The organism is Pandoraea sp. 64-18 (genome assembly GCF_001899225.1).
Classification (GTDB): domain Bacteria; phylum Pseudomonadota; class Gammaproteobacteria; order Burkholderiales; family Burkholderiaceae; genus Pandoraea; species Pandoraea cepalis.
In genome coordinates this window covers 596,994-653,768 of the sequence record NZ_MKVU01000020.1, presented here as the reverse complement: position 1 = coordinate 653,768, position 56,775 = coordinate 596,994, and the positions used below count along the sequence as shown (strand labels likewise).

Genomic DNA, 56,775 nt, shown 5'->3' with positions numbered 1-56,775 from the left:
CCTGCCGCTCACGCTGTTCCGTCTGAACGGCAGCGACAAGCTGGCGGTGCTGGAGCTGGGCATGAATCACCCCGGCGAAACGGCGTACCTCGCGGCGATTGCACAACCGACGGTGGCCGTCATCAACAACGCGCAGCGAGAACATCAAGAGTTCATGGTGAGCGTGGCCGCTGTCGCCGAAGAGCATTCAGCCGTGCTGGCAGCGCTGTCCCACGACGGGGTTGCCGTATTCCCTGCGGAGAGCGAATTTGCGCCGATGTGGCGCGAGATCGCAGGCAAGCGCCGTGTGCTCGACTTCGCGCTCGATGGCCGCGCCGCTGTCTCCGGACGCTACGACGTCGCAACGCGCGTACTGCGTGTAACGTCGCCGGCCGGTGAGTTTTCGCTTGCATTGCCGCTGCTCGGTGAGCACAACGCGCGCAATGCGTTGGCTGCGATGGCCTGTGCGTTGGGTGCGCATGTCGACATTGGCTCGATCGTGCGGGCACTCGAAGGGTTTTCCGCCGTCAAAGGCCGTCTCCAGGTGTCAACGCTCTCCAAGGGGCCGCTCGCGGGCGTCACATTGATCGATGACACCTATAATGCGAACCCCGATTCGGTCCGCGCCGCGATCGACGTGTTGGCGCAGACGCCGGCCCCACGGGTGCTGGTGCTCGGCGACATGGGCGAAGTCGGCGACAACGGACCGGCGTTTCACCGCGAGGTGGGCGAGTACGCCGCCCAGCGCGGTATCGATCGTTTGCTCGCGATGGGCGACCAGACGACAGCCAGTGTCGCGGCCTTCGGTGACGGCGGCGAGCATTTTTCCGACGTGACGGATGTGGCGCCGCTCGTGGCCGAGCTGAATGCCACGTTGAGCGCGCCGGCCACGATATTGGTCAAGGGAAGCCGCTTCATGCGGATGGAGCGCGTGCTTGAGCAGTTGCGCGCGACGAGTGAAAGCGGGGGCGGCAACGCCCCTGCCAAGTGAAAAAGGATTGATGGAATGTTGCTGACGTTGGCGCAATGGCTGCAAGCGGATGCGAGCTATTTGCGCGTGTTCAACTACCTGACGTTTCGGGCCGTGATGGCAAGCCTCACGGCGCTGGTGATCGGGCTCTCGTTCGGGCCGATGGTCATCCGCAAGCTCGCCGAAATGAAGGTGGGCCAGGCGGTGCGTACCGATGGCCCGCAGACTCACCTTGTGAAGTCGGGCACGCCCACGATGGGCGGTGTGCTGATTCTCATCGGTATCACGGTCGCCACGCTGCTGTGGGCGGACCTGAGCAACCGCTTCATCTGGATCGTACTGACCGTTACGCTGGGCTTCGGCATCATCGGCTGGATCGACGATTACCGGAAGGTCGTCTACAAGGACCCCCGCGGCATGTCGTCGCGCGAGAAGTACTTCTGGCAGTCGATCATTGGCCTGTTCGCCGCGATCTATCTGGCGTTCTCTGTGTCGGAGACGAGCAATCTGAAGGTCTTCGAGCTGTTCATCAGTTGGGTGCGTAATGGCTTCCCGCTTGATCTGCCCCCGAAGGCCGACTTCATCGTGCCGTTCTTCAAGACGATGAGCTACCCGCTGGGCGTGTTCGGTTTCATTGCGCTCACGTATTTCGTCATCGTCGGCTCGTCCAACGCGGTGAACCTGACCGACGGTCTCGACGGTCTCGTCATCATGCCGGTCGTGCTGGTCGGCGCGGCCCTCGGCGTGTTTGCGTATGTGATGGGTAACGTCGTGTACTCGAAATACCTGCTGTTCCCGCATATTCCGGGCGCGGGCGAATTGCTCGTGTTCTGTTCGGCGATGTCGGGCGCGGGGCTTGCGTTCCTCTGGTTCAACACACACCCGGCCCAGGTGTTCATGGGCGACGTGGGGGCGCTGGCGCTCGGCGGCGCGCTCGGCACGGTGGCCGTGATCGTGCGTCAGGAAGTCGTGCTCTTCGTGATGGGGGGCGTGTTCGTGGTGGAAACGTTGTCGGTGATGCTGCAGGTGACCTGGTTCAAGTACACGAAACGGCGCTTCGGAGAAGGGCGACGCATCTTCAAGATGGCGCCGCTGCACCACCACTTCGAATTGTCCGGATGGAAGGAAACGCAGGTGGTGGTTCGCTTCTGGATCATCACGCTGATGCTGGTGCTGATCGGTCTGTCGACGCTGAAGCTGCGCTGACGAGGCCCGGGGCCCGCGAAAAGGCGACCTTGTGAAATGACAATGTCGCCTTTTCGCAAAGCAGGACTCAAGGTAAGGCCGCTCGCGCCGATAGCGGAATATCGGCGACGTTGAGGTGATGCATTCGTCGGTGGTGTGAATCGATAAAAGGGAATGAGCGACGTGTTCGGCGAGAAGTTTGGTGAATCCTGGCAACCGCGTGTCCTGATCCTGGGTCTGGGAGAGTCCGGCCTGGCGATGGCACGTTGGTGCGCGCGTTACGGCTGCCGTGTGCGGGCGGCCGACACGCGCTTTGCGTCGTCGGAGACACCGCCGAATGTTCTCGCCTTGCGTGCCGACGCCGCGCAGGCCGAATTCGTCGGCGGTGCGTTCGGGGCTCAGGTCGACACGCTGCTCGCCGACATCGAACTGATCGGTATCAGCCCAGGCCTCTCGCCGCTCTCCGCCGATGTGGCGGCGCTGCTGGCGGTGGCGGCCGAGCGGGGCATTCCCGTGTGGGGCGAGATCGAATTCTTCGCGCAGGCGCTGCGCCACATGCACGCGACGAGCGGCTACGCACCCAAGGTGCTGGCCATTACCGGCACGAACGGCAAGACGACGACCACGAGTCTGACGGGGTTGCTGTGCCGTCGCGCCGGCAAGCGCACGGCGGTCGCGGGCAATATCAGCCCGACGGCGCTCGACCGTCTGAGCGAATGCATCGCCGACGCCACGTTGCCCGATGTCTGGGTGCTCGAACTTTCCAGCTTTCAGCTCGAGGCCACGCATTCTCTCGCGCCCGATGCGGCCGCGATTCTCAATATCACGCAGGACCATCTGGATTGGCATGGCGATATGGACGCCTATGCCAAGGCCAAGGCGCGCATTTTCGGCCCGCAGACCGTTCGCGTGCTCAATCGCGACGATGCTCGCGTGATGGGTTTCGCCACGCCCGAGGCCAATGTCGTGACCTTCGGCACCGGCAAGCCCGAGGCCGTGGGCGACTTCGGCCTGGAGATGGAGGGCGGGATGTCGTGGCTGGTCGAGGGCTTCTCGCGCGACGACGCCCCGCCGGCGCCGAAGCGCCGCAAGGCCGGTGCCGTGGAGGCGACGCTCGAGGTGATCGGCAAACGCCTCATGCCCGCCGACGCGCTGCGCATCCGCGGTCAGCACAATGCCGCCAACGCGCTGGCGGCGCTCGCGCTCACGCGCGCCATCGACCTGCCGATGGCCAAGCTCTTGCACGGCTTGCGCGAATACCCGGGCGAGCCGCATCGCGTGCAGCTCGTCGGCGCGATCAACGAAGTCGAGTATTACGACGACAGCAAGGGCACCAACGTGGGCGCGACGGTTGCGGCCATCAACGGCCTGCAGAAGACGTTGCTCCTGATCGTCGGCGGCGACGGCAAGGGGCAGGACTTCTCGCCGCTGGCCAACCCCGTGGCGCATCACGCGCGCGCCGTGTTGCTGATCGGCCGCGACGCGCCGCAGCTGCGCGAAGCGCTGGCCGACACGGGCGTCGATCTGATCGATGCCCCGACGCTCGAAGCCGCCACGCGAGACGCTGCGAAGCTGGCCCAGCCGGGCGACGCGGTGCTGCTCTCGCCGGCCTGCGCGAGCTTCGACATGTTCCGCAACTACGAGCATCGCGCGCAAGTGTTTCGCGACACCGTGGTTGATCTGGCCGCCGACGCGGGGGTGATGCTATGAACCGTATCAAGTCGTTCTTCAGCAAGAAGCGTCAGGCCGGCTTTGCCGGGGCAGGTACGGCGGCCGCTCCGGGCGCCGCGACCCATGCCGCGAGCCGTACGCTCGGCAGCATCAAGCCGACCCGCTCACGCATGCTCGAATACGATCACGCGCTCGTCTGGGTGGTGATTTCGCTGCTGTCGCTGGGGCTGGTGATGGTGTATTCGGCATCGGTCGCGCTGCCGGACTCGCCGAAGTACAGCGGATACACGACGTACCACTTTCTCGTGCGTCACATCGTCTCGCTGACGATCGGACTGGTCGCGGCCCTCATTACGCTGCGTATTCCGGTCAAGACACTCGACAAGCTCGCGCCCAAGGTCTTTCTGCTGGCGCTGATGTTGCTCGTGATCGTGCTGATCCCGCACCTGGGCAAGGGCGTGAACGGCTCGAAGCGCTGGATTCCATTCGGAGTGCTCAATCTGCAGCCGTCGGAAATCATGAAGCTCGCGGTCACGCTGTACGCCGCGAACTACACCGTTCGCAAACAGGAATTCATGCAGAGCTTCCGCAAGGGCTTCTTGCCGATGGGCATCGCCGTTGTGTTCGTCGGTATGTTGCTGCTGCTCGAGCCGGACATGGGCGCCTTCATGGTGGTCGCGGCCATCGCGATGGGGGTGCTGTTCCTCGGCGGCGTGAACGGTCGCCTGTTCGGCGGACTGGCGCTCACGGCCGTGGGCACGTTCGCCATGCTGATCTGGTTGTCGCCGTGGCGTCGCGAGCGGATTTTCGCGTATCTCGATCCGTGGCGCGAGGACTACGCGCTCGGCAAGGCTTACCAGCTTACGCATTCGCTCATCGCGTTCGGACGCGGTGAATGGACTGGCGTGGGGCTGGGCGGGAGCATCGAGAAACTGCACTACCTGCCCGAAGCACACACCGACTTCATCCTCGCGGTGATCGGCGAAGAGTTCGGCTTCGTGGGCGTGCTGGTCGTCATCCTGCTCTTTTACTGGATGGTGCGCCGCGCGTTCGAGATCGGCCGTCAGGCACTGGCGCTCGAACGCACGTTCGCCGGCCTGCTCGCGAAGGGCGTGGGCGTGTGGCTCGCTTCGCAGACCTTCATCAACATGGGCGTGAATCTGGGCTTGCTGCCGACCAAGGGCCTCACGCTGCCGCTGGTCAGCTACGGCGGCTCGGGCATCTTGCTCAACTGTGTGGCCGTGGCGATTCTGCTGCGGGTCGATTACGAGAACCGCGTGTTGATGCGGGGAGGAAAAGTATGACCGAGCGCGCCACCGCGATGTCGGCCCCGGAAACGAAGACGCGCACGCTGCTGGTGATGGCCGGCGGCACGGGCGGTCACGTCTTCCCGGGGCTCGCGGTCGCCAACTTCCTGCGTGTGCAGGGGTGGCGCGTGGTGTGGCTTGGGAATGCGGCAGGCATGGAAGCGACGCTCGTGCCGAAGTACGACATTCCGATGGCGTTCGTGAAGTTCGGCGGCTTGCGCGGCAAGGGCCCGATGACCAAGCTGCTGCTGCCGCTCAATCTGCTGCGCGCGTTCTGGCAGAGCTTCCGCGCGATCCGCCGCGTCAAGCCGAACGTGGTGCTCGGGATGGGCGGCTACATCACCTTCCCGGCGGGCATGATGGCGTCGCTACTGGGGCGTCCGCTCGCGCTGCACGAGCAGAATTCGGTGGCCGGCATGGCGAACAAGGTCCTTGCGCGCGTGGCCGACAAGGTGCTGCTCGCGTTCCCCGACACCATCGCCGGCGGCGAATGGGTCGGCAATCCGATCCGTGCCGACTTCGACGAGATGGTGCCGCCGGCCGAGCGCTACCGCGCGCGCACCGGGCCGCTGCGTATTCTGGTGGTGGGCGGCAGCCTCGGCGCGACGGTGCTCAACGAGATCGTGCCCAAGGCGCTGGCGAAGCTGGCGCGCGACGCGCGTCCACAAGTCACGCACCAGGCGGGCGTTAAACATATTCAGACGCTGCAGGCGAACTACGCGGCAGCGGGGGTGACGGTCGATGCCGTGCCGTTCATCGACGACATGGTCGCGGCTTACGCGGCGGCGGATCTGGTGATCTGTCGGGCGGGCGCGATGACGGTGGCCGAAGTCGCGGCGGCGGGCGTGGCGGCGTTGTTCGTGCCGTTCCCGCATGCCGTCGACGACCATCAGACAACCAATGCGCGTTTCCTCGCCGACAAGGGCGCGGCAACGCTGATCGACCAGCGCGAGCTGTCGGTCGAGACCCTGGCCGAGTGGTTGCGCCGTCAGACGCGCGAATCGCTGCTCGCGATGGGAGAGAAAGCCAGGGCGCTCGCCAAGCCGGACGCCACCGAACAAGTGGCGCGCGTGTGCGCGGCTCTGGCCAAGGATTGAAATGAAACACATCGTCAAACACATTCACTTCGTCGGCATTGGCGGCTCGGGCATGAGCGGCATTGCCGAGGTGTTGCTCAACCTGGGGTATCAGGTGAGCGGCTCCGATCTCGGCGACAACGCGGTGACGCAGCGCCTCGTCAGTCTTGGCGCGCGCGTGGCCCGCGGCCACGCGGCCGAGCATATCGAAGGAGCGGACGCCATCGTCGTGTCCACCGCCATCACGGCGGACAATCCGGAAGTGCTCGCGGGGCGTGCCCGCCAGATCCCCATCGTGCCGCGCGCGCTGATGCTCGCCGAACTCATGCGCCTGAAGCAGGGCATCGCCATCGCCGGCACGCACGGCAAGACAACCACGACGAGTCTCGTGGCGAGCGTGCTTGCGCAGGGCGGGCTCGATCCGACGTTCGTGATTGGCGGCCGACTGAACAGCGCCGGCGCGAACGCCAAGCTCGGCACGGGCGACTTCATCGTGGTCGAGGCCGACGAATCGGACGCCTCGTTCCTGAACCTGAATCCGGTCATTGAGGTCATCACGAACATCGATGCCGATCACATGGACACCTATGGGCACGACTTCGCGCGTCTGAAGCAGTCGTTCGTGGCGTTCACGCAGCGCCTGCCGTTCTATGGCATCGCCGTGCTGTGCGTGGACGATTCGAACGTGCGCGAGATCCTGCCGTTCGTCTCCAAGCCGATCGTGCGTTACGGCCTGTCGGAAGATGCACAGGTGCGCGCCATCGATGTGCGTGCGGACGCCGGCCAGATGCGCTTCACCGTGCTGCGCCGGTTCGGCGCCGGTGCCGCGCCCCTCGACATCACGCTGAACCTGCCGGGTGAGCACAACGTGCGCAACGCGCTGGCGGCGATTGCGATCGCGACCGAACTTGAGGTGCCGGACGCTGCTATCCAGCAAGCGCTGGCCGAATTCAACGGCGTGGGCCGGCGCTTTCAGCGCTACGGTGACATCGCGCTGCCGAAGTCGAGCGGCGGCGGCACGTTCACGTTGATCGACGACTACGGACATCACCCGGTCGAGATGGCGGCTACGCTTGCGGCGGCCCGCGGCGCGTTCCCGGGACGTCGCATCGTGCTGGCCTTCCAGCCCCATCGATACACGCGTACGCGCGATTGCTTCGAAGACTTCGTGAAGGTGTTGTCCGACGCTGACGCCGTGGTGCTCGGCGAAGTCTATTCGGCCGGGGAGGCGCCCATCGTGGCGGCCGACGGTCGCGCACTGTCGCGCGCCTTGCGCGTGGCGGGCAAGGTGGAACCGGTTTTCGTGGAAGACGTTGCGCAACTGCCCGATGCCATTCTGCAAGTCGCCCGTGCGGGCGACGTTGTGATCACCATGGGTGCCGGCTCGATCGGCGCGGTGCCCGGCAAGTTGCAAGTTCAGCAAGGAGTTTGAAGTGAGTGCTTTCGATCCGAAACGTTTCGGCAAGGTGGGCGTCCTGATGGGCGGGCGCTCGGCCGAGCGTCAGATCTCGCTGATCTCGGGCAATGGCGTGCTCGAAGCCCTGCGCGCGCGCGGGGTGAATGCGCATGCGTTCGATACCGGCATGCACGACCTCGCGGCGCTCGCCGCGCAGAAGTTCGACCGGGTGTTCATCGCGCTGCATGGCCGCTATGGCGAAGACGGCACGCTGCAAGGCGTGCTCGAGCATCTGGGGGTTCCGTACACCGGCAGCGGCGTGTTGGCCTCCGCGCTGGCGATGGACAAGGAGATGACCAAGCGCGTATGGATCAACGAAGGGCTGCCGACGCCGCGCTTCGCGATGCTGAGCGCCGACAGCGACTTCGATGCCGTGGCCCGCGATCTCGGCCTGCCGCTCATCGTCAAGCCGTCGCGCGAAGGCTCGACGATTGGCCTGACAAAGGTCACCGAGGCGTCGCAACTGAAGGCGGCCTTCGAGAAGGCAGTCGCCCTGGATCCGGACGTCCTCGCCGAAGAATTCATCGATGGCGACGAACTGACCGTGCCGGTGCTTGGCGTGGGCACGAAGGGCGCGGCGGCCGCGCGTGCGCTGCCGGTGATCCGCATCGTGGCGCCAGACGCGAACTACGACTACCAGAACAAGTATTTCAAGGACGATACGCGCTACGAATGCCCGCCGCCGCTATCGGTGTCGTTGCAGGAGGAGGTGCAGCGCCTGGTGCTGCGCGCCTATCTCGCGCTGGGCTGTCGTGGTTGGGCGCGCGCCGACGTGATGCTGCGCAAGCGTGACAACAAGCCGTTCCTGCTGGAGATCAATACCTCGCCGGGCATGACGGGCCATTCGCTGGTGCCGATGTCGGCGCGCGCGGCGGGGCTGTCGTACGAAGACTTGGTTGTCGAAATCCTGGCCACCGCGACGCTCGATCTGCATCCGAACGCGCAGTGGAAACCCGAGTAAAACCTTGAACGCGTTGAAGAACGCCCCGATACGGAAAGCAAATCGCCATGTGGCAAAACGTACGCCTGCTCAACGCCATCGCGAGTGCGCTCGTCGCACTCGTCGTGCTGGCGGCGCTCGCTGCGGGCGGCCATTGGCTGATTCAGCGGCCGATCTTCACGCTGACGGCGGTGCAGATCGATGGGGACGTGTCTCACATCAACGGTCCGACCTTGCGCGCGAATGCCGTCTCGCGCCTGAAGGGCAATTTTTTCACGATCGATCTGGACGCCACGCGAGCGGCGTTCGAGGCCGTGCCGTGGGTGCGCCATGCAAGCGTGCGACGTGTGTGGCCGAACCGGCTCTCGGTGACGATCGAGGAATACAAGCCGCTGGCCACGTGGAACGATGGCCGTCTGGTGAGTGTGGACGGCGAGCTGTTCGCGGCGAATCTGGCCGAAGCCGAGGACGACGGCAAGCTGCCCGAGTTCGCCGGCCCGCCGGGCAGCGAAAAGGATGTGACGGCGCGGTACTACGACTTCGTGAGGTGGTTCGCGCCGCTGAAAATGAAACCCGAAGCGGTCACGCTGTCGAATCGTTACGCATGGAGCGTACGGCTCTCCGGGGGAGTGCAACTGGCGCTGGGACGGGAGCGAACCGCCGAATCCCTCGCCACACGCAGCAGGCGTTTCGTACAAGCGTATCCGCAGGTAGCGGCGCGCTGGGGAAATCAGATCGAGTATGCCGATCTGCGTTACCCGAACGGTTTTGCCGTGCGTGCCGCGGGCATGCGTTTCTTGAGCGAAGACCAGGCCAAGAAGCTTGCCGCGGCACCGGTGCAAAAGCGGGATTCGCAAAAGCCGGCCGTTGCACAACCTGCCGCGCGGCAGAAGCGAAGCCAGTGAGACTTCAGGACTTACACACGCTATGAGCAAAGATTACAAGGATCTGTTGGTCGCCCTCGATATCGGCACGTCGAAAGTCGTGGCGGTGGTGGCCGAACTGCGCCCTGAAGGCCGCTATGAAGTGATTGGCCTCGGCCAGAGCGAATCGCGCGGGCTGAAAAAAGGTGTCGTGGTGAACATTGAGGCCACGGTGCAGTCCATTCAGCGTGCACTCGAAGAAGCCGAGTTGATGGCCGACTGCAAGATCACCAACGTGTTCACGGGCATTGCCGGCAGCCACATTCGCAGCTTCAATTCGAGCGGCATGGTGGCGATCAAGGACAAGGAGGTGACGCAGGCCGACGTGGCGCGCGTCATCGAGACGGCCAAGGCGATCAACATCCCGACTGACCAGCAGGTGCTGCATATCCTCACGCAGGAATTCATCATCGACGGTCAGGAAGACGTGCGCGAGCCGATCGGCATGAGCGGCATCCGCCTTGAAGTGAAGGTGCATATCGTGACCGGCGCCGTCTCGGCGGCGCAGAACATCGTGAAGTGCGTGCGCCGGTGCGGCCTCGAAGTGAACGACCTGATTCTGCAACCGCTCGCGTCGAGCATTTCGGTGCTCACCGAAGACGAGAAGGAACTGGGCGTGGTGCTGATCGACATCGGCGGCGGCACGACCGATATCGCGATCTTCAGCGAAGGCGCGATTCGTCACACGGCCGTGATTCCGATCGCGGGCGATCAGATCACGAGCGACATCGCGATGGCGGTGCGCACGCCGACGCCGGATGCGGAAGACATCAAGATTGCGCACGGCATCGCCAAGCAGTCGCTGGCCGATCCGGACGAAATGATCGAAGTGCCGGGGCTGGGCGAGCGCGGTCCGCGCACGCTCTCGCGTCAGGCGCTGGCGGCGGTGATCGAGCCGCGCGTCGAAGAGCTGTTCTCGCTGGTGCAGCAGGTGGTGCGCGAGTCGGGGTACGAAGAACTGCTGTCCTCGGGCATCGTGCTCACCGGCGGCGCGGCGATGATGCCGGGCATGGTCGAGTTGGGCGAGGACATCTTCCTCAAGCCGGTGCGCATTGGCGTGCCGGAGTATGCGGGCGGCCTGGCCGACGTGGTGCGCAGCCCGCGCTACGCGACCGCGATGGGGCTGCTGCTCGAAGGACGTTCCCAACGCATGCGCGGGCGCAAGGTCGCGGTGCAGTCGGGGCAGGCGAATCAGGTCTGGTCGCGCATGCGCGACTGGTTCTTCAGCAATTTTTAATGGTGTTTTTTGAGGGGTGTGGATTCGGTGTTGAAAACACGCGTGGCTTACCCGAGCTGCCCGTGACCCGCAATACCGGATCTGCTTTTATATCACTGGAGGCGCTATGAACTTTGAAATGTTGGAAACGGAAACCAACGGCACCATCATCAAGGTGGTGGGTGTTGGTGGCGCTGGCGGCAATGCCGTCCAGCACATGATCAACCGGGGTGTGCAGGGCGTGGACTTCATCGCCATGAACACCGACGCTCAGGCACTCGGCCGCTCGCAGGCCAGCGTGAGCATCCAGCTCGGCAAGACCGGTCTGGGCGCAGGCGCCAAGCCGGAGATGGGACGTGCGGCGGCTGAAGAAGCCCGTGAGCGCGTGGCCGACGCCCTGCGTGGGGCGCACATGGTGTTCATCACCGCCGGTATGGGCGGCGGCACGGGCACGGGCGCGGCACCGGTGGTGGCGCAGATTGCCAAGGAAATGGGCATTCTGACCGTCGGCGTGGTGTCGAAGCCGTTCGAGTTCGAAGGCGGCAAGCGCATGCGCGTGGCCGAGACGGGCGCGCAGGAGCTGGAAGACAACGTCGATTCGCTGATCGTCGTGCTCAACGACAAGCTGTTCGAAGTCATGGGCGACGACGCCGAGATGGACAAGTGCTTCCAGTGCGCCGACGACGTGCTGCATAACGCCGTGGCCGGCATCGCCGAAATCATCAACGTCGACGGTCTGGTGAACGTCGACTTTGAAGACGTGAAGACGGTGATGGGCGAACAAGGCAAGGCCATGATGGGGACGGCGACGGTGGCAGGTGTCGATCGTGCGCGTCTGGCGGCCGAGCAAGCCGTGGCGAGTCCGCTGCTCGAGGGTGTGGACTTGTCGGGTGCGCGTGGCGTGCTGGTCAATATCACGGCATCGCGTTCGCTGCGTCTGTCGGAAACGCGTGAAGTGATGAACACCATCAAGAGCTACGCTGCCGAAGACGCGACCGTGATTTTCGGTACCGTCTACGACGACAAGATGGGCGATGCGCTGCGCGTGACTGTTGTGGCAACCGGCCTGGGCCGCGCTGTCGCGAAGAAGGCTGCCGCACCGATGACGTTGCTCAAGACCGGTACCGACAATATGCCGATCGCCACCGGCCACGTGCCGAATGTCGGTCAGGCGGGCGGTACGGACTACGGCGCGCTCGATACGCCGGCCGTGTGGCGCAGCACGCGCGAGACCGCGGCGTCGCACGTTGCCGCATTGCAGGAAAAGGGTGTCGACACGTACGACATTCCGGCCTTCCTGCGCAAGCAAGCCGACTGACAGGGTCGCGCGCGGACCAGGTGCCAGTGCCTGGTGCCGCCGCACCTTGGGAATCGCGAGGCCTATGCAGGTCGTCGTGAGGATTCGTCGTCGCTCCAACGACCATGCCGTGTGGCGTGGGGATGGCGCGCCGCAGTACGAGTCCGCATGACGATACGGCGAGGTTGTGAAGACGCGAGATGCCGTATCGCTGCGACAACCAGCATCGCAAGCGGTGTCTACCCTTCACAGGTCACGAACGTTACGGGTAAGCGTTCGGATCCCTGACCCGGTCTCGCGGATCTGTCCCCCGACCGCTGCGGCATGCCTCCGTCGCGGCGGCCGGGGTGCCCCGACGATGGGCGACGCCCGGGCTTTGGCCTGATGTCGATTTTTGAAACGGCCTATTTCGTGTCGCGATAGGGATGTGGACGAATCGATGCGGCAGAATTCGGAATGTTTAGTAACGAAGCGTTGCGTTTGTGGCACAGCGATGAAGGCTTCCATCTGGTATAATTGCATCTATGGTCACTAGCGTCTGATAGTTTAAATAAATAGCATGCTCAAGCAGCGCACTCTCAAATCCATCGCCAAGACAGTCGGCATCGGCTTGCACTCCGGTCGCAAGGTCGAGTTGTCGCTGCGTCCGGCGCCGCCCAACACGGGCATCGTCTTCTGCCGTACCGATCTGAATCCTCCTGTGGAGATTCCGGCGTCGGCGATGGCGATTGGCGACACGCGTCTTGCGTCGGTGCTGCAGAAAGAGGGCGCGCGGGTCTCCACTGTGGAGCACCTGATGTCGGCATGCGCGGGGCTGGGCATCGACAATCTGTATGTCGATGTGACGGCCGAAGAAATTCCGATCATGGACGGCAGCGCAGCAACGTTCGTCTTCCTGATTCAGTCGGCGGGCATCGAAGAGCAGGCGGCCGCCAAGAAATTCATTCGTGTGACGAAGCCGATCGAGATTCGCGAAGGCGACAAGTTCGCCCGTCTCGAGCCGTACGAAGGCTTCAAGCTCAAGTTCACCATCGATTTTCGTCACCCGGCGGTCGATCGTACCGGTCAGGCGCTGGAGATCGACTTTGCCGATACGTCCTACGCGAAGGAGATTGCGCGCGCCCGTACGTTCGGCTTTGCGCATGAGGTCGAGATGCTGCGCGAACTGGGCCTGGCGCGCGGCGGCAGCATGGACAACGCCATCGTGCTCGACGAGTACCGCATCCTGAACAACGACGGTCTGCGTTACGACGACGAGTTCGTGAAGCACAAGATGCTCGACGCCATCGGCGACCTGTACGTGATTGGCCATCCGCTGCTGGCGTCCTACACGGCGTACAAGTCGGGGCACGGTCTGAACAACCAGCTCTTGCGCGAGCTACTCGCACAAGAGGCCTATGAGATTGTCACGTTCGAGCACGCCGAAGACGCACCGCGCGGCTTCCAGTTCGAGCCGCAGACCCAGTTCGCGTAAATCGCGCAGGCCATAGGAAGCGCCGGCGGGTGGGGCGCGGATGTAACAAAACGAAAGCGCCGACTCTGCGGCGCTTTTTTATTTGACGCGCGTGCCAAATCGGCGTTGCGCTTGAATGCGTCGCGCCATGGCGACCGACGGATTCAAGGCTTGCGCGGACCGCCGTAGGAATGGCGGGCCACCAGGCGAGCCAGGGCATCGCGAAGCGGGGATGGCTCCAGCGCGTCGCGCAGATCGCGCAGGCTGACAAGGCCCTGCCGGGACAGGCGCGCCTCCTTGGGCGGCTTCTGGGGTTCGGGCGCCGTGATGCTCACACGGATCCGGATCGTGCGAATCAGCCAACCGCGTGTCGCCAGCCCCTCGATCAGTGACGGCGTTTGCTGGCGCAGCCGAGCCGCCAGTGCATTATTGGCGACGAGGAAGACCAGGGCGCCCTCGCGCGGCGGTGCTAGCCGGACGCTGCCGCTGAGCGCGGCGGGTAACAACGCGTGTACGTCGCGCTCGAGTCGACCCAGTTGTTCGGCGGCGGCCAGCAAAGAGCCGGCGCCGTCGGAGGCGCACAGCAGATCGGTGAGCGGGCGGGCAACGCGGGGAGCTTTGGGTCGTTTCATATGATGAGACAGAGGTTGCCGCGTATTTTACCCCGCCATCGGGCGTCACCTCGGTCCGAACGCCGAAAACGCCGGACGGCCCGCGTCCGAGGCCAGCGGGACGCGCCATGACAGCATGCTAGAATCCTTTTTTTGTATAGGTATCGAACCGGCGAGAGGCCTGAGTGCCAAACACCGGTGACCCGCAGCGCGCAGGCGCGTTGGGCGATTCGGCACGCGTGGGGCAAAACCCCTGAAGCGTTGCGAAGTTTGCCGACCGACTGCACGATTGCGAACGACATTTGCCGCCCTAACCAGTGATCCGATGATTCCCGGTCTTCTTAAAAAAGTATTTGGCAGCCGTAACCAGCGGCTTATCAAGCAGTACCAGAAAACCGTCTCGGCGATCAACGCCCTCGAGCCGCAGATCGCCCAGCTGAGCGATGAGCAACTGCGCGGCAAGACCGAGGAATTCAAGCAACGTATCGCCCAGGGGGCGAGCGTGGATTCGTTGCTGGTCGAAGCCTTTGCGGTGTGCCGCGAAGCCGGCAAGCGCGTCCTCAAGATGCGCCACTTCGACGTTCAGCTGATTGGCGGCATGGTGCTGCACTTCGGCAAGATCGCCGAAATGCGCACGGGCGAAGGCAAGACGCTCGTTGCGACATTGCCGGCCTATCTGAACGCGCTCTCGGGCAAGGGCGTGCACGTTGTGACCGTCAACGATTACCTGGCCCAGCGCGACGCCGAGTGGATGGCACGTCTGTACAACTTCCTCGGCCTGTCGGTGGGTATCAACCTGTCGCAGATGCCGCATGACGAGAAGCAGACAGCGTACGCGGCCGACATCACGTACGGCACGAACAATGAGTTCGGCTTCGACTACCTGCGCGACAACATGGTCTACGAGACCGAGCAGCGGGTGCAGCGCACGCTGAACTACGCCATCGTCGACGAAGTGGACTCGATCCTGATCGACGAGGCACGTACGCCGCTCATCATCTCCGGCCAGGCCGAAGATCACACCGAGCTGTATGTGAAGATGGATCGCTTGCCGGCGATGCTCGAGCGTCAGATCGGTGAAGAGAAGTCGGACGGCACGGGCGTCGAGGTGCCGGGCGATTACACGCTCGACGAGAAGGCGCGTCAGGTGTTCCTGACCGAGCGCGGCCACGAGAAGGCTGAGCAACTGCTCGCCGAGTGGGGCATGATCGCCGAGGGCGACAGTCTCTATGCGCCGCAGAACATTACCCTCATGCACCATGTGTACGCCGCCCTGCGCGCGCACACGCTGTTCCACAAGGACCAGCATTACGTGGTGCAGAACGACGAGATCGTCATCGTCGACGAGTTCACCGGCCGTCTGATGGCCGGTCGCCGCTGGTCCGAAGGTCTGCACCAGGCGGTGGAAGCGAAGGAGCGCGTCTCGATCCAGCATGAGAACCAGACGCTGGCCTCGATCACGTTCCAGAACTACTTCCGCATGTACGCCAAGCTCTCGGGCATGACCGGGACGGCGGATACCGAAGCGTTCGAATTCAACGAGATCTATCGCCTCGAGACGGTGGTGATCCCGACCAACCGCCCGCCCAAGCGGATCGACCGTCAGGATCAGATCTACAAGACGGCCAAGGAAAAGTACGACGCGGTCATCAAGGACATCCGCGATTGCGTGGAGCGTGGTCAGCCGGTGCTGGTGGGCACGACGTCGATCGAGACGTCGGAGTACCTCTCGCAACTGCTCACGAGCGCGAAGCTGCCGCACCAGGTGCTCAACGCCAAGCAACACGCGCGCGAAGCCGAGATCGTCGCGCAGGCGGGGCGTCCGGGCGTCATCACCATCGCCACCAACATGGCCGGTCGTGGTACCGACATCGTGCTGGGCGGCAACGTCGAGAAGCAATCGGGTTTCATCGAAATGGATGCGAGCCTGTCCGACGCGGACAAGCAAGCCCGCATCCAGCAATTGCAGGACGAATGGCAGGGTCTGCATGAGCAGGTGAAGACGGCAGGCGGTTTGCACATCATTGGTACCGAACGCCACGAATCTCGCCGTATCGACAACCAGTTGCGCGGCCGTTCGGGCCGTCAGGGCGATCCGGGCTCGTCGCGTTTCTACCTGTCGCTGGAAGATCCGCTGCTGCGCATCTTCGCCGGCGACCGCGTTCGTTCGATCATGGATCGGCTGAAGATGCCGGAAGGCGAAGCCATCGAGGCGGGCATTGTCACGCGTTCGATCGAGTCGGCACAGCGCAAGGTCGAAGCGCGAAACTTCGACGTGCGCAAGCAACTGCTCGAATACGACGACGTGTCCAACGATCAGCGCAAGGTGATCTACCAGCAGCGCAATGAACTGCTCGAAGCGCAAGACGTCTCGGACACCATCGCCGGCATGCGTCAGAGCGTGTTCCAGGATCTGGTGCGCACCTGCGTGCCGGCCGGTACGGTCGAAGAACAGTGGGACCTCAAGGGGCTGGAGACGGTGCTGCGCGAAGAGTGGCAGCTCGATTTGCCGCTGCAGTCGCGTATCGAAGGCTCGGAAGAAATCGACGACGAGGACATCCTCAAGGAAGTGATGGACGCCGCCGAAGCGTCGTATCAGGCCAAGGTTGAACTGGTGGGACGCGAGTCGTTCTCGGGGTTCGAGCGCTCGGTCATGCTTCAGAGCGTGGATTCCAACTGGCGCGAGCATCTGGCCGCGTTGGATCACCTGCGTCAAGGCATCCATCTGCGCGGTTACGCGCAGAAGAATCCGAAGCAGGAATACAAGCGCGAAGCGTTCGAATTGTTCGCCCAGTTGCTTGAGACCATCAAGCTCGAAGTCACGCGCGTCATCATGAACGTGCGTATCCAGTCGCAGGAGGAGCTCGAGCAGGCGACGGAAGCGCTCGACGACAGCGCGGGCGGTCTGATCAACGTCGAGTTCAAGCACGACGAACTCGAGACGGTGGGCGGCGACGGCGAAATCGACGAAGACGCGGGGCGTCCGGTGGTTTCGGCGCTGGCCCAGGCGGCAAGCGCGGCGATGGCCGGCGGCGACTTGTTGCCGAAGGTTGGTCGCAACGATGCCTGCCCGTGCGGCAGTGGCAAGAAATTCAAGCACTGCCACGGCAAACTGTCTTAAGATGTGAACCGATCGACGCGGCGCCGACTCAGGATCGGCGCCGCGTCGTTTGTAGCGCCGGTTTTTCGACCGGCCGCACCGATCAACCGCCGCCCCGGCGGAGTGTCGTGCCGACATCGCCAGGGCGGGAGCTGTAACGCTCATCTCTCGCGGGCGAACCCACATGGCCGTCAATTTCCCCTCGATCGAAGCCTCCCAACTGCGCGCCGTGCCCGGCGTCGAACTGGGCTGGGCCGAAGCCAATATCCGCAAGCCGAACCGTAAGGACGTGCTGGTCATGCGACTGGCCTCCGGTAGCACGGTGTCAGGCGTTTTCACGACGAACCGCTTCTGCGCGGCGCCGGTGACGGTCTGCAAGGCCCATCTGGCCGCGCAGGCGGGCATTCGTGCGCTTGTCGTCAACACGGGCAACGCCAACGCGGGCACCGGCGAACCAGGCATGGTCGCCACGCGGGCAACGTGCGACGCGCTCGCCAAGCTGCTGTCGGTCAATCCGAACCAGATTTTGCCGTTCTCGACCGGCGTGATCCTCGAACCGCTCCCGGTTGACCGTTTGGTCGCCGGTCTGCCTCAAGCCATTTCCAATCTGGCGTCTGCGCACTGGTACGAGGCAGCGCAATCGATCATGACAACCGATACGCTGCCGAAAGCCGCCTCGCGTGAGATCGTGATCGAAGGCAAGACCCTCGTCCTCACCGGCATCAGCAAGGGGGCGGGCATGATCAAGCCGAACATGGCAACCATGCTCGGCTTTGTGGGCACCAACGCGCGCGTGGCGCAGCCGGTGCTCGACGCGCTCGTCAAGTACGTGGCGGATCGTTCGTTCAACGCCATCACCATCGACGGCGATACGTCGACCAACGATTCGTTTATCGTCGCGGCCACGGGTCAGACCGATCTGCCGGAAATTGCCAGCACGGACACGCCTGCCTTTGCCGCGTTCCGCGACGCCTTGCTGTCGATCTCGCAGGAATTGGCGCAATTGATCGTGCGCGACGGCGAAGGCGCGACCAAATTCATCACCGTGACGGTCGAGGGCGGCCGCGATGTGGCGGAGTGCCGTCAGATCGCCTATGCCATCGGGCATTCGCCGCTGGTGAAGACGGCGTTTTACGCGTCCGATCCGAATCTGGGCCGCATTCTGGCCGCCATCGGCTATGCGGGGGTGAACGACCTCGACGTCAGCAAGGTCGACCTCTATCTCGACGACGTGCTGGTCGCCCGCGCGGGCGGCCGCAATGCCGACTATCGCGAGGAAGAGGGACAGCGCGTGATGAAGCAAAGCGAAATCACGGTCCGCGTGGTGCTCGGGCGCGGCGACGCCGCCGCCACGTTGTGGACGTGCGACCTCTCGCACGACTACGTGAGCATCAACGCGGATTACCGTTCCTAAGCCCTGACGCGAGCGCCGCGCGCCTCCCACCGGGGGCGCCGCGTGTCGATGCCCGATCGGCGTCGGCCCTGCGTCAGCGGCACTGGCCGGCAGTATCGGCCCATCGCCGGCAGGTGACAAAAGCACCGCGGCGGGCAGCGAAAGGAAACGACAACACGACGAAGCATCGACACAAGCGCCCGTGAGCGGCGCGGGGATTTCGAAGCATGGACAAGTTGGAGCAGTTCCTCACGCGCGCGGAAGGCGTGCTGGCCCGGCTGGAGGTGATGTTGCCGCCGGCCACTCCCGAGATCGACTGGAGCGCCGCGGTGGCCTTTCGCTGGCGCAAGAAACAGGGGCGCGGATTTCTGCAGCCCGTGGCGCATGTGTCGACGATCACGCTGGGCGATCTGCAGAATATCGAGCGCCAGAAAGGGCTGATCGAACAGAATACGCGTCAGTTTGTGCATGGCGAGCCGGCCAACAACGTGTTGCTCACCGGTGCGCGCGGCACGGGCAAGTCGTCACTGATCAAGGCTTGCCTGAATCAGTACGCCTCGGAAGGCCTGCGTCTGATCGAAGTCGACAAGGATGACCTGGTCGATCTGGGGGATATCGTCGATCTGATTTCGCAGCGTCCCGAGCGCTTCGTCGTGTTCTGCGACGACCTGTCGTTTGAAGATGGTGAGTCGGGCTACAAGGCGCTGAAGGTTGCGCTCGACGGCTCGGTGGCCGCGCAGTCGGACAATGTGCTGATCTACGCGACGTCGAATCGCCGTCATCTGTTGCCCGAGTACATGAAGGACAACGAAAGCTATCGCCACACCGATGACGGTGAGATTCATCCGGGTGAAGTGATCGAAGAGAAGATCTCGTTGTCCGAGCGATTCGGGCTGTGGGTGAGCTTTTACCCGTTCAAGCAGGACGACTACCTGACGATCGTCGGCCACTGGTTGCAGCATTTTGGCGTGCCGGCGGATCAAACGGAATCGGCGCGTCATGAAGCCCTGATCTGGGCGCTCGAGCGCGGTTCGCGTTCGGGGCGCGTGGCTTTCCAGTTCGCTCGCGACTGGGCGGGCAAGCTTCGGAGTGCGTCACACGCCTCGTAACGTGCGGTCGAGCGGGGCGCCGTGGGCCATCGGCCATGACATGCACCGTTCGACCGGGAAATCCGCAGGCAGCGCAGAGTGCGCAGATGGCGCAAGGATGGCGAAGGACTATGACAGTGTCGAAACGATATGCGCCCGATGGGCGTCCCATCACGGAAGTGGCCGTCGGCGTGATGGTGCGCGCGGATGGCTCGGTGCTCCTCGGTCAGCGTCCGGCGGGCAAGCCGTACGCGGGTTATTGGGAGTTTCCGGGGGGCAAGCTGGAGGCGGGCGAGTCGGTCGCCGCGGCGCTCGCGCGTGAACTGCACGAGGAACTGGGGGTGACGGTGGAGCGTTGCGCGCCGTGGCGCGTCCTCGAACACGATTACCCCCATGCCTATGTGCGTCTGCATTTCTGCAAAGTCACCGCATGGCAGGGCGAGCCGCACGGCAAGGAAGGGCAGGCACTGGCATGGCAGCGCCCGCCGGTGAGCGTGGAGCCGTTGCTGCCGGCGGCGCTGCCGCCGCTGAGCTGGCTCTCGGAGGAGCTCGCCGCAAAGTCGTCGGGGGCGGCCGTAGCGGCCAGTCGCGACGCTGCCGAGTGATCGATTGACCGGTTGACCGGTGACGCCGCGGTTCCGAGCGCGCTCCCAGACGCACAAAAGGCACCCGCGAGGGTGCCTTTTGCGTTGGGTGGGATGAGGGTCGTCCGTGCGCGCTGTGCGGCATCAGCGCTGCGTCGGATCGAGCGGGGCGTCTTGCGAGGGATCGTCGGGCGAGTCGGCGGGGATCGTGTACTTCTCTGCCGCCCAAGCGCCGATGTCGATCTGCTTGCAACGCTCCGAGCAGAACGGGCGGAATTTCGCCTCGGGTCCCCAAACCACTTTCTTGCCGCAGGTCGGGCAGTTGACGACGGTCGTCATGGATTTAGAGATTGCAGAGCGTGAGCAGGAACGGCACGTCGCTGTCGACCGGACGCGGTTTGAGATCGCCGTCCTGTGTGGTGAAGCGCACCCACAGCATGTACTTGTTGGCGCTGGCTTCGGGAATGACCCGCAACTCGGGCGCCACTCTCACCTGCATCAGTTGATAGACACGGCCGGTCAGCATCTGCTGGTAGCTGCCTTGCTGCGCCATCGCCTTGCTGGCGTGACCGGACTCCCGGGCGAGCCCCAGCACGATGCCAAGGGCGTCGCGTATCGGAAACAGCGGGCCGATCCATTTATCGATGTCCTGACGGCGCTGCTCGGCATCGTTGTGACGCCACGCGTAATACGACGGAAGGTCGAAGCGGCACGTGCCGCCGGGGATCACCGAGCGGCTGCGAATGCTGGCTAGCCATTCGTTGTCGTTCAGATGCTGGCCGGGCTTGCCGGGAATCTGGTTGAGGTTCGCGATCGCCAACTCGACTTCGCCGATGAACTGTTCGAGTGCGTCGGAGGCGATATCGGGATTGCCGCGATAGGTGGTCAGCGTCTGACGTTGCCGGTCGAGTTCCTTGACCAGTTCGTTCTTCAGGTCGGTGCGTCCGGCGATGTCGGCAATCTCGAACATCGTGATCAGCGCCGCGTGATGATCGAGCGGCTGATCCTGCCCGACGAAAAAGGCAAAGCGCCCGAACAGCTCTTCCAGCCGAAGCAGCGTGCGAATGCGTTCGTTGAGCGGATATTCGTACAGGATCAAGCGCGTTGGCCCAGAAGTTGGCGCTTTTCAGCGTAATGGCGACATTCTAATGCCGGAATCTGTCGAGGCGCAACGCGCGTGGGCGCTCAATCGAAGGCAGGGCGTGCGAGCGGCGCTGTTCAAGTGAGCGCCGCCGTTGATCAACGGCCTTCGGCCTGCGCCGCAAACTTCAGATATGCCGCATGCAAACGGTCGACCTGTGGGGCGAGTGGGGCATGCTGGGCATCGTTGTCGATGACGTCGTCGGCGGCGGCGAGCCGCTGCGCCCGACTTGCCTGACGCGCCATGATCGCCTGCACCTGGTCGCGCGTGAAGCCATTACGGGACATGACGCGCGCGATCTGCGTCTGCTCGGTGCAATCGACGACGAGCACGCGCTGCACGCGCTCTCGCCACTTCCCGGATTCCACCAGCAGGGGCACGACGAAAATCAGATAGGGCCCTTGGGCGTCGCTGGCGGCACGCTCGCACTCCGTGCGAATCAACGGGTGGGTAATGGCCTCCAAACGCGCTCTGGCCGCATCGTCCGTGAAGACGGCGTCGCGCATGCGTGCGCGGTCGAGCGAGCCGTCCGGGGCGACAAAGGCGTCGCCGAACTCGCGCCGGATCGCGGGCATGGCCGCGCCGTTCGGAGCGGTGATGCTGTGCGCGATGGCGTCGGTGTCGATGATGGCGATGCCGTGCGTGGCGAACAGGTTGGCGACCGTCGTCTTGCCGCTGCCGATGCCGCCGGTCAGGCCGATGGCGTAAGTCATGGCGTTCCTCCAATCCAGATCAACAGGCCATTACCGCCAAACAGCGTGGCGATGCCTGCGGCGGCGAGAAAGGCGCCGAAAGGAAACATTTGATCGCTGCGCAGCCGTCCGGTGAGCCAGGCGGTGCCGGCGATCACGATGGCGAGCGCACAGGCGAGCAGCAGAATCTGTAGCAGGGCGGTCCAGCCGAACCACGCACCCAGCGCCGCGTAGAGCTTGAAGTCGCCGAAGCCCATGCCCTCACGCCGACGCAGCCACCAGTACACCCAATACAACGCCCACAGGCTCAGGTAGCCGGTCGCGGCCCCGACGACCGCCGCCGGGAGCGCGGCGAACCAGTGCCCGAGGTTGCACAGCAGGCCTGCCCACAACAGCGGCAGCGTGAGGATGTCGGGCAGGAGTTGCGTATCGTGGTCGATGTACGCGAGCGCAATGAGTGTCCAGACGAGTCCGAGTGCGCCGAGGCTCTGCCAGGTCGGGCCGAAGCGCCACGCCACGGCGACGCTCAACGCGCCGCTGAGGAGTGAGAGTTGCCAGCGGCGAGGCGCGGCGGCGTCTGCCAACGGGGCGGGAGGTGCTGCGAGTGGGGCGGTGAGCGCTATCGAGGCGGACGGCGGGGCAGCTTGATGAAAGGGAGCGCGCAGGGCCGATGCGTTCGTGGCATCGACTGCCTGCATCTCTTCCAGCCACGCCCGTTCGATCGCCGCGGGCACGCGCCGCACGACGGCATCGAGACCGAGCCCGGCGACGACGCCCAAGGCGGCGAACAGCGCAAGGCGCCAGTGAGGTGCCAGTTCCGCCAGCCAATCGACCCGTAGCAGCTCTGCGTAACCGTTCATGCGACACCGTATCCGAGTTGGAACATCGGCAGGTACATGGCGAGGACCATGCCGCCGATCAGCAGGCCAAGAAGCGTAATCATTATCGGTTCGAGCGCCGCACAGGCACTGACCAGCGCGTGCGAAGCGTCTTCGTCGAGCAGGCCGGCGGCCTGGTTGAGCATGCGCCCGAGTGTACCCGATTCCTCCCCGATCACGGTCAGTTGCGCGATGATCAGGGGCCAGTGTGCATTGGCCTCGAGCGAGGTCGCCAGACGGGCACCTCGGGCGACTTCCCGGTGCACGTCGTGCGCCGCGCGCTGCATGACGAGGTTGCCGCATGCGCTCGCAGCGGCGTCCATCGCGTCGGGAAGCGCGACGCCCGCGTCGAGCAACGTGCCAAGGGTTCTGGCCCACCGGGCAGCGCTCAGCATGCACAGGATGCGTCCTGCACCCGGCAGTTGCAAGAGCAGGCGATCCCGGAGACGCCGCGTTCGGGGGCTGCGGCGCAATGCCGCCGCGACGACCAGCCCGGCGGTGCCCAGGCCGACCAGCAGCCACGGCCCGTTTGTCAGCGACGCTCGCGAGAGGTCGATGAGCCATCGCGTGAGCGGCGGCAGGGGCATGCCGCCACCGGCGGCGCTGGCGAACAGGCGCTCGAACTCCGGGATCACCCACTGCAGCAGCGCCATCACGACGGCCAATGCGACGACCAGCACCGTCAGCGGATAGGCAAGCGCGCGCTGGAGCTTCTCTCGCACCGTTCGTGTGTGATCGTAGTGCGCACTCAGACGCGCCAGCGTTGGGCCGAGCTGACCGCTCAGTTCGGCGGCGGCAATCAACTGACAGTCGACGCCGCTGAATCGGTGGCTGGCCTGCGCCATCGCGTGTGCCAACGGATGCCCGCGCCCGACGTCCAGTCCGATATCGGACGCGAGCCGCTTGAGCCCTCGCGTATGGGCGCCACGCGCGAGTACGTCGAGGGCTGACGTGAGCGGCACCCCTGCACCGAGCAACGTGGCGAGGCGTCGAACCAGATCGGTGGCATCTGCCGTTCCGACGCGTCCGGAGGGCGTATGCCGGCGACCCGGCCGCAAATGCGTGATCGTCATGGGCTGGCCGCGCAGCAGCAAACGCGCGGCGGCTTCACCGTGGGCGAGCACCTCGCCGCGCCGGCGTTGCCCCTGGGCATCGCGACCTTGCCAGTGCCAGCGGCGGGGCTGCGTTATACGCGACATGGTTCACCCCTGCGCGTTGTGACGCGCGGCGATAGGCGGCTCGACCCTACCGCGGCCTGGCACGCGGCATGTGCCGATGGCATCGACGTGTTAGTCCGCGCGCGCGGTAGATGAGCATCAGGCGGGCGTCGTCGCATCGACATCCTCCTCGCTTACGGTGCCTGTCGCGCAATGCCAGAGACCGGCTTCGCGCAGGGTCATGACACCTTCGCGCTGCGCTTGCGCCGCGAGTGCGTGCGGGCTTCGGGCCTGTGCAATGTTGGTCGCCTGCGTCGCGCTGATCGGCATGACCTGGAACGCACCGATGCGCCCGGCGAATCCGGTGCCGTGACAGCGCATGCAGGGAGGGCCGGCCCGGGCGATGTCCTCTGGCGCGCGACCGGGTTCGCAACCCGCCGGGCACCGACGCCTGAGCAAGCGCTGTGCGCTGATGAGCAGCAGCGTCGATGACAGATTGAACGGTGCGACCCCGAGATCGAACAGTCGGGCGAGTGTGCTCGTCGCGTCGTTCGCGTGGACGGTTGCGAATACGAGGTGTCCGGTCTGTGCCGCCTGCACGGCGATCTCGGCGGTTTGGGTATCGCGAATCTCGCCGACGACGAGCACGTCCGGATCCTGTCGAAGAAACGCGCGCAAGGCGGTCGCGAAGTCGAGCCCGGCGCGCTCGTTGAGATTGACCTGCGTGACCCCTGGCAAGCGGATTTCGACCGGGTCTTCGATGGTGACGATATTGCGCGAGGTGTCGTTGAGCCGCTTGAGGCAACTGTAAAGTGAGACGGTTTTGCCGCTGCCGGTTGGGCCGGTCAGCAGAATCATGCCGTGTGGTCGGGCAATGGCGCGCGTGAGCGCGAGGTACTGCTTTGGCGTGTAGCCGAGTCCTTCCAGCGAGAGCGGAACCTTCGCGCCATCGAGCAGGCGCACGACAAGCTTCTCGCCGTGCAGCGTGGGCAATGCGCTGACGCGGCACTCCACGGGTTCGCCCGCTTCGCGCCACACCATGCGCCCGTCCTGCGGCAGACGCTTCTGGGCGATATCCAGATTGGCGAGCACCTTCAGGCGTGAGACGAGCATGTCGCGCCACGGCAGCGGCACATCGCAGTGCTCGTAAAGATGGCCGTCGATCCGCAGTCGAATGCGAAAGCGTTGTGCCATCGGCTCGAAGTGCACATCGGACGCGCCAGCCCGAACCGCCTCGCCCAGCATCTGTTCGAGAAACTGCAAGGGGGTGGTGGCGTCGAGCGGTGCGCGCGACGTGGCCGCGAGCGGCTCGGTCGTTGTCGCCGTGGCCGAGAATTCAGAAGAATGAAATGACATGACAGGGTCTGACGAGTGCTGCGTGAAACGTCAGTCTCGTCAAAACCCTGGAGCGGCTCAATCGGAATTGCCCGAAAAATGGGCGGGTGTCACGTGCAGTGAGCGAGGGCGTTTCAATCCTGCGACGGCGTTCGTGTGCCCGGCTTGAACAGGCGCACCATTTTGATCGCCTGATTGTCGATTTGCACGATTTCCATGCGAACGCCGCTGATCTCGAGGCTGACGGTGGCCTCGGGAATCTCGCGCAGCACTTCGAGGATCAGACCATTGAGCGTCTTCGGACCGTCGGTCGGCAAATGCAGGTTCAGTCGGCGATTCAGGTCGCGCAGCCCTACGCCGCCGCTGACCAGGCAATCGTCATCCGAGGTCCAGCCTGACCGGCTTCCCCCCGTACCCGGCATGCTCGTCGTGAATTCGCCGATGAGCTCCTCGATGATGTCCTCGGTGGTGAGCAGTCCCTCGACTTCGCCGTATTCGTTGACGACCAGCCCGATGCGCCGATGGTTCTCCTGGAAATACTGCAGTTGCCGCAACGCGGGCGTGTCGCTCGGGATGAAATACGGCTCGACGAGCAACGCGCGCAACGTGTCGGCCGAGAGATCGTCCGGGTGTTGCAGGGCGGCCAGCGTGCGGCGCACCGGCAGAATGCCGATGACGCGATCGATGTCGCCGTCGTAGACCGGCAGCTTGTTGTGATAGCAGGTCGCTAGCTGCGAGAGCAGCGTGTCGAGCGGTGCCGAGATGTCGAGTGCCTCGATGCGCGCGCGCGGCACCATCACGTCGTCGACCGCGATGTTTTCAAGATCGAGCAGATTGAGCAGCACACTGCGCGGCTTGGTCGGCATGTAGTTGCTGGCCTCGAGCACGATGGTGCGCAGTTCTTCCGTCGTGAGACGAACTTCGCCGGCTGCGCGACGTGTGTCGATGCGCAGCACGCGCAGCATGCCGCGCACGAAGCCGTTGAGCACCCACACGAGCGGCGCGGCCAGCGTCACGATCGGCTTGAGCAATCGGCTCGTCGGCAGTGCAATGCGTTCGGGATACGTCGCACCGACGATCTTCGGTCCGATCTCGGCAAAGATGATGATGAGCAGCGCAATGAGTGCCGTTGCGACCGAGAGCGTGATTGCGTCGTTGCCAAAGTAGCGCACCGCGATCGACGTGGTGAGCACGGGGACGACGGTATTGATGACGTTATTGCCGACGAGAATCGTCGAGAGCAGGTCTTCGGTGCGAGCGAGCAGGCCTTGCGTTGTCCTGGCACCGTGCGCGTTCATCCGGACGAGGTGTTTCAGGCGATGGCGGTTGAGCGCCATCATGCTCGTTTCGGAAATGGAAAAGAATCCCGAGCAGATGATCAGGAGGGCGACGGCGCAAATCTGCGCCCACAAGGGCAGGGCTTCCAAGCGTTTGGGTGCGTAAATGGCACGGGCGGGTGGCAATGAGTTGCCACTATAGCAGAGGGGGATGCGGCGGTCGGCCGCGTCGGGCACCGGGTGCGCTGTACAAGCCTGATGCGTTGGACGCCAAGCGATTCGAGGCCTGGACGCATCGCGATGATGCGCCGATGATGCGTGCAACAGGCATAAAAAAACCGCCGGACACGTCCGGCGGTTTTTTTGCTTTGCTCGCAAGCAAAGGTAATTCTGGTCGGGGTGAGAGGATTCGAACCTCCGGCCTCTACGTCCCGAACGTAGCGCTCTACCAGGCTAAGCTACACCCCGCTTTCGATACTGCTACTTCGCCGTTAAGTGCGTCGCGCTATCGAGTAAGAACACAATTCTAGCAGGCTATTTTTGTATTGGGAAGAGGGTAGCGCTGAAATTGTTTGTGCCGCAGCGTCGGCTTCTTCTTTGGCACGTGCCAGCGTGTAATCGAGCGCGCCCGTGCGCGTGATCGCGGCGAGGATCGGTTCGAACTTGTCGGTGCCGCCATTCTCGATGGCTTCACGCACGAGTGCGCGCTCGTCGTCGGTGCCATGTTGCAGCACGTGAATGAGCGGCAGCGTCGGCTTACCCTCGCGCAGATCGTCGCCGGCGTTCTTGCCCATCGCGTCGGTGTCGCCTGCGTAGTCGAGCCAATCGTCCATCAACTGGAATGCGGTGCCGAGACGTCCGCCGTATTCGCGCACGGCTGCTTCGGTTTGCGCGTCGGCGTTGGCGAGCACGGCAGCGAGTTGCGTTGCCGCTTCGAATAGCGTGGCCGTCTTGTACTGGATGACCTGCAGATAGCGCGCTTCGTCGACGTCCGGGTCGTGCATGTTCAGCAACTGCAACACTTCGCCTTCGGCAATCACGTTGGTGGCGCGCGCGAGAATTTGCATCACGCGCATGTTGTCCACGCTCACCATCATTTCGAAGGAGCGTGAATACAGGAAGTCGCCCACCAATACCGAAGCCGCGTTGCCGAACAGCGCATTCGCCGTTTGCTTGCCGCGACGCAGGTCGGATTCGTCGACGACGTCGTCGTGAAGCAGTGTCGAGGTATGAATGAACTCGATGACCGCCGCCAACTCGAAGCGATGCGGTGAGCTCACGCCAAGCGCACCGGACACGAGCAGCAGCAACGCCGGGCGCAGCCGTTTGCCGCCCGAATTGATGATGTATTCCGAGATCTGATTGATCAGGACCACCTCGGAGGCCAGCCGGTGGCGGATAAGCTGGTCGACGGCACGCATGTCGTCGGCGATGGCGGCCAGTACGTTCTGGGAAGAAGTCGAAGCAGTCAAGACAAGGCTCGGGTGAGGAAAATTTCGCCCCAAATTATATAGTGGGCGCGGCGACTTTCGGGGACCAGCCCCGCGGTTTGACAGGTTTCACGGAAGTCTTTGACGCAAAAGGAGAAAGTCTGTATAATCTCCGGTTTTCGTGCGCGCATTCGTTGCGACAAGTCCGGGAATACCTAGGTATGACGGTCTGCGGCGGTGCGATGGGCTGGTAAGTCGAGTCCTTTCGGGACCCTCGGCCTGCGCGGAAAAATTCTCTTGTTTATGAGTGAGGTTCAACAATGTACGCGGTCATAAAAACCGGCGGCAAGCAATATAAGGTTGCTGCTGGCGAAAAACTTAAAGTAGAACAGATACCGGCTGACATTGGCGCTGAAATCACCATCGACCAGGTTCTCGCCGTAGGCGAGGGCGAATCGATTAAGTTCGGTGCGCCGTTGGTCAGTGGGGCTTCCGTCAAGGCCACCGTTATCGCCCAGGGTCGTCACCCCAAGGTGAAGATTTTCAAGATGCGCCGTCGCAAGCACTACCAAAAGCGTCAAGGCCATCGCCAAAACTACACCGAGCTGCGTATCGACAGCATCAACGGCTAATCGATCGAGCTAGGTAAGGAGTTAAGTCATGGCACACAAAAAAGCAGGCGGATCGTCCCGTAACGGCCGCGATTCAGAGTCGAAGCGCCTCGGCGTGAAGGTGTACGGCGGTCAGGCGATCCTGGCTGGCGGCATCATCGTTCGCCAACGTGGTACTCGTATGCATGCCGGCGAAAATGTCGGTATTGGTAAGGACCACACGCTGTTTGCACTGGCCGACGGCCATGTGCAATTCGCCATCAAGGGCGCAGCGAAGAAGCAAGTGGTTAGCGTGGTGCCGGCAGCGTAAGCTAAGCCTTTTGCCACCAAAAGGCTCCGCTCCCATGCGGAGCCTTTTTTGTTTTTCCCGCCGGAGCGCGGCGAGCATTTTGCGCGTCGGTCGGGCCATTACACAGCGTTAGGATCGTCTGCGGACGGTCGATTGAGCGGAACGGACCCCCATGAAATTCATTGACGCAGCGCGTATCGAGGTGATCGCCGGGAACGGCGGCAACGGCTCGGCATCGATGCGCCGCGAGAAATTCGTGCCGTTCGGCGGACCCGACGGCGGCGACGGCGGTCGCGGCGGCAGCGTGTTTGCCGTGGCGGATCGCAATATCAACACCCTGATCGATTACCGCTACGCGCGGAAACACCTCGCAAAGCACGGGGAATCCGGTCGAGGCGCAGATTGCTATGGCAAGGGGGGCGAGGATGTCTACCTGCGCATGCCGGTCGGCACCATCATCAGCGACATGGACACCGGCGAGACCATTGCCGACCTGACCGAACACGGTCAGGAAGTCGTGCTCGCGCAAGGGGGCGCGGGCGGTCTGGGCAACCTCCATTTCAAGTCGAGCACGAACCGCGCGCCCCGTCAGAAGACGGACGGCAAGCCGGGCGAGCGTCGCATGCTCCAGCTCGAGCTGAAGGTGCTCGCAGACGTCGGTCTGCTCGGCATGCCCAACGCGGGCAAGTCGACGTTCATCGCTTCGGTGTCGAACGCGCGCCCGAAGATCGCCGATTATCCGTTCACGACGCTGCACCCCAATCTGGGGGTCGTGCGCACCGCGCCGGGCAAGAGCTTCGTGATTGCGGATATTCCCGGCCTGATCGAAGGCGCGGCCGATGGGGCCGGCCTCGGTCACCAGTTCCTGCGTCACTTGCAACGCACGGGCCTGTTGCTACACATCGTGGATATTGCGCCGTTCGACGAGGGTGTCGATCCGGTGGCGGATGCCAAGGCCATCATCCTTGAGCTCCAGAAGTACGACGAGGAACTGTTCCAGAAGCCGCGTTGGCTGGTGCTCAACAAGGTCGACATGGTGCCGGAAGCGGAACGCGCCGAGCGCGTTGCCGACTTCCAGAAGCGCTTCGCCTGGGACGGTCCGACGTTCGAGATTTCCGCCTTGACCGGCGAAGGTTGCGAGAAGCTGTGTCTGGCCGTGCAAGAGTATTTGTATCAACAACGCGGTGCCGTGGAAGAAGCGATGGAAGATGCTGCACAGGATCCGCGTTTTCGCGCGGGCAGTGCCGCCCCGGCGGCCGACGTCGCCCCGCAGACGCCCCCGGACGACGCGCCAAAGGCGTAAACTCCGTCTCACTCAAACGCTGGCGATGGCGCTGCCTGTCATCGCGCCAATGCCAGCGATCCGGCTGCGATAGCGCCGACTTCCCAATACATTCGCAGGAGAATCCAGTTCCATGCGTTCGGTCATCGCCGATGCCAAGCGGCTCGTGGTGAAAGTGGGATCCAGTCTCGTGACCAACGACGGTCGCGGGCTGGACGATGTCGCGATTGCGCGATGGGCACAACAGATCGCCGCGCTGCGGCATGGTGGCGATGGTCGTCCGCCAAAGCAGGTGGTGCTCGTCAGCTCGGGCGCCATTGCCGAGGGCATGCAGCGCCTCGGCTGGGCGCGCCGTCCGACCGCCATCGACGAATTACAGGCGGCGGCGGCCGTGGGACAAATGGGCCTCGCGCAGGTCTATGAGACGCGCTTCGCCGAGCACGGCGTGCGCACCGCGCAGATTCTGCTCACGCACGCCGATCTGGCCGACCGCGAACGCTATCTGAACGCGCGAACGACCTTGCTCACATTGCTTCGTCTGGGTGTGGTGCCGATCATCAACGAGAACGACACGGTCGTGACCGACGAAATCAAGTTCGGCGATAACGACACGTTGGGCGCACTCGTGACGAATCTGATCGACGGCGACGCACTGGTCATCCTGACCGATCAGTCGGGCCTGTACACGGCCGATCCGCGCAAGGACCCCAAGGCCGAGTTCGTCCACGAGGCCGATGCGGGTGACGAGCGTCTCGAAGCGATGGCCGGTGGCGCGGGCACCAATATCGGACGCGGCGGCATGCTGACGAAAATCCTGGCGGCCAAGCGCGCAGCGACCAGCGGCGCGCATACCGTGATCGCGTCGGGGCGCGAGGACGACGTGCTTGTGCGTCTGGCGAGCGGCGAGGCCATCGGCACGCAGTTGGTCGCGCGCACGGCCGTGCTCACCGCCCGCAAGCAATGGATGGCCGATCATTTGCAGGTGCGCGGTCGCGTGGTGATCGATGCGGGCGCGTGCAAGAAGCTGACGCAAGAGGGCAAGAGCCTGCTGCCGATCGGTGTGATCGATGTCGAAGGCACGTTTGCTCGCGGCGAAGTGATTGCCTGCGTGGACGAGGGCGGCCTTGAAGTCGCGCGCGGGCTGTCGAATTACAGCGCCTCGGAGGCGCGTCTGATTCGGCGTCACCCGAGCAGCGACATCGAGCAGGTGCTGGGCTTTGCGAACGAGCCCGAGCTGATCCATCGCGACAATCTGATCTTGCGCTGAGCCGCACGGCGGGGCGATGGCCTCGCGCCTGACAGACAAAACGCCGGCACGCATTTGAACTGCGTGACCGGCGTTTTTCATCTCGACGGTCAATCGTTATCGACCGTGCGTCGGCGGCTTAACGATAGTTCTGGTTTTGATCGAACTTCGGGTAGCGCAGGTTCTGCACGATTTCCTTGGCGTCACCCAATGGGGCCTTGTCCCGACAGAGATAGTCGCGGAACAGGATGCCCTGATAGGCGGTTGCACCATACGGACGAATCGGACGCCATTCGCTGTTGCGCGCCGCAACCCATGTGCCATCCGGTCGGCCCGTTGCGTACAGACGCGACTCGAACGACGAGCAATGAATGCCTTCGAACGAGACGTTGCGCGCCCCTTGCTTGCTGCGGATCACGGCAACGTAGCGGACTACACCGTCGTCCGTCACCTGCACCGACTTCGTGTCGATGGCGTAGTCGAGGGTGGCGCTCGGCAGGGTGGGGAAGCTCACGAGATCGGCGTCTTGCGGGGCTTTCGCCGGCAGGGTGAATTCAGCTTCCTTCCACTTGCCCTTGGAGGCTTCCTGCTGGGCGATGTATTCGTCGTAGTCCTGGACGGGCTGCATCATGCCGCTACAGGCGGTCATCAGCGCCAGTGCGGCCAAAGGGGCCAGGGCGGTCAGGCGCGGGGCGCGGCGAGCGAGGGAAAGACGCATGGAATGGGATCGAGAAGTCGGTTGGGCGGCGGATCAACGATAGCGGACGATCCGCGCGGCATCCCGGAGGATGCCAGGTCAAAAGGAAGGCGCGGGCATGGTGCCCGCGACCGATGATGGGACACGCCGGCGGCGGCCCGGTTCAGTGCTCCCGAGGCGGTGTGCCGACACTGGCGGCACCTGCCATTTCGCTGGCCTCGTCGACACAACTGCCGCCGTCGCAGGTGTCGTCATCCGCAATGCTCGCGCCCGGCGGCAATTCGCCGACCCGGGCCCCGGCGCGCGGAAAGCGTCGCCGATCCTGTTGCGCGCGCGCCGCCGAGCGTCGCAGATAGCGCGAGAGCTCGTTCAGCGCGAGTTGGTAGACCTCGCGCTTGAACTCGATCACGGCGTCGAGCGGCACCCAATATTCGTTCCAGCGCCAGGCATCGAACTCCGGATGCTCGGTCGCGCGCAGGCAGATATCGCAGTCGCGACCGACCATGCGCAGCAGGAACCAGATTTGCTTCTGGCCCCGGTAATGTCCGCGCACTTCGCGCTTGATGAATTTGTCCGGCACCTCATAACGCAGCCAGTCGCGCGTGCGACCGATGATTTTGACGTGTTCTGGCTTTAGCCCGGTTTCTTCGTGCAATTCTCGGAACATGGCTTGTTCGGGCGTTTCGCCGTACTTGATGCCGCCTTGCGGGAACTGCCAGGAGTGCTCGCCCAGCCGCTTGCCCCAGAACACTTCATTGCGTGCGTTTAAGAGGATGATGCCGACGTTCGGGCGAAAGCCTTCACGGTCAAGCATACAACCACCCTTGAATCCTTTAAAATTGCTTCGATTATAAACAGATAATCACCGGCGCGGCGGCCGGCGGCGGCTCGGGTGACCGGGGCGGCGCGTACGGCCGGCGGGTGTCTTGGGCGCCGTCGCGACGTCGGGGCGTGCCCCGGCCCCGTTCCCGGCAACACCCCGAACCGCTGTGCGCGCCGTTGACCCTCATTTTTCCCGGAAATCTGCATGAAAGCCTCTCGTTTCTTCATCGGCACCCTCAAGGAAGCGCCCGCCGACGCCGAGATCGTCAGCCACAAGCTGATGATGCGCGCCGGCATGATTCGCCGCGTGGCCGGCGGTATCTATGATTACCTGCCGATCGGCCTGCGTTCGATCCGCAAGGTTGAAGCCATCGTCCGCGAAGAAATGAACCGTGCCGGCGCGCTCGAACTGCTTATGCCCGCCGTCCAGCCCGCCGAACTGTGGCAGGAGTCGGGGCGCTGGAAGCAGTACGGTCCGGAATTGCTGCGACTGAAGGATCGCCACGACCGCGATTTCGTCGTCGGCCCGACCCACGAGGAAGTGGTGACGGACATCGCGCGCCGCGAGATCAAGAGCTATCGCCAACTGCCGGTGAACTTCTATCAGGTACAGGCGAAGTTCCGCGACGAGATTCGTCCGCGTTTCGGCGTGATGCGCGGGCGCGAGTTCATCATGAAGGACGCCTACTCCTTCGATAAGGACCGTGCCGGCCTGCAGGTTTCCTATCAGAAGATGTTCGACGCCTACGTGCGCATCTTCACGCGCCTAGGGCTGGCGTTTCGCGCCGTGGTGGCCGACAACGGCTCGATTGGCGGGTCCGGCTCGCACGAATTCCACGTGATCGCCGATACCGGTGAAGACGCCATTGCCTACTGCCCTGCGTCCGACTATGCGGCCAACGTCGAAATGGCCGAGGCGCTTGCCCCGCAGGGCGAGCGCGCCGCGCCCGCCGAGGCGCTGACCAAGACGGCCACACCGGGCAAGGCCAAGTGCGAAGCCGTCGCGGAACTGCTCTCGATCCCGCTGGCGCGCACGGTCAAGTCGATTGTGCTTGCCACCGACAGCGAAGAGGCCGGCACGACCGTCTGGCTGCTGTTGCTGCGCGGCGATCACGAACTGAACGAGATCAAGGCGAGCAAGGTGCCGGGACTGGCGGACTTCCGCTTCGCGAGCGAGGCCGAGATCGTCGATCGGTTCGGCACACCGCCGGGCTACCTGGGCCCCATCGGTACGAAGCAGCCGGTCAAGCTCGTGGTCGATCGCACGGTCGCTAAGATGAGCGATTTCGTGGTTGGCGCGAACGAGGTCGACTTCCATATCACCGGTGTGAACTGGGGGCGCGATCTGCCCGAGCCGGAAGTCGTGGCCGATCTGCGCAACGTCGTGCCTGGCGACATGTCGCCGGATGGCAAGGGCGAGATTGCCCTGTGCCGTGGCATCGAAGTGGGGCACGTGTTCCAGTTGGGGACCAAGTATTCGGATGCCATGAATGCCACCTTCCTCGACGAGACCGGCAAGCCTGCGCCGATGGAAATGGGCTGCTATGGCATTGGCATCACGCGAATTCTTGGCGCGGCCATCGAACAGAACTTCGACGATCGCGGCATCATCTGGCCGGAATCGATTGCGCCGTTCGAAGTCGTGCTTTGCCCGATGGGCTATGACCGCAGCGACGCCGTGCGTGCGACGGCCGATAAGCTCTATGACGACCTGGTGGCTGCGGGCGTCGACGTGATTCTCGACGACCGTGGCGAGCGTCCCGGCGTGATGTTCGCGGATTGGGAGCTGATCGGCGTGCCGCATCGCGTGGTGATCGGTGACCGGGGGCTGAAGGAAGGCAAGCTCGAGTATCAGGGCCGCCGCGACGCACAAGCGCAGTTGCTCGACGTCGCCGCCGTGGCGGATGTCGTCGTCGATAAGGTGCGCGCCGCCAAGGCGATCTGATCGGGTGTCATGCCGGTGGGCGAGGGCTCGCCGGCGCACCCAAACGACAAAGGGGCCTCGCAGGCCCCTTTGTCGCTTTGTCGCATGGTGGATACGGAACGTTGTCCCGCTGGCGGCGCTCAGCGCGGCGTGGTCAAGGCGCGGATCGCCGGCAGGTTGCGCCAGTAGCCCTTGGCATCCATGCCGCAGCCAAAGACGTAGCGGTCTGGCACCGTAAAGCCACAGAAATCCGGATGCGAGGGCTTGTCCTTCGTCAGGATCTTCTCGCACAGCACGGCGCTGTAGAACTTCGAGGCGCCCATCTCCAGGATTCGATCGCGAATCGCTGCCATGGTGGCGCCTTCGTCGAGAATGTCGTCGAGCACGAGCACCACGCGATCGCGCACCGAGTCGCGCGGCGCCACGCGCCATTGCATCGCGCCGCCTGTCGTGGTGTTGTTGTAGCGCGAGAGGTGGATGTAGTCGAACTCCAGCGGGAAGTCCAGGCGCGGCAGCAGCATGCCGGTGAAGACGGCCGCACCGCCCATGACCGAGAGCACCATCGGGAATTCGTCGCCAACGGCCGCCTTGATGGCCTTGGCCATTGTGTCGACGGATTGGCTCACCTCGTCGGCCGAGACGATCTCTTCGGAATTACGGAAAACTTCGAGGGCTTCTTCGCGGTTCATATGGGGCGACCCTGGGGAACGTGTTGCGGGGAGATGTCGCTATGTGCGGCCCGGAGTATATACGGAATGCCCGCCCGCGTGACGGGGGGGCAACCGGGCATCGGATCCGTTCAGCGCATACCGGGCATCATGCCTTTCATGCTGCGCATCATCTTCATCATGCCGCCGCCCTTGAGCTTCTTCATCATGGTGCGCATCTGGTCGTACTGATTGAGCATGCGATTGACCTCCTGCACCTGAACGCCCGCACCGGCGGCGATGCGGCGCTTGCGGCTCGCCTTGATCAATTCCGGCTTGGCGCGCTCGGACGGCGTCATCGCGTTGATAATGCCCTCCATGCGGCGCACCTGCTTCTCGGCCTGATCCATATTGGTCTGGCTGGCGGCGGCCTGGAATTGCGCGGGGAGCTTGTCCATGAGCGACGACAGGCCGCCCATGTTCTTCATCTGGCCGATTTGCGCCTTGAAGTCGTTCAGGTCGAAGTCACCGCCCTTCTTGACCTTCTCGGCGAGCTTTTGCGCGGCCTGAACGTCGACGCCCCGTTGCGCTTCCTCGACGAGCGCGAGAATGTCGCCCATGCCGAGAATCCGGTTCGCCATACGATCCGGGTAGAAGACCTCAAGGCCGTCGAGTTTTTCGCCCACACCGACGAATTTGATCGGCTTGCCGGTGATGTGACGCACCGACAGCGCCGCACCGCCGCGCGAGTCGCCGTCGAGCTTGGTGAGCACCACGCCGGTGAGCGGCAGCGCGTCGTTGAAGGCGCGGGCCGTGTTGACGGCATCCTGGCCGAGCATGGCGTCGACGACGAACAGCGTTTCGATCGGTTTGAGCTCGGCATGCAGGGCGCTGATTTCCTGCATCATCGCTTCGTCGATGCCCAGACGGCCGGCCGTGTCGACGAGCAGTACGTCATGGTGATGGCGTCGCGCCCAGTCGACGGCCGCACGGGCAATGTCCACCGGCTTCTGATCGGGTTGCGACGGGAAGAAGTCGGCGTCGACCTGCTTCGTCACCGTCTCCAACTGGGCAATCGCGGCGGGACGATAGACGTCGGTAGAAACCGTGAGGACCTTCTTTTTCTGCGCGCGCAGCAGCTTGGCGAGCTTGCCGACGGTGGTGGTCTTGCCGGCGCCCTGCAGACCGGCCATCAGGATGATGGCGGGCGGCGTGGTCGCGAGATTGAGTTCGGCGGCGCGGCCTTCGTAGTCGCCGCCCATGAGCGCGGTCAGTTCGCGTTGCACCACGCCGACAAGCGCCTGGCCCGGCGAGAGGCTGGAAATGACTTCCTCGCCGAGCGCCTTTTCCTTGACCTTGGCGACGAAATCGCGCACCACGGGCAGGGCGACGTCGGCCTCGAGCAGCGCGAGACGCACTTCACGCAGCATTTCCTGCGTGTTGGCCTCGGTCAGGCGGGCTTCGCCGCGCAGCGTCTTGACGACCTTGGCGAGGCGCGTAGTGAGATTGTCGAGCATGAAACGTATCCTGTAAGACCTGCAGCGGCCCCGTTCGCCCTGCCGTTCGGCCCCGGAGGGGGCGGTGGCGGGGACGGCAGCGCGCCCGTCATGGGCTGGTGTAAACTTCAAACATGACTATTTTACTGTATGCGCTGACCGCCATCCTCTATGCCGGATTGGCGGTTTGTTCGTGGCAAGGATATCGACGCAACGCTGCGCTCGCACTGGCGGGCGGGCAGGTCGCGCCTGCGCCGGTCGCGGGCACGCCGTCGCGCTGGCCGATGCAGCTTTCGCTGTTCGTCACGCTCGTGCTGCACGGGGTGTTGCTGCATCAAACGATCTTCCGCTCGGACAGTATGCACTTCGGTTTCGCGTACATGCTCTCGGCCATGCTGTGGCTCTCGGTCGGCATCTACTGGATCGAGAGTTTCTTCTTTCCGCTGGACAGCCTGCGGCTGATGGTCACCCCCGTGGCCGCGGTGACCTGTGTGCTGCCGATGATTTTTCCGGATGTACGCATTCTCGGCTTCGCGGCGGAACCGATTTTCAAGGCGCACTTCATCATCGCCAACATGGCCTACGGGCTGTTCGCGCTGGCGGCGCTGCACGCGCTGCTGATGCTCTACGCCGAGCGGCAGCTGCATCCGTCGCGACGCGGCGAGACGACCGGCTGGCTGGCGCACTGGCTTGAGACGCTGCCGCCGCTGCTCACGATGGAAAAGTTGTTGTTCCGGCTGATCGGCGCCGGGTTCGTGCTGCTGACCCTGACGTTGATCTCCGGCGTGATGTTCTCCGAGGCGCTGTTCGGGCGCGCGGTGCGCATCGATCACAAAACCGTGTTCGCGGGGGTGTCGTGGCTGATGTTCGGCGCGGTGCTGCTGGGACGGCATTTTTATGGGTGGCGCGGCAAGGTCGCGCTGCGTTGGGTTCTGGCGTCGTTCGTGGCGCTGTTGTTGGCGTATGTCGGTTCTCGCTTCGTGCTTGAGGTGGTGCTGCATCGCATGACGGAGACTTGAAGCGCGATGCGCAATATCCTGTTGTTACTGGTGCTCCTGATCGTTGGCACGTGGTGGATGCGAAGCAACGAGCGCAAGCGCAATACCGAGCGCACGCGCCCGCCAGGCGCAAACGATGCGCGCACGTCGGCGCGTCAGGCGCTGCCGCCCGCCGAGCGCATGGTGCGATGCAGCGAGTGCGATACCTACCTTCCCGAGAGTGAATCCGTCGCTGGCGCGGGCGGCCAGCATTTTTGCAGCGGTGAACACCGCGACGCCTATCGGATGCGCGAACACCGCATCTGAGTCGCGCTGCGCGGCCACGCTGCGCAGCGATGATCTCGTTCTCCCGTCCTTCGCGCCGTGGCACTTGTACGTGCCGGCTTGCGCATGCCTGCTGCATGCACTAAAACACAGTAACCGGCCCCGCTCACAAATAGAATAATCATCGAGGGGCGCGACGACAGGAGGGCGCAATATGCTAATGCGCAGACGGATGTATTTTCTGCTTCCCGATCTGGCGAGTGCCCAGCGCACGATGAGCGATTTACTGCTCGCCCGGGTGGAGGAGCGTCACATCCACTTTATGGCACGTGACGAAATGGACCTGGAGGGACTGCACGAGGCTAACCTGCTACAGACTTCCGATATCGTGCACGGCGCCGAAGCTGGGCTCGTCATCGGCGGGTTCTGTGGTCTGGCAGTCGGTGCAGTCGCCGCGTTTTTCCCCATCGTGGGCACACGTCCCCAGTGGGAGTTGATGATTGTGACGGCACCGCTCGGTGCGCTCTTTGGCGCCTGGGTGTCGAGCATGATCGGCGTTTCGGTGCCGAACTCGCGACTCAAGACGTTTCGTGAGCCGCTCGAGCGCGGCATGATTCTGCTGATGGTGGATGTGCGCGACGGTCGCGTCGATGAGATTCGCGAGATGCTCAAGGCCCATCACCCCGAAGCGCACATGGAAGGGGTGGAATCCGCCATTCCTGCCTTTCCTTGATCGATGGCGATCATGGCAATAAGCGAGGGCACCGTATCGAAAGCGATGACAGCGTTGGCGAAGACGATCAGTGTCACCGGCCGGAAACGGTCCAAAGCGTCGCACCTGTGAGCGGCGCGGGATGGTGAGCGTGTCGATCGACACGCGAGCGACATCATCCCTGGGCGTGGTCACGCCTACAGAAGCCTCTCGGCCAGGCAAGGCGGGAGGCTTCTTCATTGGGCATCCCCTTTCACCGCATGACGACGGTTGACGAAGCGCCGCCCACCCGTGAACGGGCTGAGCGTTGCCCGCGCCGGGCATGCCGCCGACGGCGTCACGCCAAGTGGGCTACAATGGCGCCCCTCGCTCTACGGGAGCCCGCTGTGCCCGACATGTCCCAGTCATTCGCGTGCGCCAACACTGCGCTCCGGTCGTGTCATCGCGTCACGATGCGTGCCTTGCTGCGGCGAGGTGGCGCATGAGCGCGCCGACCCATGTCCCGATGCTCACGCTCGATACCGACGGCTGGATACGCGAAGCCGAGCGACTGCCGTCACCCAACTTCGATGGGCGTCCGGCGGGCACGCCGACCGACCTGCTCGTGGTGCACAACATTTCGTTGCCGCCAGGACAATTCGGGGGTGGCGAGATCGCCGCGTTCTTCCAGAACCGGCTCGATCACGATGCGCATCCCTTCTTCGATGAGATCCGCGGTGTGCGGGTCTCGTCGCACTTCCTGGTACGACGTGATGGTGCGTTGCAGCAGTTCGTGTCGTGCAACGCGCGGGCCTGGCACGCGGGGGCGTCGTCGTTCGAAGGGCGAACGCGGTGCAACGATTTTTCGATCGGCGTGGAGCTCGAAGGCACCGACGACGTGCCCTATGCGGCAGCGCAGTACGTCACGCTGGCGGCGCTCACGCGAACGTTGCGTGAGCATTATCCGATTCAAGCGGTGGTCGGACATGCCGATATCGCACCGGGACGCAAGACGGATCCGGGACCGTACTTCGAGTGGCCGCGATTGCGTCGGATGGCGGCGCTGAGCCCCCAGACATTGCCGTTTCAGCCGGCCGACTAATCCCCATCCGGGGACAGGTTTTGCTTGACACGGCGATGCCACGGGCCTTCCCGGCGAGAGAAATTTTTGGGTTTGCGGAGTGCGTCATCTCCACTATACTTAGTGAAAATTCCGGTGCCGACCACTACATCTAGTGGTTGATGTCAGGTTCGGCACAGGATGCAATCGCCATCAATACCGTGCTTTTCCTGCGGCGTTTTTGCGGGGCGGCACAGCAGCAAAGCCGTGCAGCGGACACCTGAACCCTTGGCCGTCCGTCGGTCGTGCGGTATCCAGCACTTCGCTCCATCGGCGTCCCTAGGGCGCATTTTTGCCGGCCGTAACCTGGTAAGAACGCGCTAACAGCACCATCTCATTGGAACGGGAGTTTTTACATGCAGACTAACGAAAACCTCACCCGCCCGACCCCGACGCCTGCCGCGACTTCCGGCAATGGTGCGGGTGCGTCGGCGCCCCAGACGACGGGCGCCTTCGAGCCGGCGACCAACGCCGACTTCAAAGTGATTCGACGCAACGGCGCGGTGGTGGGTTTCGAGCCGTCGAAGATCGCCATCGCCGTGACCAAGGCGTTCCTCGCCGTGAACGGCGGCCAGGGCGCGGCGTCGGCCCGCGTACGCGAACTCGTGGAGCAGTTGACGGGGCACGTCGTGCGCGCCCTGATGCGCAGCCGCCCGAATGGCGGCACGTTCCACATCGAAGACATCCAGGATCAGGTCGAACTCGCGCTGATGCGTGAAGGCGAGCACAACGTGGCGCGAGCCTATGTGCTGTACCGCGAGAAGCGTTCGCAAGAGCGCGCGCACGCGGTCGAGACCACGCAAGAAGCGGCTACGCCCGATGGCCCGGTGCTCAATGTCACCGACAACGGCGTGGTGCGTACGCTCGATATGTCGGTGTTGCGCGGCGTGGTGCAGGCTGCCTGCGAAAATCTCGGCGACGAAGTCGTGGCCGAGCCGATCGTGACCGAGACCCTCAAGAACCTGTACGACGGCGTGCCGCTGTCGCAGGTCTACGACTCGGCGATCCTCGCCTCGCGCACCCTCATCGAGAAGGAACCGGCGTACAGCCAGGTCACGGCGCGAATTCTGATGCACACGATCCGCCGCGAGATCCTCGGCGAAGAAGTGCCGCAGGGCGAAATGGCCGCGCGCTACATCGAGTACTTCCCGCGCTTCATCAAGCAGGGTGTCGACGCCGAACTGCTCGACGAGCAACTGCTCTCGTTCGACCTGGCCAAGCTGAGCGCCGCGCTCGACGCATCGCGCGATCTGCAGTTCAACTATCTGGGCCTGCAGACGCTCTACGATCGCTACTTCCTGCATATCGACGGTCACCGCATCGAAATGCCGCAGGCGTTCTATATGCGCGTGGCGATGGGGCTGGCGCTCAATGAAGTCGAGCGCGAAGCGCGTGCGATCGAGTTCTACCAGATTCTGTCGAGCTTCGACTTCATGAGTTCGACGCCGACGCTGTTCAACTCGGGCACGCGTCGCTCGCAACTCTCGTCGTGCTACCTGACGACGGTCTCGGACGACCTGGAAGGCATCTACGAAGCCCTCAAGGAAAATGCACTGCTCTCGAAGTTTGCCGGTGGTCTGGGCAACGACTGGACGCAGGTTCGCGCGCTCGGCTCGCACATCAAGGGCACGAACGGCAAGAGCCAGGGGGTGGTGCCGTTCCTGAAGGTGGTCAACGACACGGCCGTGGCCGTGAACCAGGGCGGCAAGCGCAAGGGCGCGGTGTGCGCCTACCTGGAAACGTGGCATCTGGACATCGAGGAATTCCTCGAGCTGCGCAAGAACACGGGCGACGACCGCCGCCGCACGCACGACATGAACACGGCGAACTGGATTCCCGATCTGTTCATGAAGCGCGTGATGGAAGGCGCCGAGTGGACGCTGTTCTCGCCGGCCACCTGCCCGGACCTGCACGACAAGTACGGCAAGGCATTCGAGCAGGCTTACACCGCCTACGAAGACAAGGCCGCGCGAGGCGAAATCAAGCTGTTCAAGAAGGTGCCGGCGCAAGCGCTCTGGCGCAAGATGCTGGGCATGTTGTTCGAAACCGGCCATCCGTGGATCACGTTCAAGGATCCGTGCAACATCCGCTCGCCGCAGCAACATGTGGGCGTGGTGCACTCGTCGAACCTGTGCACGGAAATCACGCTCAACACGAGCGAGACCGAAATCGCGGTGTGCAACCTCGGCTCGGTCAACCTCGTGGCTCACATGAAGCAGACCGCGAACGGTTACGAACTCGATCACGACAAGCTGCAACGTACCGTACGCGTGGCGATGCGCATGCTCGACAACGTCATCGACATCAACTACTACGCGGTGGCGAAGGCGCGTAATTCGAACCTGCATCACCGTCCGGTGGGCATGGGCATCATGGGCTTCCAGGACTGCCTGCACCTGCTGCGCACGCCGTATGCCTCGAATGCCGCCGTCGAATTTGCCGACCGTTCGATGGAAGCCGTGTGCTACTACGCCTACTGGGCGTCGTCGGAGCTGGCCAAGGAACGCGGTCAGTACTCGTCGTACAAGGGCTCGCTGTGGGATCGCGGCATCCTGCCGCAGGATTCGCTGGCGTTGCTGGCCGAAGCGCGTGGTGGTTATATCGAGGTCGATATGTCGGCCACGCTTGACTGGGACAGCCTGCGCAAGCACATCGCTGCGCACGGCATGCGCAATTCGAACTGCGTGGCGATCGCCCCGACCGCCACGATCTCGAACATCATCGGCGTCTCGGCCTGTATCGAGCCGACGTTCCAGAACCTGTACGTGAAGTCGAACCTCTCGGGCGAATTCACGGTGGCCAACGAGTATCTGGTGCGTGACCTGAAGGCGCGTGGCCTGTGGGACGAAGTGATGGTCGCCGACCTGAAGTACTTCGACGGTTCGCTCGCCCGTATCGACCGCGTGCCGGCCGACCTGCGCGAGATCTATGCCACGGCGTTCGAAGTCGAGCCGAAGTGGCTGGTCGAAGCGGCGTCGCGTCGTCAGAAGTGGATCGATCAGGCGCAGTCGCTCAACATCTACATGGCGGGCGCTTCGGGCAAGAAGCTCGACGAGACGTACAAGCTGGCCTGGACGCGTGGCTTGAAGACCACGTACTACCTGCGTACGATGGCCGCGACGCACGTCGAGAAGTCGACGGTGAGCCACGGCGCGCTGAATGCGGTGAGCTCGGGGGGCGTGACGCCGGGCGGAAGCTTCTCGGCCGAGCCGTCCTCGCCGCTGGCGCAGCCGATGCCGGACGCTGAAGGCGCGGTGTGCACGATGCGTCCGGGCGATCCGGGCTTCGACGAGTGCGAGGCTTGCCAATAAGCTTGCGCTTGCGGTGAGATTGGGGGCCAGTCCCGAGGTTTGCGCCTCGGCACTGGCCCCCAATTTTTTCGGCGCCGCGATTGTTGGCGCCGAAATGACGATCGAGGTGTCGCGTCAGCGCAGCACGCTGCTCAAGAACTGTTGCGTGCGGGGTTCGCGCGGCGCGCCGAACAAGTCGCCCGGCGGACCGCTCTCGACGATGCGGCCGTGATCGAAGAACACCACCCGATCGGCGACCTCGCGAGCGAAGCCCATCTCATGCGTGACGACGATCATCGTCATGCCGTCGCGCGCCAAATCCTTCATGACGGCCAGCACCTCACCGACGGTTTCCGGATCGAGCGCCGAGGTTGGCTCGTCGAACAACATCAGTTTCGGCTTCATCGCCAGCGCGCGCACGATGGCCACGCGCTGCTGCTGCCCGCCCGAGAGCGACACGGGATATGCGTCCGCCTTGTGGGCCAGTCCCACGCGTTCGAGCAACGCATGCGCGGTCCGCTCGGCCTCGGCCTGCGTCATGCGGCCGAGCTTGACCGGGGCCAGCGTGATGTTGCGCAGAATGCTCAGGTGCGGGAACAACGTGTAGTCCTGGAACACCATGCCGACGTCTTCGCGCAACTTCGCCATGGCCCGGTGATCCCGAACGTCGGTGGCTGCCTCGCCGAGCGTGACGGTGCCATCGGTGGGCGTCTCGAGGCTATTCAGGCAGCGGATCAGCGTGGACTTGCCGGACCCGCTCGGGCCGATCACGACCACGACCTCGCCGGGATGGACGTCGAGATCCACGCCGTTGACCACCTGATGCGCACCGAAATGCTTGTGCAGACCGCGAATCGAGAGCAGCGCGTTCATGGGTGGCCTGCCAGTGCGCGGGTGGTGTCTTGCAGCTCGCGCTGGGCATCGGCCAGACGTGTGCGCCAGTCGTCGACGAACGCGTGTGCGTCGTCGAGCCGCCCCTGCGCTTCGCGCACGTGGGCACGCAGCGTGTCCGGGCTCGGACTGCCGGCCGAAGCACGCGCGGCCACATTGCGGGTCGGGTCGAGACATGCGCGCAGTGCCTGCGCATCGATGCCGAGCGGCGCGCCGAGCTGTTCGCGTGCCGCCGCCTCGACCATGTCCGCGTCAATCCGGTCGGCGGGGACGCCGCGGTCCATCGCGTCGCGCACGACCGCACCGACGAGGTGATGGGCCGCGCGGAACGACAGGTCGTGCGCGCGCACCATGTGATCGGCCAGTGCGGTCGCCGTGGAGAAATCCTCGGCGGCGAGGCGGCCTGCGCGCGCGGCGACCGGACGGGCCGTGCGCAGTACGAGTTCGAGCAGCGTCAGGCAGCGCAGCGTCTCGCGCGCGGCGTCCCAGAAGCCAAGGGTGCCTTCGCGGTTCGCGTCGCCCGTGTGGGTGAAGTGGGTGCCCTTGATCGCCATCGAGCCGGCCATCAGCGCGGCCACGATCTGGCCGGTGCGGCCCTTCAGATATTCGAGCACGACGGGATTCTTCTTCTGCGGCATGATGCTCGACGTTGTCGCCACGCTGTCGGGGAACTCGATCAAGCCGAACTCATGCGTGGTCCACACGAAGTAGTCCTGCGCCACGCGACTCCAGAACACGGCCAGCAGGCTCAGATCGGCAATGCCTTCGAGCAGGAAGTCGCGCGAACCGACGGCATCGAGCGCATTGTCGATGTACGTATCGAAGCCGAGCAGCCCCGCCGTGCGCTGGCGATCGATCGCGAACGGCGTGCCGGCGAACGCGGCCGCGCCGAGCGGTGAGACGTTCATGTGCGAGAGCGTGTCCATCAGGCGCCGGCTGTCGCGCTCGAGTGCCTGCGCCACGCCAGCCAGATAGAAGCCGTAGGTCATCGGCTGGGCCGGTTGCAGGTGGGTATAGCCTGGCATGACGACCTCGGCATGGCGCTCGGCCTGTTCGAGCGCCGTGGTTCGCACGCGCAACAGCACGTCGATCAGCTCGATCAGCATGGCGCGTCCGCGCAGGCGATCGAGCGTCGCCAGGATGTCGTTGCGGCTGCGGCCGGTATGCAGCCGGCCGCCGATGTCGGCGCCGACGAGACTCATCAGATGCGCCTCGTAGTTGAAGTAGGCGTCTTCACGGCTCGGGTCGAGCGGCACGGCCCCGGGGCCTTGTTCTTCCATGGCGAGAATGCCGCGCGCAAGCGCCGACGCGTGCTCGGGGCGGATCAGCCCCTGCTCGGCAAGCATTACCACGTGTGCCTTGTTGATATCGCCGAGCGGCACGAACGTCTCGTCGAAGCCGGCCAGACGTGGCTTGAAGATGATGTCATTGACTTCCGGGGCGAGGGCTTCGGTGAGCCGGCGACTGACTTTCGATATGGACATGGTCAACCTTGTGTAGAGAGCGGGCGAACGCGCTCGCGTTGCAGGCGGCGTTCGAGGTAACGGGACAGCGCGCTGAACGCTGAGCAGATGACGAAATAGACGGCGAGCACGAGGCCATAGACCTCGAAGGCGGGGTTCTGGCCCTGCATGATCGTGGCGCGCTCGATGATGTTCTGGCTGACCTTGAGGAATTCGCCAACGCCGATCAACGCGCCGAGTGCGGTCGACTGGACGAGCAGCGTGAGCAGTCCGGTGTAGGCCGGCAGGATCGCGCCCATCGACTGGGGGCCGATCACGTAGCGATAGATTTGCCAGCGTCGCAAGCCGAGCGCGGCGGCGCTTTTCCACTGATGCGGGGGCACCGATGCGATACCGCCCGAGACCACCACCGTGCCGTTGGCACCGCCCCACAGCGACAGCCCGACCGTGGCCGCGACGAACGGGCTCAGGTCGAGACCGAACATCGGTGCGACAAAGAACACGCAGAACACGTTGACGATGAGGGGAATCGAGCGAAACAGCTCGACATAGCCGTGGATGGCGAGCTTCAGCCAGCGGTTGGGCAGCGTGGCGAGCACGCCGAGCACGAGCGAGATCACGGTCGTGCAGGCGAGCACCGCGCCGGCCAGCGCAAGCGTCATGCGTAGCCCCTTGGCAATGACGAGCCAGTTTTCAAGAATGACATTCATGGTGGATCACTGGCCTCAATGGGTTCGGAACGGCCGTTGCAGCCAGGCCGAGAGCCGGTGTGCGAGCAGGGCGAGCACCGCGACCATGCCGAGGTACAGCACGAGGATGGCGCTGAACATCTCGAGCGGGCGAAAGTCCGTGGCAATGCGGTCGACAGCGACGAACGTCAGCTCCATGAGCCCGATGGCCTGCAGATACGACGAGTTCTTGAGCAGTGAGATCGCGGTATTGAGCATGCCGGGCAGCGCATGTCGCACGGCGATGGGCAGTGCGATCAGCGTGAAGTAGTGCCATGGTCGCAGCGAGAGGGCGTGGCACGATTCGTACATGCGCCGCCCGACGGCCGCCATGCCGCCTCGCAGGTTCTCGATCTGGTAGGCCCCGGCCCACAGCGACAGGCACAGCACGCCGGAGCTGAATAACGACAGGCTGAGGCCGATCGCGGGCAAGCCATAGAAGATGAAGAACAACTGCACGAGGATCGGTGTGTTGCGCATCAGCTCCACGTAGCCGGTGACCATGGGGGAGAGCACGGGCACGCGGAAGATCCGGATGGCGCAGCCCGCGATGCCGATCAGCGCCGAGCAGACGATGGCGATGACCGACACTTCGAGCGTCATCAGTGCACCGCGCCAAAGCGCGGGCCATTGAGCGATGAGATAGGCGACGTCGAAATCCATGGGGGCCGCCTTATTGCGCGGTTTCCTTCGGGCGTCCCTGCTGGAACACCGCGAGGTAATAGCTGCGGATCGATTCGGGCACGCTGAGCTTGACCCACTGCACGAAGCGGCCTTCGTAGCGCATGCGCGCGATGGCGGCCGACAGATAGTCGCGCCAGGCAGTCTCGTTCTTGCGCACGCCGATGGCCGCGTCGGAAATCTGGAAGTACTGGCCGAGCAATCTGGCGTCGGGATCCTTGGCGGCTGCGACTACGAGCGTGGCGGCGTCGTGCGTGTAGGCGTCGGCACGACCCTGGCGGAAGGTCTGCATGGCGTCGGCCGCTGTATTCAGGCGGAGCATCTTGACGTCGGGCATATGGTCCTCGAACCACTTCGCCTGCACCGACCCCTTGAGCGCGACGAGCGTCTTGCCCTTGAGGTCGGCGAGCGTCCGGATGCCGCCGTCGCGACGCACCACCACGTCGCTGGCGCCCCAACGGTACGGTTGGGTGAAATCGATCACGCGGGCGCGCTCGGGAGTGACGCCGAGCGTGGCGATGAGCAGGTCGACCTTGCGGCCGAGCAACTGCGGGACACGGTTCTCGGCCGTCACGCAGGTGAATACGGCCTTGTCCTTCGCGCCGAACGCCCACTCGGCGATCTGGCGGCCCATCTCGACTTCGACGCCTGCGAATGCGCCGCTGCTGTCCTGGTAGCCATAGGGCGGCTGGTCACAACGCACGCCGACGCGCAACTGACCTTGCGCCTTGATGTCTGCCGGCAGCGTCGGCAAGTCGCCCGGCGCGGCGCGGGCAGGGCGCGCGACGATGGTTGACATGACCATCACGGTGGCGGAGGCGGCAAGGGCGGTAAAGAACGAACGGCGCAGGCGTGACATCGATAGCTCCTCAAGCGGAACGGCACGTGGACGGCCAGGGCGTCGTGGGCGGTGAGAGACGATGCCTTGACGGTGCCCGGACGGGATGCCAACGAGTGTAGCGAGACGGTTGCATTCTTAAAAATCACAATACAATACGAGTCCATACATTCCTGATATACCCCCGGGCACGCGGCATTCACGGGTGTTTCCGGGCAGTCGAGAGCCAACGACAATGAAGTTCAAGCAGGTGGAAGCGTTCAGGGCGGTGATCCAGACCGGGTCGATGACGGCGGCGGCGGATGCGTTGCATACGTCGCAGCCGAATATCAGTCGCTTGGTCGGGCAACTCGAGCAGAGCGTCGGGTTCCGGCTGTTCGAGCGGATCAACGGGCGGCTGCAGCTGACGGACGAGGGCGCCGAGTTGTTTCGCGACGTCGAGCGTGCGTTCGTGAGTCTGAAGAGTCTGGAGGATTCGGCTGCACAGATTCGACGCTCGGGGACAGGCCGGTTGCGCGTCGGCGCGGTGCCGTCGATTGCGCTCACGCAAATGCCGGAGGTCATTCGTCGGTTTCGCGAAGCGCATCCAGGCGTGGCCGTCTCGCTGCTCACCAACGATTCGCCGCGCGTGGCGCAATGGGTCGCGTCTCAGTTTTGCGACCTCGGCGTGGTGGCTTATGTCAGCCGCGACGTGTCGGGTATCGAGGCGACGACGATTCGCGACGTGGCCGGTGTTTGCGCTTTTCCGGCCGGGCATCGGTTGGGCGAGCGCGATATCGTCACTCCTGCCGATCTCGAATACGAGCCGTTCATCGCGCTGTCACTCGTCGACGGAACGCGCATGAGGATCGATCAACGCTTTCGTGAGGCAGGCGTCACGCTACGTCACAAGGAACTTGAAACGCCGTACGAAGCGACGGTGTGCGCGATGGTTGCTGGCGGGTTGGGTGTGAGCATCGTGAGCGAGTCGGTCGCGCGGGCCTATGCGGGGCGCGGCCTCCTCGACTATCGGCGGTTCGTGCCGGACGTGCCGTTCACGACGCACTTGCTGCGACCGCTGCACGCGCCGCAAAGCTTGCTGGCGCAGCGCTTTGCGGACACGTTGCGCGCCGTGGTGGGAGGCGACACGCCTGTCGCCTAGTCCTCAGGCCAGATCGATACGCATCGACAGATCGAGCGTTTGCCCGTGCGCCACGACTACGTGATCGTCGTCGAACGCGCCGACCCGATGCGTCGACGGTTCCAGACAGAGGTAGGGACGTCCGGCGGGAGAGTGCACCACGAGCCAGCTGGCGTCGCTGCTGCGCACCGTGGCCGAGCGCAGGCCGCCGGCGTAGTCGAGGCGCGCGTCGAATCGCCCCGACTCGACCGGAGCTTCGGCGAACCAGGTGGACCGCCCCTCGGTATCGAGTCCGCCGCCGACAGACACGACCTCGATCTCACCGACGTGAACGCGTTGCTCGCTCGGCCATCGGATGTCCTCCGACGGCGAACGCCAGATCGCCTCCGCTTCGAACGTCAGGCGCGAGCCGGCAGGCCACTGAAAGTAGGGATGTAGCCCGAGCCCGGCGGGCATATCCTGCGTCGAGAGATTGGTGATCGACAGTTGCATGTCGACGCCGAGTGCGTCGAGCGTCACCGAGAGATACGCCTGATAGTGCCACGGCCATTCGGGTTGCGCGGGACTGTCGAGTTGGAGCACGCAACAGTGCGGGCTCTCGTCGACGACATCCCACGCGCGACGCAGCCCCCAGCCGTGCAGCGAACTCGATGCGGCCGGCGTCTCGCGAGCGACGATCGCGCGCTCGCGCCAGTGCAGCGTGTCGTCGCGCAGCATGTTGGTATACGGCAGCATCGGAAAGGCGCCGGCCTTCGGCCATTCGTCCGACGAGAATGGGTCGTTGCCGAGCGGCACAAGGTAGTCGAAAACGTCACCGTGCGTGTCGCGCCGAGCCAGTCGTGCGAGCCGCGCCCCGCAGCCCGGTTGAACCTCGGCCACGAGCGCGCCCGCCGCGAGGCGGATCGGTTTGCCGGGGGTGAGCGTGAGCGGTGTCGGGCCTGACGAACCGGCCGACGCCGGTGCGCCGTCGGCGCCTGGGAATGTCATCGTCGGTATCTCCTTCATCGACGTTCAGAAGTGGCGTGCGCCGGAATCTGTCGTTCCGGTTCGCCGTCGCGACAGGATACGCCAATGCGACGCAGCGCCCCCCCTCGACGCACCATCAGCGCTGTCGTGCGGCGCCGTTTCATGGCAAGATGCCGGTCCCGCAAGCCCGGCCGCCCGGCACTCGGGAGATGTTGCCAAACACTAGGTATAGTGGTCATCGTGCAGTGCGGCACTAGATATAGTGTTGCATGCTGGAACGAGTGACGTAATTGTGCTAAATTGGAGGCATTCCATTCGACGTCGGGAGGTCAGGATGTTGTTGCAGCTCTCGCGTCGGCGTTGTTGTTCAAAACTGCGCAATTGCGCATCTGCATCACCCCCGAAATATGGCAATGCTCCCGGTGGACTTCGTGCTCCCGGTGATCGCTTGCCGGCCGCCGGATCGCAAATTTTTTGTCAGCCTTCGCACGCGGACGGCTGATCTGTCACTTCGGCGATGTGCGCGCGTGTGTGCATCGCATCAACCTGAACGGACTGAGACCCTATGCTGAACTGGGAAGAAGACACCACCACGGCCAACTCGGCTGCCCCCACCGCGGCTCCGGTTGCCGCGTCGAACGTGCTGGGCACGCAAGGGGAAACCCCGACTGTGATCGCCTCGCAGTCGACGCGTCGCGTGAGCGCCTCCGACAAGCGCGTGATCAACGGCACCACGGATGTGAATCAACTGGTGCCCTTCAAGTACAAGTGGGCCTGGGAGAAGTATCTGGCCGGTTGCGCGAACCACTGGATGCCGCAGGAAATCAACATGTCGCGCGACATCGCCCTGTGGAAAGATCCGAACGGTCTGACCGAGGACGAGCGCCGCATCATCAAGCGCAATCTCGGCTTCTTCGTGACGGCCGACTCGCTCGCGGCGAACAACATCGTGCTCGGCACGTATCGCCACATCACCGCACCGGAGTGCCGCCAGTTCCTGCTGCGTCAGGCCTTCGAAGAGGCGATCCACACGCACGCCTATCAGTACATCGTCGAGAGCCTGGGGTTGGACGAAGGCGAGATCTTCAACGCGTATCACGAAGTGCCGTCGATTCGCGACAAGGACGAATTCCTGCTCCCGTTCATCGAAGTGGTGGCGGATCCGTCGTTCCAGACCGGCACGCAGGAAGCCGACCAGAAGCTGCTGCGCTCGCTCATCGTGTTTGCGTGCATCATGGAAGGGCTGTTCTTCTACGTCGGCTTCACGCAGATTCTCGCGCTGGGTCGGCAGAACAAGATGACCGGTGCTGCAGAGCAATATCAATACATCCTGCGCGACGAGTCGATGCACTGCAACTTCGGCATCGATCTGATCAACCAGGTGAAGCTGGAAAACCCGAACCTCTGGACGCCGGAGTTCCGCGAAGAGATTCGCGAGCTGTTCAAGAAGGCGGTCGAGCTGGAGTATCGCTACGCTGAAGATACGATGCCGCGCGGCGTGCTCGGTCTGAACGCGGGCATGTTCAAGAGCTATCTGCGCTTCATCGCGAACCGTCGCTGTTCCCAAATTGGTCTCGAGGCGCTCTATCCGAACGAAGAAAATCCGTTCCCGTGGATGAGCGAGATGATCGATCTGAAGAAGGAGCGCAACTTCTTCGAAACGCGAGTGATCGAATACCAGACTGGTGGCGCGCTGAGCTGGGACTAAGCAGTAAGTGAAATTTGGATGCTGGCTGCAAAGCCAGTATCCATGCGGGTTTCGAGAGGATGGTGTGAGCGCGCGTGGCGCGCGTGAGCGCCAGCAAAACAAGTCGAAGAGACTGTGCGCGTCATGCACATCATCCTCACTCGCACGTCGTTACGCTCGCTTCGCACGCGTCGACATGCGAACACCATGTGCATCAAATACAACAGATTGACTTCTTCGTTGCGAACGTTGTGCGATTTTTTACGCGCAAAGTATTAACATCGCATCACAAAAGAATTATGATTCGCTCAAATAAATTGCAGTCTCGATGAACACACGAAAGCACATTGCTTTCCTCCCGCGACAGAGAGCTGGTAGTTACGGAGCGTAAAAACCTTGGTGCATAGCAAGCAGTATCGCTTATCCGCTATCGCAATCTCCTCCCTCCCGATGACGGGACAGGCAAGCTACCCCCCGAAGAATCTGGCGAATCCCCTTTCTCAAGACAATCGAATTGCTGGCGGCAATGTCGCCGGCAATTTTTTTGCGCGCGTGACCACTCACGGTCAGCGTCATGCGCGCAGCGCCGAATTCATTAGCGTAAGCCGTCGAAGTCCGATGCGTACGCCGATGAATAGCCCGCTCGCCGGCGGTTCGCCGCATGGTGGTCGGGTTTCCTTCTCAGGTGGTTTTGTTTGAGTGATCTCTCACGTTAAGGAGCAAAGTGATGGCTACTACTGCTAAGAAAAAACCCGCAGCCAAGAAGGCTGTTGCCAAGAAGCCGGTAGCGAAGAAGGCTGCCGCCGCCAAGAAGCCTGTCGCGAAGAAGGCTGTTGCCGCCAAGAAGCCGGTAGCGAAGAAGGCTGTCGCCGCCAAGAAGCCGGCAGCGAAGAAGGTCGCCGCCAAGAAGCCGGCAGCCAAGAAGGTTGCGGTGAAGAAGGTTGCCGCCAAGAAGCCGGTCGCCAAGAAGGCAGCGGTGAAGAAGGTTGCCGCCAAGAAGCCGGTTGCCAAGAAGGCAGCGGTGAAGAAGGTTGCCGCCAAGAAGCCGGTCGCCAAGAAGGCAGCAGTGAAGAAGGTTGCCGCCAAGAAGCCGGTTGCGAAGAAGGCAGCGGTGAAGAAGGTTGCCGCCAAGAAGCCGGCCGCGAAGAAGGCTGCCGTGAAGAAGGTTGCGGCGAAGAAGCCGGCGGCGAAGAAGCCTGCTGCGGCGGCGAAGAAGCCGGCCGTCAAGAAGGTCGCCGCCAAGCCTGCTGCGGCCCCGGCTGCAGCACCGGCAGCAGCACCGAAGACGGCGCTGAATCCGGCAGCGGCATGGCCGTTCCCGACCGGCAGCCGTCCGTAATTCGAGTGCCGAAGCAGGAACCAAGGCACTTAGGTGTCTTTTGATCGAGTAGGCCTACTCGATCCGAAACCCGCTGTGATGAGTGATCGTCGCAGCGGGTTTTTTCATGCGGCCTTAGTGCGTCACGCGCGTGACGCCGCCGCTTGAGAGCAGACGCACGCGCTGACCCGGCTGGAATGCTTCGTCCGCATCCTGTGTGATGGCGCGCAGCTCGCCGTTGTCGAGTCGCACGGTAATCTCCAGGCCCGCCTTCTTGCTCATTCGGTTTTCGACGGCTTGCCCCGCAACCGCACCCAACAGGCCGCCGATGATGCCCGTCGCGATCGAGCCGCGACCGCCACCAATGGCGCTGCCGCCGACGGCGCCCAGCGCACCGCCGCCCACCACGCCGAGAATCCCCGGATCGCCGTTGCTGCTATCGATCGTGACCGGGCGCACCGATTCGACGGTGCCCATGCGCACCACCTGCTCGCGTTGTGCTTGGCGGCTGTTGTAGACACTCGCGGAATTGCTCGGACCGAACGCCGTGCAGGCGGACAGGGAGAGCGACGCTGCGGCGGTGAGAATAAGGAAGGGTGTGGTCAGTCGTGCCATCGTTGTGTTTATCCTGAAATCAAACGAAGCGGTAGCCGAACGCGGCTTCATATTGCGCCTCGATCTCGGCGCGCGTCGGCGCGTAAGTCTGCGGACCTTGCTCGGCAATCTTGAGCGAACCCATCAGGCTCGCCAGACGGCCGGCGGTGGGCCAGTCGAGGCCCTTTTCGATACCGTACAGCAACCCGCCCCGGAAGGCGTCGCCGCATCCGGTGGGGTCGACGACTCGCTTGGCTTTGACGGCGGGAATGTCGTGTTGCTTGCCGCCGGCGAAGATCAGCGCGCCGTGTTCTCCGCGCGTCACGACCAGCGCCTCGACACGCGACTGGAGGTCGTCCATCGACCAGCCGGTCTTCGTGCAGAGGAGCTTGGCTTCGTAGTCGTTGACCGCGAGGTATGTGGCGAGTTCCACCATGCGACGCAGGGCCTCAGGCGAGAGCAACGGCAGGCCCTGACCCGGATCGAACAGGAACGGCACCCCGGCGGCGGCGAAGCCTTCGGCGTGAGTGAGCATGGCGTCGGGGGCGTCGGGGGCAACGATGCCGAGCGTCGCGCCGCTGACATCGGCCACGCGGTTGCGCGACGAGAACATCATCGCCCCCGGGTGGAAGGCGGTGATCTGGTTGTTGTCCAGATCGGTCGTGATCATCGCATTGGCGGTCATGCTGTCCGCGACCACGCGAACGAATTCCGTCGTCATGCCGAGCGACTGGAAGCGCTCGACGTAGGGCGCGCCATCTTCGCCGACGGTGGCCATGACGACCGGCGAGCCGCCCAGCAGATGCAGGCTGTAGCCAATGTTGCCGGCGCAGCCGCCGAAGTTGCGGCGCATCGTCGGCACGAGGAAGCTGACGTTCAGGATGTGTACCTGATCGGGCAGGATGTGCTCGCCGAAGCGGCCTTCGAACGTCATGATGTTGTCGTAGGCGAGCGAGCCGCAGATCACGGTAGTCACGGGGGAGATCCTTGCGAAAGGTAAGCGGGGCCAATCTGGGAGGGCAGACGGTTGGCCAGTCGCGCTGCCAGGTCATGCTAAAAACGGGCCGGTGCATTTGCCGCACCGGCACGGGAACTGCCATCTGGCGCGCACCGGTTTTACCGGGCGGGCCAGCGATACGCCGAGGGGCGATGGCTTACGACAACGCGGCCAGCGCGGCGTCGTAGTTCGGCTCGTTCTTGATCTCGGGCACGAGTTCGGCGTGGACGACGCGGTTATCGGCGTCGAGCACGACAACGGCACGGGCCGACACGCCGGCGAGCGGGCCGGTGGTGATTGCCACGCCGTAATGCTTGAGGAACTCGCGGCCACGCATGGTCGAGAGCGTGACCACGTTGTTCAGGCCTTCGGTCGCGCAGAAACGGCTCATGGCGAACGGCAGGTCAGCCGAGATCACGAGCACGACCGTGTTCTCGAGCTTGCCCGCCGCTTCGTTGAACTTGCGGGTCGAGGTGGCGCAGGTCGGCGTGTCGAGGCTCGGCACGATGTTGAGCACCTTGCGCTTGCCCGCGAAATCGTCGAGCGAGACGTCCTGCAACTTGGCATTGACCAGCGAAAAAGCCGGAGCGGTCTGCCCCTTTTGCGGGAACTGGCCGTCGACTTCTATGGGGTTGCCCCCGAGTGTGACTTGGGACATCAATATCTCCTAGGTTGAGTGCAACAGCGCTATCACGGATAGAACGCGAGCACCCGATAGTTACTGGCTAGCGCTGCCTGCGCCGTCAATCGTAACCGAATCGTGCGTTCGTTGTGTGGCGCCAGACCGGCGTCATGCTGCGCTGTATCGGTGACGTAGTCGCTCGCCGAAAACACGCGTCGCACGACCGGCTTGCCGTCGATGTCCGACAGCGTGAGTTCGAGCGACGGCCAGGCCACGGCATAGTCCGCTTGATTGCGCATGAACACGGTGAGCGTCATTGGCACGGCGTCGTCTGAGGCCGGGGCGCTCGCTGGCGTACCGGTTGTCGCGTCGCTCGCGTCACTCGCGTCGGTCGTGCCGGGCGCGTCGGTGACCAGCGTCACGCTCGAGATCTGAACCTTGTCCGGCTGACGCGGCGGCGCGATCGGCACATGCATCGGGCGTCCGAGCGTCGCGAACACGCCGCGCAACGCCGGCACGCGATCGACGAGTGCGGCGCGCTCGACCCACGCCCACTGGGCGATCAGACCGACGACGGCCAGCGCGATCAGCGCACGCCAGATCACGCGACCGACGCGGGGGCGACGTGCCTGTCCGGCAAGAGCAACGGACGTCGGCGAGTCGGCAGACGCGACGGAAGCTGACGACGTCATGGACGCAGTGGGCGCCACAAGAACTGTGGCATCGTCGTCATCGATGTAGCGACCCGGGCCATGTCGCATCTGCGCCAGGCTCTCGTCCGGCGTGCCCAGCAGTGCAGCGATCGCCGTGGGCGTGAGCATCTCGGGCACCGGGGGGCGTTCGGCGGGCGCGGCCTCCGCCTCGTTCTCCTCGCCGGGCGGCTCGCACAGGTAGGCATGTCCGTCGAATACTTCACGACAGTTGCCGCAGCGCACGAGACCGTCGCGCAGCTTGAGCTGATCCGCCACGACGCGAAAGACGGTATGGCAGTGAGGGCAGCGAGTAGCGAGAACGCGCGAGGACTGGGCCATGGGAGTCGAGGGCATCGGGGGATTCGAGGGCGAGGACCCGAAGACTCGGCGCGTCGTGGGCGACTAGCCGGCGGCCTGCCCGTGCAGGCAGACCCAGCCATCGTGAGCACGCCAGACCGACATCTTCATATAGGGGGCGTAGGCGGCGATCACCTCGTCCGCTTGCCGCTCCAACACGCCAGACAGCGCGAGCCGTCCGCCCGGTGCCACGCGCGATGTCAGCATCGACGCGAGCAGTTTGAGCGGATTCGACAGGATGTTGGCGACCACGATATTGAATTGACCGTCGCGCAGGTCGGCGGG

Annotated in this window: 52 protein-coding genes and 1 tRNA gene (2 of these 53 running past the window's edge); 28 read left to right on the top strand and 25 right to left on the bottom strand. The window is 63.9% G+C overall.

Translation table 11 applies throughout. The features are described 5' to 3' along the window. The 11 genes from BGP02_RS20070 to lpxC all read left to right on the top strand — a co-directional run. Window positions 1-970: the 3' portion of a UDP-N-acetylmuramoyl-tripeptide--D-alanyl-D-alanine ligase gene (locus BGP02_RS20070; RefSeq protein ID WP_286799077.1), read on the top strand. 440 nt of this gene lie to the left of the window's left edge; only the last 970 of its 1,410 coding nucleotides appear in the window; its start codon lies beyond the left edge, outside the window; its stop codon occupies window positions 968-970. 15 nt (window positions 971-985) lie between these two features. Beyond that, entirely contained in the window at window positions 986-2,155 is a 1,170-nt protein-coding gene (gene mraY / locus BGP02_RS20065; RefSeq protein WP_268566949.1) for a phospho-N-acetylmuramoyl-pentapeptide-transferase, read from the top strand. A gap of 153 nt (window positions 2,156-2,308) precedes the next feature. Then, window positions 2,309-3,844, top strand: a complete 1,536-nt coding sequence (gene murD / locus BGP02_RS20060; protein WP_286799076.1) for a UDP-N-acetylmuramoyl-L-alanine--D-glutamate ligase — start codon at window positions 2,309-2,311, stop codon at window positions 3,842-3,844. After that, complete coding sequence (gene ftsW / locus BGP02_RS20055) at window positions 3,841-5,109, top strand: putative lipid II flippase FtsW (RefSeq protein ID WP_150564277.1); 1,269 nt, start codon at window positions 3,841-3,843, stop codon at window positions 5,107-5,109. Before murD ends, ftsW begins: the two co-directional genes overlap by 4 nt. Continuing rightward, window positions 5,106-6,209: an undecaprenyldiphospho-muramoylpentapeptide beta-N-acetylglucosaminyltransferase gene (murG, locus tag BGP02_RS20050; RefSeq protein ID WP_442796433.1), complete on the top strand. Its 1,104-nt coding sequence runs from the start codon at window positions 5,106-5,108 to the stop codon at window positions 6,207-6,209. The genes ftsW and murG overlap by 4 nt, the downstream gene beginning before the upstream one ends. 1 nt (window position 6,210) lies before the next feature. Further along, window positions 6,211-7,620 (top strand): UDP-N-acetylmuramate--L-alanine ligase, encoded by a 1,410-nt coding sequence (murC, locus tag BGP02_RS20045; protein WP_017234754.1) that lies wholly within the window; start codon window positions 6,211-6,213, stop codon window positions 7,618-7,620. 1 nt (window position 7,621) lies between these two features. Next, window positions 7,622-8,605, top strand: coding sequence for a D-alanine--D-alanine ligase (locus BGP02_RS20040; RefSeq protein ID WP_017234753.1), 984 nt, complete (start codon window positions 7,622-7,624; stop codon window positions 8,603-8,605). A 47-nt stretch (window positions 8,606-8,652) separates the two neighbouring features. Further along, a complete protein-coding gene (locus BGP02_RS20035; protein ID WP_017234752.1) occupies window positions 8,653-9,489 on the top strand; it encodes a cell division protein FtsQ/DivIB in 837 nt (278 codons plus the stop codon). A 22-nt stretch (window positions 9,490-9,511) separates the two neighbouring features. Then, a complete protein-coding gene (ftsA, locus tag BGP02_RS20030; protein ID WP_261939700.1) occupies window positions 9,512-10,744 on the top strand; it encodes a cell division protein FtsA in 1,233 nt (410 codons plus the stop codon). Between the two features lie 106 nt (window positions 10,745-10,850). After that, complete coding sequence (gene ftsZ, locus BGP02_RS20025; protein ID WP_017234750.1) at window positions 10,851-12,041, top strand: cell division protein FtsZ; 1,191 nt, start codon at window positions 10,851-10,853, stop codon at window positions 12,039-12,041. Between the two features lie 538 nt (window positions 12,042-12,579). Then, complete coding sequence (gene lpxC, locus BGP02_RS20020) at window positions 12,580-13,494, top strand: UDP-3-O-acyl-N-acetylglucosamine deacetylase (RefSeq protein WP_017234749.1); 915 nt, start codon at window positions 12,580-12,582, stop codon at window positions 13,492-13,494. A 143-nt stretch (window positions 13,495-13,637) separates the two neighbouring features. Here the strand turns inward: lpxC and BGP02_RS20015 are convergent, their stop codons facing one another. After that, window positions 13,638-14,105 (bottom strand): DciA family protein, encoded by a 468-nt coding sequence (locus BGP02_RS20015; protein ID WP_017234748.1) that lies wholly within the window; start codon window positions 14,103-14,105, stop codon window positions 13,638-13,640. A 304-nt stretch (window positions 14,106-14,409) separates the two neighbouring features. Between BGP02_RS20015 and secA the strand changes: the two genes are divergently transcribed. The 4 genes from secA (at window position 14,410) to BGP02_RS19995 (ending at window position 20,270) form a co-directional block, all read left to right on the top strand. Further along, window positions 14,410-17,205, top strand: coding sequence for a preprotein translocase subunit SecA (secA, locus tag BGP02_RS20010; RefSeq protein ID WP_017234747.1), 2,796 nt, complete (start codon window positions 14,410-14,412; stop codon window positions 17,203-17,205). 163 nt (window positions 17,206-17,368) lie between these two features. After that, a complete protein-coding gene (argJ, locus tag BGP02_RS20005) occupies window positions 17,369-18,598 on the top strand; it encodes a bifunctional glutamate N-acetyltransferase/amino-acid acetyltransferase ArgJ (protein WP_286799075.1) in 1,230 nt (409 codons plus the stop codon). Between the two features lie 206 nt (window positions 18,599-18,804). Further along, window positions 18,805-19,686: an ATP-binding protein gene (locus BGP02_RS20000; protein ID WP_017234745.1), complete on the top strand. Its 882-nt coding sequence runs from the start codon at window positions 18,805-18,807 to the stop codon at window positions 19,684-19,686. 110 nt (window positions 19,687-19,796) lie between these two features. Continuing rightward, a complete protein-coding gene (locus BGP02_RS19995) occupies window positions 19,797-20,270 on the top strand; it encodes an NUDIX domain-containing protein (RefSeq protein WP_017234744.1) in 474 nt (157 codons plus the stop codon). Window positions 20,271-20,393: 123 nt separating this feature from the next. Here the strand turns inward: BGP02_RS19995 and yacG are convergent, their stop codons facing one another. The 9 genes from yacG to BGP02_RS19950 form a co-directional block, all read right to left on the bottom strand. Next, on the bottom strand, window positions 20,394-20,588 hold the full coding sequence (gene yacG / locus BGP02_RS19990; RefSeq protein ID WP_017234743.1) for a DNA gyrase inhibitor YacG: 195 nt from the start codon (window positions 20,586-20,588) through the stop codon (window positions 20,394-20,396). A gap of 4 nt (window positions 20,589-20,592) precedes the next feature. Then, window positions 20,593-21,348: a cell division protein ZapD gene (gene zapD, locus BGP02_RS19985; RefSeq protein ID WP_017234742.1), complete on the bottom strand. Its 756-nt coding sequence runs from the start codon at window positions 21,346-21,348 to the stop codon at window positions 20,593-20,595. A 140-nt stretch (window positions 21,349-21,488) separates the two neighbouring features. Beyond that, entirely contained in the window at window positions 21,489-22,103 is a 615-nt protein-coding gene (gene coaE, locus BGP02_RS19980; RefSeq protein ID WP_017234741.1) for a dephospho-CoA kinase, read from the bottom strand. Beyond that, the gene (locus BGP02_RS19975) at window positions 22,100-22,942 is read right to left on the bottom strand and encodes a prepilin peptidase (protein ID WP_017234740.1); all 843 of its coding nucleotides are present in this window, start codon (window positions 22,940-22,942) and stop codon (window positions 22,100-22,102) included. Before BGP02_RS19975 ends, coaE begins: the two co-directional genes overlap by 4 nt. After that, the gene (locus tag BGP02_RS19970; protein WP_261939701.1) at window positions 22,939-24,159 is read right to left on the bottom strand and encodes a type II secretion system F family protein; all 1,221 of its coding nucleotides are present in this window, start codon (window positions 24,157-24,159) and stop codon (window positions 22,939-22,941) included. The genes BGP02_RS19975 and BGP02_RS19970 overlap by 4 nt, the downstream gene beginning before the upstream one ends. 117 nt (window positions 24,160-24,276) lie before the next feature. After that, window positions 24,277-25,473 (bottom strand): GspE/PulE family protein, encoded by a 1,197-nt coding sequence (locus BGP02_RS19965; protein ID WP_286799074.1) that lies wholly within the window; start codon window positions 25,471-25,473, stop codon window positions 24,277-24,279. 113 nt (window positions 25,474-25,586) lie between these two features. Beyond that, a complete protein-coding gene (locus BGP02_RS19960) occupies window positions 25,587-26,879 on the bottom strand; it encodes an HlyC/CorC family transporter (RefSeq protein WP_026132106.1) in 1,293 nt (430 codons plus the stop codon). A gap of 241 nt (window positions 26,880-27,120) precedes the next feature. Next, window positions 27,121-27,197: transfer RNA gene (locus BGP02_RS19955), tRNA-Pro, on the bottom strand. Between the two features lie 23 nt (window positions 27,198-27,220). Beyond that, a complete protein-coding gene (locus BGP02_RS19950; protein ID WP_083902357.1) occupies window positions 27,221-28,150 on the bottom strand; it encodes a polyprenyl synthetase family protein in 930 nt (309 codons plus the stop codon). A 329-nt stretch (window positions 28,151-28,479) separates the two neighbouring features. On the opposite strand from BGP02_RS19950, the gene rplU reads away from it, so the two are divergent. From rplU to proB, 4 genes are all read left to right on the top strand, one after another. Then, the gene (gene rplU / locus BGP02_RS19945) at window positions 28,480-28,791 is read left to right on the top strand and encodes a 50S ribosomal protein L21 (RefSeq protein WP_010803930.1); all 312 of its coding nucleotides are present in this window, start codon (window positions 28,480-28,482) and stop codon (window positions 28,789-28,791) included. A gap of 28 nt (window positions 28,792-28,819) precedes the next feature. Then, window positions 28,820-29,080 carry a 50S ribosomal protein L27 gene (gene rpmA, locus BGP02_RS19940; protein ID WP_017234735.1) on the top strand — a complete coding sequence of 87 codons (261 nt, stop codon included), beginning with the start codon at window positions 28,820-28,822 and terminating at the stop codon, window positions 29,078-29,080. Window positions 29,081-29,231: 151 nt separating this feature from the next. After that, on the top strand, window positions 29,232-30,362 hold the full coding sequence (gene cgtA, locus BGP02_RS19935; protein WP_017234734.1) for an Obg family GTPase CgtA: 1,131 nt from the start codon (window positions 29,232-29,234) through the stop codon (window positions 30,360-30,362). A gap of 112 nt (window positions 30,363-30,474) precedes the next feature. Continuing rightward, entirely contained in the window at window positions 30,475-31,608 is a 1,134-nt protein-coding gene (gene proB / locus BGP02_RS19930) for a glutamate 5-kinase (RefSeq protein WP_150564265.1), read from the top strand. Between the two features lie 118 nt (window positions 31,609-31,726). Here proB and BGP02_RS19925 read toward each other — a convergent pair whose 3' ends face one another. Together BGP02_RS19925 and BGP02_RS19920 are read right to left on the bottom strand one after the other, a co-directional pair. Further along, window positions 31,727-32,305: a CNP1-like family protein gene (locus BGP02_RS19925; RefSeq protein ID WP_150564264.1), complete on the bottom strand. Its 579-nt coding sequence runs from the start codon at window positions 32,303-32,305 to the stop codon at window positions 31,727-31,729. A gap of 142 nt (window positions 32,306-32,447) precedes the next feature. Then, entirely contained in the window at window positions 32,448-33,098 is a 651-nt protein-coding gene (locus BGP02_RS19920) for an RNA pyrophosphohydrolase (RefSeq protein WP_017234731.1), read from the bottom strand. Between the two features lie 213 nt (window positions 33,099-33,311). Between BGP02_RS19920 and BGP02_RS19915 the strand changes: the two genes are divergently transcribed. After that, a complete protein-coding gene (locus BGP02_RS19915) occupies window positions 33,312-35,051 on the top strand; it encodes a proline--tRNA ligase (protein ID WP_017234730.1) in 1,740 nt (579 codons plus the stop codon). Between the two features lie 119 nt (window positions 35,052-35,170). On the opposite strand, the gene BGP02_RS19910 is transcribed toward BGP02_RS19915, so the two are convergent. Then, window positions 35,171-35,719, bottom strand: a complete 549-nt coding sequence (locus BGP02_RS19910) for a hypoxanthine-guanine phosphoribosyltransferase (RefSeq protein WP_017234729.1) — start codon at window positions 35,717-35,719, stop codon at window positions 35,171-35,173. A gap of 110 nt (window positions 35,720-35,829) precedes the next feature. Beyond that, window positions 35,830-37,194, bottom strand: a complete 1,365-nt coding sequence (ffh, locus tag BGP02_RS19905; RefSeq protein ID WP_017234728.1) for a signal recognition particle protein — start codon at window positions 37,192-37,194, stop codon at window positions 35,830-35,832. A 113-nt stretch (window positions 37,195-37,307) separates the two neighbouring features. Here ffh and BGP02_RS19900 point away from each other — a divergent pair, with 113 nt between their 5' ends. The 5 genes from BGP02_RS19900 (at window position 37,308) to BGP02_RS19880 (ending at window position 43,557) form a co-directional block, all read left to right on the top strand. Continuing rightward, window positions 37,308-38,192, top strand: a complete 885-nt coding sequence (locus tag BGP02_RS19900) for a cytochrome C assembly family protein (protein ID WP_017234727.1) — start codon at window positions 37,308-37,310, stop codon at window positions 38,190-38,192. A gap of 6 nt (window positions 38,193-38,198) precedes the next feature. After that, entirely contained in the window at window positions 38,199-38,477 is a 279-nt protein-coding gene (locus BGP02_RS19895) for a PP0621 family protein (RefSeq protein ID WP_017234726.1), read from the top strand. Window positions 38,478-38,655: 178 nt separating this feature from the next. After that, window positions 38,656-39,168 carry a DUF1269 domain-containing protein gene (locus BGP02_RS19890; protein ID WP_026132105.1) on the top strand — a complete coding sequence of 171 codons (513 nt, stop codon included), beginning with the start codon at window positions 38,656-38,658 and terminating at the stop codon, window positions 39,166-39,168. 460 nt (window positions 39,169-39,628) lie between these two features. Continuing rightward, window positions 39,629-40,228, top strand: coding sequence for a 1,6-anhydro-N-acetylmuramyl-L-alanine amidase AmpD (ampD, locus tag BGP02_RS19885; RefSeq protein ID WP_017234723.1), 600 nt, complete (start codon window positions 39,629-39,631; stop codon window positions 40,226-40,228). 374 nt (window positions 40,229-40,602) lie between these two features. Further along, the gene (locus tag BGP02_RS19880; protein ID WP_017234722.1) at window positions 40,603-43,557 is read left to right on the top strand and encodes a ribonucleoside-diphosphate reductase subunit alpha; all 2,955 of its coding nucleotides are present in this window, start codon (window positions 40,603-40,605) and stop codon (window positions 43,555-43,557) included. A gap of 114 nt (window positions 43,558-43,671) precedes the next feature. On the opposite strand, the gene BGP02_RS19875 is transcribed toward BGP02_RS19880, so the two are convergent. The 5 genes from BGP02_RS19875 to BGP02_RS19855 are packed head-to-tail and all read right to left on the bottom strand — an operon-like array spanning window position 43,672 to window position 48,158. Beyond that, window positions 43,672-44,409 (bottom strand): amino acid ABC transporter ATP-binding protein, encoded by a 738-nt coding sequence (locus tag BGP02_RS19875; RefSeq protein ID WP_286799070.1) that lies wholly within the window; start codon window positions 44,407-44,409, stop codon window positions 43,672-43,674. Continuing rightward, entirely contained in the window at window positions 44,406-45,911 is a 1,506-nt protein-coding gene (gene argH / locus BGP02_RS19870; RefSeq protein ID WP_286799069.1) for an argininosuccinate lyase, read from the bottom strand. Before argH ends, BGP02_RS19875 begins: the two co-directional genes overlap by 4 nt. A 2-nt stretch (window positions 45,912-45,913) precedes the next feature. Beyond that, entirely contained in the window at window positions 45,914-46,600 is a 687-nt protein-coding gene (locus BGP02_RS19865; protein ID WP_017231520.1) for an amino acid ABC transporter permease, read from the bottom strand. A gap of 15 nt (window positions 46,601-46,615) precedes the next feature. Continuing rightward, the gene (locus BGP02_RS19860) at window positions 46,616-47,281 is read right to left on the bottom strand and encodes an amino acid ABC transporter permease (RefSeq protein WP_017231519.1); all 666 of its coding nucleotides are present in this window, start codon (window positions 47,279-47,281) and stop codon (window positions 46,616-46,618) included. Between the two features lie 10 nt (window positions 47,282-47,291). Beyond that, on the bottom strand, window positions 47,292-48,158 hold the full coding sequence (locus tag BGP02_RS19855; RefSeq protein ID WP_017231518.1) for a transporter substrate-binding domain-containing protein: 867 nt from the start codon (window positions 48,156-48,158) through the stop codon (window positions 47,292-47,294). A gap of 214 nt (window positions 48,159-48,372) precedes the next feature. On the opposite strand from BGP02_RS19855, the gene BGP02_RS19850 reads away from it, so the two are divergent. Then, window positions 48,373-49,278 (top strand): LysR substrate-binding domain-containing protein, encoded by a 906-nt coding sequence (locus tag BGP02_RS19850; RefSeq protein WP_017231517.1) that lies wholly within the window; start codon window positions 48,373-48,375, stop codon window positions 49,276-49,278. A 3-nt stretch (window positions 49,279-49,281) separates the two neighbouring features. On the opposite strand, the gene BGP02_RS19845 is transcribed toward BGP02_RS19850, so the two are convergent. After that, window positions 49,282-50,244: an aldose epimerase family protein gene (locus BGP02_RS19845; RefSeq protein WP_017231516.1), complete on the bottom strand. Its 963-nt coding sequence runs from the start codon at window positions 50,242-50,244 to the stop codon at window positions 49,282-49,284. A gap of 544 nt (window positions 50,245-50,788) precedes the next feature. Here BGP02_RS19845 and BGP02_RS19840 point away from each other — a divergent pair. Next, window positions 50,789-51,931 (top strand): ribonucleotide-diphosphate reductase subunit beta, encoded by a 1,143-nt coding sequence (locus BGP02_RS19840; protein WP_017231515.1) that lies wholly within the window; start codon window positions 50,789-50,791, stop codon window positions 51,929-51,931. Between the two features lie 706 nt (window positions 51,932-52,637). Next, window positions 52,638-53,249 carry a histone H1-like DNA-binding protein gene (locus BGP02_RS19835; RefSeq protein WP_261939703.1) on the top strand — a complete coding sequence of 204 codons (612 nt, stop codon included), beginning with the start codon at window positions 52,638-52,640 and terminating at the stop codon, window positions 53,247-53,249. 114 nt (window positions 53,250-53,363) lie between these two features. On the opposite strand, the gene BGP02_RS19830 is transcribed toward BGP02_RS19835, so the two are convergent. The 5 genes from BGP02_RS19830 to prmA all read right to left on the bottom strand — a co-directional run. Then, window positions 53,364-53,843 (bottom strand): outer membrane lipoprotein, encoded by a 480-nt coding sequence (locus BGP02_RS19830; protein WP_017231513.1) that lies wholly within the window; start codon window positions 53,841-53,843, stop codon window positions 53,364-53,366. A 19-nt stretch (window positions 53,844-53,862) separates the two neighbouring features. Next, entirely contained in the window at window positions 53,863-54,798 is a 936-nt protein-coding gene (locus BGP02_RS19825; protein ID WP_017231512.1) for a carbohydrate kinase family protein, read from the bottom strand. A 178-nt stretch (window positions 54,799-54,976) separates the two neighbouring features. Next, complete coding sequence (tpx, locus tag BGP02_RS19820) at window positions 54,977-55,477, bottom strand: thiol peroxidase (protein WP_017231511.1); 501 nt, start codon at window positions 55,475-55,477, stop codon at window positions 54,977-54,979. Window positions 55,478-55,509: 32 nt separating this feature from the next. Continuing rightward, window positions 55,510-56,487 (bottom strand): DUF3426 domain-containing protein, encoded by a 978-nt coding sequence (locus BGP02_RS19815; protein WP_286799068.1) that lies wholly within the window; start codon window positions 56,485-56,487, stop codon window positions 55,510-55,512. A 48-nt stretch (window positions 56,488-56,535) separates the two neighbouring features. Continuing rightward, window positions 56,536-56,775: the 3' end of a 50S ribosomal protein L11 methyltransferase gene (prmA, locus tag BGP02_RS19810; protein ID WP_017231510.1), read on the bottom strand. Its footprint extends 654 nt past the window's final position; 240 of the gene's 894 nt are visible here — the last part of the coding sequence; its start codon lies beyond the right edge, outside the window; its stop codon occupies window positions 56,536-56,538.

Excerpts from the sequence above, each read along its gene's own strand:
- BGP02_RS19895 (WP_017234726.1), top strand. The coding sequence starts at position 38,199 with ATGCGCAATATCCTGTTGTTACTGGTGCTCCTGATCGTTGGCACGTGG.
- BGP02_RS19855 (WP_017231518.1), bottom strand. The coding sequence starts at position 48,158 with ATGTCACGCCTGCGCCGTTCGTTCTTTACCGCCCTTGCCGCCTCCGCC.
- BGP02_RS19970 (WP_261939701.1), bottom strand. The coding sequence starts at position 24,159 with ATGTCGCGTATAACGCAGCCCCGCCGCTGGCACTGGCAAGGTCGCGAT.
- BGP02_RS19915 (WP_017234730.1), top strand. The coding sequence starts at position 33,312 with ATGAAAGCCTCTCGTTTCTTCATCGGCACCCTCAAGGAAGCGCCCGCC.
- proB (WP_150564265.1), top strand. The coding sequence starts at position 30,475 with ATGCGTTCGGTCATCGCCGATGCCAAGCGGCTCGTGGTGAAAGTGGGA.
- rplU (WP_010803930.1), top strand. The coding sequence starts at position 28,480 with ATGTACGCGGTCATAAAAACCGGCGGCAAGCAATATAAGGTTGCTGCT.
- BGP02_RS19975 (WP_017234740.1), bottom strand. The coding sequence starts at position 22,942 with ATGAACGGTTACGCAGAGCTGCTACGGGTCGATTGGCTGGCGGAACTG.
- BGP02_RS19900 (WP_017234727.1), top strand. The coding sequence starts at position 37,308 with ATGACTATTTTACTGTATGCGCTGACCGCCATCCTCTATGCCGGATTG.
- BGP02_RS19890 (WP_026132105.1), top strand. The coding sequence starts at position 38,656 with ATGCGCAGACGGATGTATTTTCTGCTTCCCGATCTGGCGAGTGCCCAG.
- BGP02_RS19860 (WP_017231519.1), bottom strand. The coding sequence starts at position 47,281 with ATGGATTTCGACGTCGCCTATCTCATCGCTCAATGGCCCGCGCTTTGG.
- BGP02_RS20015 (WP_017234748.1), bottom strand. The coding sequence starts at position 14,105 with ATGAAACGACCCAAAGCTCCCCGCGTTGCCCGCCCGCTCACCGATCTG.
- ftsZ (WP_017234750.1), top strand. The coding sequence starts at position 10,851 with ATGAACTTTGAAATGTTGGAAACGGAAACCAACGGCACCATCATCAAG.
- BGP02_RS19845 (WP_017231516.1), bottom strand. The coding sequence starts at position 50,244 with ATGACATTCCCAGGCGCCGACGGCGCACCGGCGTCGGCCGGTTCGTCA.
- BGP02_RS19835 (WP_261939703.1), top strand. The coding sequence starts at position 52,638 with ATGGCTACTACTGCTAAGAAAAAACCCGCAGCCAAGAAGGCTGTTGCC.
- mraY (WP_268566949.1), top strand. The coding sequence starts at position 986 with ATGTTGCTGACGTTGGCGCAATGGCTGCAAGCGGATGCGAGCTATTTG.
- ffh (WP_017234728.1), bottom strand. The coding sequence starts at position 37,194 with ATGCTCGACAATCTCACTACGCGCCTCGCCAAGGTCGTCAAGACGCTG.
- BGP02_RS20035 (WP_017234752.1), top strand. The coding sequence starts at position 8,653 with ATGTGGCAAAACGTACGCCTGCTCAACGCCATCGCGAGTGCGCTCGTC.
- BGP02_RS19850 (WP_017231517.1), top strand. The coding sequence starts at position 48,373 with ATGAAGTTCAAGCAGGTGGAAGCGTTCAGGGCGGTGATCCAGACCGGG.
- BGP02_RS19910 (WP_017234729.1), bottom strand. The coding sequence starts at position 35,719 with ATGAACCGCGAAGAAGCCCTCGAAGTTTTCCGTAATTCCGAAGAGATC.
- BGP02_RS19965 (WP_286799074.1), bottom strand. The coding sequence starts at position 25,473 with ATGTCATTTCATTCTTCTGAATTCTCGGCCACGGCGACAACGACCGAG.
- yacG (WP_017234743.1), bottom strand. The coding sequence starts at position 20,588 with ATGACGACCGTCGTCAACTGCCCGACCTGCGGCAAGAAAGTGGTTTGG.
- ftsW (WP_150564277.1), top strand. The coding sequence starts at position 3,841 with ATGAACCGTATCAAGTCGTTCTTCAGCAAGAAGCGTCAGGCCGGCTTT.
- tpx (WP_017231511.1), bottom strand. The coding sequence starts at position 55,477 with ATGTCCCAAGTCACACTCGGGGGCAACCCCATAGAAGTCGACGGCCAG.
- lpxC (WP_017234749.1), top strand. The coding sequence starts at position 12,580 with ATGCTCAAGCAGCGCACTCTCAAATCCATCGCCAAGACAGTCGGCATC.
- BGP02_RS19865 (WP_017231520.1), bottom strand. The coding sequence starts at position 46,600 with ATGAATGTCATTCTTGAAAACTGGCTCGTCATTGCCAAGGGGCTACGC.
- BGP02_RS19920 (WP_017234731.1), bottom strand. The coding sequence starts at position 33,098 with ATGCTTGACCGTGAAGGCTTTCGCCCGAACGTCGGCATCATCCTCTTA.
- BGP02_RS19880 (WP_017234722.1), top strand. The coding sequence starts at position 40,603 with ATGCAGACTAACGAAAACCTCACCCGCCCGACCCCGACGCCTGCCGCG.
- BGP02_RS19950 (WP_083902357.1), bottom strand. The coding sequence starts at position 28,150 with ATGCGTGCCGTCGACCAGCTTATCCGCCACCGGCTGGCCTCCGAGGTG.
- BGP02_RS19840 (WP_017231515.1), top strand. The coding sequence starts at position 50,789 with ATGCTGAACTGGGAAGAAGACACCACCACGGCCAACTCGGCTGCCCCC.
- argH (WP_286799069.1), bottom strand. The coding sequence starts at position 45,911 with ATGTCCATATCGAAAGTCAGTCGCCGGCTCACCGAAGCCCTCGCCCCG.
- murD (WP_286799076.1), top strand. The coding sequence starts at position 2,309 with ATGAGCGACGTGTTCGGCGAGAAGTTTGGTGAATCCTGGCAACCGCGT.
- BGP02_RS19830 (WP_017231513.1), bottom strand. The coding sequence starts at position 53,843 with ATGGCACGACTGACCACACCCTTCCTTATTCTCACCGCCGCAGCGTCG.
- ampD (WP_017234723.1), top strand. The coding sequence starts at position 39,629 with ATGAGCGCGCCGACCCATGTCCCGATGCTCACGCTCGATACCGACGGC.
- cgtA (WP_017234734.1), top strand. The coding sequence starts at position 29,232 with ATGAAATTCATTGACGCAGCGCGTATCGAGGTGATCGCCGGGAACGGC.
- BGP02_RS20000 (WP_017234745.1), top strand. The coding sequence starts at position 18,805 with ATGGACAAGTTGGAGCAGTTCCTCACGCGCGCGGAAGGCGTGCTGGCC.
- BGP02_RS19815 (WP_286799068.1), bottom strand. The coding sequence starts at position 56,487 with ATGCCCTCGACTCCCATGGCCCAGTCCTCGCGCGTTCTCGCTACTCGC.
- coaE (WP_017234741.1), bottom strand. The coding sequence starts at position 22,103 with ATGACTTACGCCATCGGCCTGACCGGCGGCATCGGCAGCGGCAAGACG.
- BGP02_RS19925 (WP_150564264.1), bottom strand. The coding sequence starts at position 32,305 with ATGCGTCTTTCCCTCGCTCGCCGCGCCCCGCGCCTGACCGCCCTGGCC.
- rpmA (WP_017234735.1), top strand. The coding sequence starts at position 28,820 with ATGGCACACAAAAAAGCAGGCGGATCGTCCCGTAACGGCCGCGATTCA.
- murC (WP_017234754.1), top strand. The coding sequence starts at position 6,211 with ATGAAACACATCGTCAAACACATTCACTTCGTCGGCATTGGCGGCTCG.
- secA (WP_017234747.1), top strand. The coding sequence starts at position 14,410 with ATGATTCCCGGTCTTCTTAAAAAAGTATTTGGCAGCCGTAACCAGCGG.
- BGP02_RS19995 (WP_017234744.1), top strand. The coding sequence starts at position 19,797 with ATGACAGTGTCGAAACGATATGCGCCCGATGGGCGTCCCATCACGGAA.
- ftsA (WP_261939700.1), top strand. The coding sequence starts at position 9,512 with ATGAGCAAAGATTACAAGGATCTGTTGGTCGCCCTCGATATCGGCACG.
- BGP02_RS19875 (WP_286799070.1), bottom strand. The coding sequence starts at position 44,409 with ATGAACGCGCTGCTCTCGATTCGCGGTCTGCACAAGCATTTCGGTGCG.
- murG (WP_442796433.1), top strand. The coding sequence starts at position 5,106 with ATGACCGAGCGCGCCACCGCGATGTCGGCCCCGGAAACGAAGACGCGC.
- argJ (WP_286799075.1), top strand. The coding sequence starts at position 17,369 with ATGGCCGTCAATTTCCCCTCGATCGAAGCCTCCCAACTGCGCGCCGTG.